At 45.4% G+C, this 57,671-nt stretch carries 53 protein-coding genes and 1 riboswitch (1 of these 54 only partly in view); of the genes, 12 read left to right on the forward strand and 41 right to left on the reverse strand.

Going from position 1 to position 57,671, the window contains the following annotated elements; all coding sequences use genetic code 11:
• The 4 genes from HGO97_RS03190 to HGO97_RS03205 all read right to left on the reverse strand — a co-directional run.
• Positions 1 to 278 carry the beginning of a fructose-1,6-bisphosphatase gene (locus tag HGO97_RS03190; RefSeq protein WP_216239356.1) on the reverse strand. It extends 1,675 nt beyond the left edge of the window, so the window shows 278 of its 1,953 coding nt (coding positions 1–278); it begins with the start codon at positions 276 to 278; its stop codon lies off the left edge, out of view.
• A gap of 82 nt (positions 279 to 360) precedes the next feature.
• Entirely contained in the window at positions 361 to 1,119 is a 759-nt protein-coding gene (dapB, locus tag HGO97_RS03195; protein WP_216239358.1) for a 4-hydroxy-tetrahydrodipicolinate reductase, read from the reverse strand.
• Positions 1,120 to 1,299: 180 nt separating this feature from the next.
• Complete coding sequence (dapA, locus tag HGO97_RS03200) at positions 1,300 to 2,190, reverse strand: 4-hydroxy-tetrahydrodipicolinate synthase (RefSeq protein WP_216239360.1); 891 nt, start codon at positions 2,188 to 2,190, stop codon at positions 1,300 to 1,302.
• A 130-nt stretch (positions 2,191 to 2,320) separates the two neighbouring features.
• Positions 2,321 to 2,950: a single-stranded DNA-binding protein gene (locus HGO97_RS03205; RefSeq protein WP_216239362.1), complete on the reverse strand. Its 630-nt coding sequence runs from the start codon at positions 2,948 to 2,950 to the stop codon at positions 2,321 to 2,323.
• 1,173 nt (positions 2,951 to 4,123) lie between these two features.
• On the opposite strand from HGO97_RS03205, the gene typA reads away from it, so the two are divergent.
• From typA to hpf, 3 genes are all read left to right on the forward strand, one after another.
• On the forward strand, positions 4,124 to 5,950 hold the full coding sequence (gene typA / locus HGO97_RS03210; protein WP_216239364.1) for a translational GTPase TypA: 1,827 nt from the start codon (positions 4,124 to 4,126) through the stop codon (positions 5,948 to 5,950).
• 41 nt (positions 5,951 to 5,991) lie between these two features.
• Positions 5,992 to 6,603 carry a transporter gene (locus tag HGO97_RS03215; protein WP_216239371.1) on the forward strand — a complete coding sequence of 204 codons (612 nt, stop codon included), beginning with the start codon at positions 5,992 to 5,994 and terminating at the stop codon, positions 6,601 to 6,603.
• An 84-nt stretch (positions 6,604 to 6,687) separates the two neighbouring features.
• Positions 6,688 to 7,245 carry a ribosome hibernation-promoting factor, HPF/YfiA family gene (gene hpf / locus HGO97_RS03220; RefSeq protein ID WP_216239373.1) on the forward strand — a complete coding sequence of 186 codons (558 nt, stop codon included), beginning with the start codon at positions 6,688 to 6,690 and terminating at the stop codon, positions 7,243 to 7,245.
• A gap of 108 nt (positions 7,246 to 7,353) precedes the next feature.
• On the opposite strand, the gene HGO97_RS03225 is transcribed toward hpf, so the two are convergent.
• Entirely contained in the window at positions 7,354 to 8,007 is a 654-nt protein-coding gene (locus tag HGO97_RS03225; protein ID WP_216239376.1) for a YigZ family protein, read from the reverse strand.
• A gap of 189 nt (positions 8,008 to 8,196) precedes the next feature.
• On the opposite strand from HGO97_RS03225, the gene HGO97_RS03230 reads away from it, so the two are divergent.
• Positions 8,197 to 10,788: a transglycosylase domain-containing protein gene (locus HGO97_RS03230; RefSeq protein ID WP_216239377.1), complete on the forward strand. Its 2,592-nt coding sequence runs from the start codon at positions 8,197 to 8,199 to the stop codon at positions 10,786 to 10,788.
• Between the two features lie 137 nt (positions 10,789 to 10,925).
• On the opposite strand, the gene HGO97_RS03235 is transcribed toward HGO97_RS03230, so the two are convergent.
• From HGO97_RS03235 to ftsH, 4 genes are all read right to left on the reverse strand, one after another.
• On the reverse strand, positions 10,926 to 11,861 hold the full coding sequence (locus HGO97_RS03235; RefSeq protein WP_216239379.1) for an ROK family glucokinase: 936 nt from the start codon (positions 11,859 to 11,861) through the stop codon (positions 10,926 to 10,928).
• Between the two features lie 38 nt (positions 11,862 to 11,899).
• Positions 11,900 to 12,829 (reverse strand): HPr(Ser) kinase/phosphatase, encoded by a 930-nt coding sequence (hprK, locus tag HGO97_RS03240; protein WP_216239382.1) that lies wholly within the window; start codon positions 12,827 to 12,829, stop codon positions 11,900 to 11,902.
• A gap of 102 nt (positions 12,830 to 12,931) precedes the next feature.
• On the reverse strand, positions 12,932 to 14,812 hold the full coding sequence (gene uvrC / locus HGO97_RS03245; RefSeq protein ID WP_216239385.1) for an excinuclease ABC subunit UvrC: 1,881 nt from the start codon (positions 14,810 to 14,812) through the stop codon (positions 12,932 to 12,934).
• Between the two features lie 205 nt (positions 14,813 to 15,017).
• Positions 15,018 to 17,111 carry an ATP-dependent zinc metalloprotease FtsH gene (gene ftsH, locus HGO97_RS03250; RefSeq protein WP_216239388.1) on the reverse strand — a complete coding sequence of 698 codons (2,094 nt, stop codon included), beginning with the start codon at positions 17,109 to 17,111 and terminating at the stop codon, positions 15,018 to 15,020.
• Positions 17,112 to 17,253: 142 nt separating this feature from the next.
• Here ftsH and HGO97_RS03255 point away from each other — a divergent pair, with 142 nt between their 5' ends.
• Complete coding sequence (locus HGO97_RS03255) at positions 17,254 to 18,732, forward strand: DUF1846 domain-containing protein (RefSeq protein WP_216239389.1); 1,479 nt, start codon at positions 17,254 to 17,256, stop codon at positions 18,730 to 18,732.
• 64 nt (positions 18,733 to 18,796) lie between these two features.
• Here the strand turns inward: HGO97_RS03255 and HGO97_RS03260 are convergent, their stop codons facing one another.
• On the reverse strand, positions 18,797 to 20,080 hold the full coding sequence (locus HGO97_RS03260) for an alkyl/aryl-sulfatase (RefSeq protein ID WP_216239391.1): 1,284 nt from the start codon (positions 20,078 to 20,080) through the stop codon (positions 18,797 to 18,799).
• 273 nt (positions 20,081 to 20,353) lie between these two features.
• Here HGO97_RS03260 and HGO97_RS03265 point away from each other — a divergent pair, with 273 nt between their 5' ends.
• Positions 20,354 to 21,973, forward strand: coding sequence for a CTP synthase (locus HGO97_RS03265; RefSeq protein ID WP_216239393.1), 1,620 nt, complete (start codon positions 20,354 to 20,356; stop codon positions 21,971 to 21,973).
• A 134-nt stretch (positions 21,974 to 22,107) separates the two neighbouring features.
• Here HGO97_RS03265 and HGO97_RS03270 read toward each other — a convergent pair whose 3' ends face one another.
• Positions 22,108 to 22,680, reverse strand: coding sequence for a phosphatase PAP2 family protein (locus HGO97_RS03270; RefSeq protein ID WP_216239394.1), 573 nt, complete (start codon positions 22,678 to 22,680; stop codon positions 22,108 to 22,110).
• A 239-nt stretch (positions 22,681 to 22,919) separates the two neighbouring features.
• Between HGO97_RS03270 and HGO97_RS03275 the strand changes: the two genes are divergently transcribed.
• Entirely contained in the window at positions 22,920 to 23,498 is a 579-nt protein-coding gene (locus HGO97_RS03275; RefSeq protein WP_216239396.1) for a DUF4230 domain-containing protein, read from the forward strand.
• Between the two features lie 77 nt (positions 23,499 to 23,575).
• On the opposite strand, the gene HGO97_RS03280 is transcribed toward HGO97_RS03275, so the two are convergent.
• From HGO97_RS03280 to HGO97_RS03290, 3 genes are all read right to left on the reverse strand, one after another.
• Positions 23,576 to 24,499 (reverse strand): cation diffusion facilitator family transporter, encoded by a 924-nt coding sequence (locus HGO97_RS03280; protein WP_216239399.1) that lies wholly within the window; start codon positions 24,497 to 24,499, stop codon positions 23,576 to 23,578.
• 129 nt (positions 24,500 to 24,628) lie between these two features.
• Positions 24,629 to 24,774, reverse strand: a riboswitch (NiCo riboswitch).
• 239 nt (positions 24,775 to 25,013) lie between these two features.
• Positions 25,014 to 25,358, reverse strand: coding sequence for a hypothetical protein (locus tag HGO97_RS03285; protein WP_216239401.1), 345 nt, complete (start codon positions 25,356 to 25,358; stop codon positions 25,014 to 25,016).
• 171 nt (positions 25,359 to 25,529) lie between these two features.
• On the reverse strand, positions 25,530 to 26,675 hold the full coding sequence (locus tag HGO97_RS03290) for a M23 family metallopeptidase (RefSeq protein WP_216239402.1): 1,146 nt from the start codon (positions 26,673 to 26,675) through the stop codon (positions 25,530 to 25,532).
• A gap of 107 nt (positions 26,676 to 26,782) precedes the next feature.
• On the opposite strand from HGO97_RS03290, the gene HGO97_RS03295 reads away from it, so the two are divergent.
• Positions 26,783 to 27,385, forward strand: coding sequence for a manganese efflux pump (locus HGO97_RS03295; protein ID WP_216239403.1), 603 nt, complete (start codon positions 26,783 to 26,785; stop codon positions 27,383 to 27,385).
• Positions 27,386 to 27,436: 51 nt separating this feature from the next.
• Here HGO97_RS03295 and HGO97_RS03300 read toward each other — a convergent pair whose 3' ends face one another.
• Together HGO97_RS03300 and HGO97_RS03305 are read right to left on the reverse strand one after the other, a co-directional pair.
• A complete protein-coding gene (locus HGO97_RS03300; protein WP_216239406.1) occupies positions 27,437 to 28,093 on the reverse strand; it encodes a YkgJ family cysteine cluster protein in 657 nt (218 codons plus the stop codon).
• A gap of 11 nt (positions 28,094 to 28,104) precedes the next feature.
• On the reverse strand, positions 28,105 to 29,049 hold the full coding sequence (locus tag HGO97_RS03305) for a tRNA dihydrouridine synthase (RefSeq protein WP_216239407.1): 945 nt from the start codon (positions 29,047 to 29,049) through the stop codon (positions 28,105 to 28,107).
• A 130-nt stretch (positions 29,050 to 29,179) separates the two neighbouring features.
• On the opposite strand from HGO97_RS03305, the gene HGO97_RS03310 reads away from it, so the two are divergent.
• Entirely contained in the window at positions 29,180 to 29,377 is a 198-nt protein-coding gene (locus HGO97_RS03310) for a DUF6774 domain-containing protein (protein WP_216239408.1), read from the forward strand.
• Between the two features lie 15 nt (positions 29,378 to 29,392).
• Here HGO97_RS03310 and HGO97_RS03315 read toward each other — a convergent pair whose 3' ends face one another.
• From HGO97_RS03315 to HGO97_RS03380, 14 genes are all read right to left on the reverse strand, one after another.
• On the reverse strand, positions 29,393 to 30,331 hold the full coding sequence (locus HGO97_RS03315; RefSeq protein ID WP_216239409.1) for a DMT family transporter: 939 nt from the start codon (positions 30,329 to 30,331) through the stop codon (positions 29,393 to 29,395).
• Positions 30,332 to 30,608: 277 nt separating this feature from the next.
• Positions 30,609 to 31,586: a sensor histidine kinase gene (locus HGO97_RS03320; protein WP_216239410.1), complete on the reverse strand. Its 978-nt coding sequence runs from the start codon at positions 31,584 to 31,586 to the stop codon at positions 30,609 to 30,611.
• Positions 31,587 to 31,592: 6 nt separating this feature from the next.
• Positions 31,593 to 32,369 (reverse strand): ABC transporter permease, encoded by a 777-nt coding sequence (locus HGO97_RS03325; protein ID WP_216239411.1) that lies wholly within the window; start codon positions 32,367 to 32,369, stop codon positions 31,593 to 31,595.
• Complete coding sequence (locus HGO97_RS03330) at positions 32,363 to 33,289, reverse strand: ABC transporter ATP-binding protein (protein WP_216239412.1); 927 nt, start codon at positions 33,287 to 33,289, stop codon at positions 32,363 to 32,365. Before HGO97_RS03330 ends, HGO97_RS03325 begins: the two co-directional genes overlap by 7 nt.
• A 107-nt stretch (positions 33,290 to 33,396) precedes the next feature.
• Positions 33,397 to 34,116 (reverse strand): response regulator transcription factor, encoded by a 720-nt coding sequence (locus HGO97_RS03335; protein ID WP_216239414.1) that lies wholly within the window; start codon positions 34,114 to 34,116, stop codon positions 33,397 to 33,399.
• Positions 34,117 to 34,186: 70 nt separating this feature from the next.
• Entirely contained in the window at positions 34,187 to 35,299 is a 1,113-nt protein-coding gene (locus HGO97_RS03340; RefSeq protein WP_216239417.1) for an ABC transporter permease subunit, read from the reverse strand.
• Entirely contained in the window at positions 35,280 to 36,170 is an 891-nt protein-coding gene (locus HGO97_RS03345) for an ABC transporter ATP-binding protein (protein WP_216239419.1), read from the reverse strand. Before HGO97_RS03345 ends, HGO97_RS03340 begins: the two co-directional genes overlap by 20 nt.
• Complete coding sequence (locus HGO97_RS03350) at positions 36,158 to 36,949, reverse strand: hypothetical protein (protein ID WP_216239421.1); 792 nt, start codon at positions 36,947 to 36,949, stop codon at positions 36,158 to 36,160. The genes HGO97_RS03345 and HGO97_RS03350 overlap by 13 nt, the downstream gene beginning before the upstream one ends.
• Complete coding sequence (locus HGO97_RS03355) at positions 36,942 to 37,520, reverse strand: RNA polymerase sigma factor (RefSeq protein WP_216239422.1); 579 nt, start codon at positions 37,518 to 37,520, stop codon at positions 36,942 to 36,944. The genes HGO97_RS03350 and HGO97_RS03355 overlap by 8 nt, the downstream gene beginning before the upstream one ends.
• Before the next feature lie 167 nt (positions 37,521 to 37,687).
• Entirely contained in the window at positions 37,688 to 38,410 is a 723-nt protein-coding gene (locus HGO97_RS03360; protein ID WP_216239423.1) for a DUF5131 family protein, read from the reverse strand.
• Positions 38,411 to 38,450: 40 nt separating this feature from the next.
• Positions 38,451 to 39,380, reverse strand: coding sequence for a DUF1848 domain-containing protein (locus HGO97_RS03365; protein ID WP_216239425.1), 930 nt, complete (start codon positions 39,378 to 39,380; stop codon positions 38,451 to 38,453).
• 13 nt (positions 39,381 to 39,393) lie between these two features.
• Entirely contained in the window at positions 39,394 to 39,924 is a 531-nt protein-coding gene (locus tag HGO97_RS03370; RefSeq protein WP_216239427.1) for a hypothetical protein, read from the reverse strand.
• Positions 39,915 to 40,565, reverse strand: coding sequence for a J domain-containing protein (locus HGO97_RS03375; protein ID WP_216239430.1), 651 nt, complete (start codon positions 40,563 to 40,565; stop codon positions 39,915 to 39,917). Before HGO97_RS03375 ends, HGO97_RS03370 begins: the two co-directional genes overlap by 10 nt.
• A complete protein-coding gene (locus HGO97_RS03380) occupies positions 40,546 to 41,403 on the reverse strand; it encodes a DUF5685 family protein (protein WP_216239432.1) in 858 nt (285 codons plus the stop codon). The genes HGO97_RS03375 and HGO97_RS03380 overlap by 20 nt, the downstream gene beginning before the upstream one ends.
• 346 nt (positions 41,404 to 41,749) lie before the next feature.
• On the opposite strand from HGO97_RS03380, the gene HGO97_RS24140 reads away from it, so the two are divergent.
• Positions 41,750 to 42,049, forward strand: coding sequence for an HD domain-containing protein (locus HGO97_RS24140; protein WP_330654156.1), 300 nt, complete (start codon positions 41,750 to 41,752; stop codon positions 42,047 to 42,049).
• A gap of 7 nt (positions 42,050 to 42,056) precedes the next feature.
• Here HGO97_RS24140 and HGO97_RS24145 read toward each other — a convergent pair whose 3' ends face one another.
• Genes HGO97_RS24145 through HGO97_RS03400 form a run of 4 tightly spaced genes read right to left on the reverse strand, consistent with a single transcriptional unit; the run spans position 42,057 to position 44,857 of the window.
• Positions 42,057 to 42,359: a hypothetical protein gene (locus HGO97_RS24145; RefSeq protein ID WP_330654157.1), complete on the reverse strand. Its 303-nt coding sequence runs from the start codon at positions 42,357 to 42,359 to the stop codon at positions 42,057 to 42,059.
• A 33-nt stretch (positions 42,360 to 42,392) separates the two neighbouring features.
• The gene (gene lpdD, locus HGO97_RS03390; protein ID WP_246597274.1) at positions 42,393 to 42,776 is read right to left on the reverse strand and encodes a prenylated flavin chaperone LpdD; all 384 of its coding nucleotides are present in this window, start codon (positions 42,774 to 42,776) and stop codon (positions 42,393 to 42,395) included.
• A complete protein-coding gene (locus tag HGO97_RS03395; protein WP_216239434.1) occupies positions 42,761 to 43,333 on the reverse strand; it encodes a UbiX family flavin prenyltransferase in 573 nt (190 codons plus the stop codon). Before HGO97_RS03395 ends, lpdD begins: the two co-directional genes overlap by 16 nt.
• 3 nt (positions 43,334 to 43,336) lie before the next feature.
• Entirely contained in the window at positions 43,337 to 44,857 is a 1,521-nt protein-coding gene (locus tag HGO97_RS03400; RefSeq protein ID WP_246597275.1) for a UbiD family decarboxylase, read from the reverse strand.
• Between the two features lie 246 nt (positions 44,858 to 45,103).
• Between HGO97_RS03400 and HGO97_RS03405 the strand changes: the two genes are divergently transcribed.
• Positions 45,104 to 46,039, forward strand: a complete 936-nt coding sequence (locus tag HGO97_RS03405; RefSeq protein ID WP_216239436.1) for a LysR family transcriptional regulator — start codon at positions 45,104 to 45,106, stop codon at positions 46,037 to 46,039.
• Here the strand turns inward: HGO97_RS03405 and HGO97_RS03410 are convergent.
• Together HGO97_RS03410 and HGO97_RS03415 are read right to left on the reverse strand one after the other, a co-directional pair.
• Positions 45,981 to 49,253 carry an FtsX-like permease family protein gene (locus tag HGO97_RS03410; RefSeq protein WP_216239438.1) on the reverse strand — a complete coding sequence of 1,091 codons (3,273 nt, stop codon included), beginning with the start codon at positions 49,251 to 49,253 and terminating at the stop codon, positions 45,981 to 45,983. The genes HGO97_RS03405 and HGO97_RS03410 overlap by 59 nt on opposite strands.
• Before the next feature lie 39 nt (positions 49,254 to 49,292).
• On the reverse strand, positions 49,293 to 49,994 hold the full coding sequence (locus tag HGO97_RS03415) for an ABC transporter ATP-binding protein (RefSeq protein WP_216239444.1): 702 nt from the start codon (positions 49,992 to 49,994) through the stop codon (positions 49,293 to 49,295).
• A gap of 196 nt (positions 49,995 to 50,190) precedes the next feature.
• Here HGO97_RS03415 and HGO97_RS03420 point away from each other — a divergent pair, with 196 nt between their 5' ends.
• Positions 50,191 to 50,742 carry a TetR/AcrR family transcriptional regulator gene (locus HGO97_RS03420; RefSeq protein WP_216239446.1) on the forward strand — a complete coding sequence of 184 codons (552 nt, stop codon included), beginning with the start codon at positions 50,191 to 50,193 and terminating at the stop codon, positions 50,740 to 50,742.
• A 17-nt stretch (positions 50,743 to 50,759) separates the two neighbouring features.
• Here the strand turns inward: HGO97_RS03420 and HGO97_RS03425 are convergent, their stop codons facing one another.
• The 5 genes from HGO97_RS03425 to baiCD all read right to left on the reverse strand — a co-directional run bounded on the left by HGO97_RS03425 (position 50,760) and on the right by baiCD (position 57,519).
• Positions 50,760 to 51,254 (reverse strand): hypothetical protein, encoded by a 495-nt coding sequence (locus tag HGO97_RS03425; protein WP_216239448.1) that lies wholly within the window; start codon positions 51,252 to 51,254, stop codon positions 50,760 to 50,762.
• On the reverse strand, positions 51,238 to 52,050 hold the full coding sequence (locus tag HGO97_RS03430) for a DUF6056 family protein (protein ID WP_216239450.1): 813 nt from the start codon (positions 52,048 to 52,050) through the stop codon (positions 51,238 to 51,240). Before HGO97_RS03430 ends, HGO97_RS03425 begins: the two co-directional genes overlap by 17 nt.
• Positions 52,051 to 52,119: 69 nt before the next feature.
• Positions 52,120 to 53,424, reverse strand: coding sequence for an FtsW/RodA/SpoVE family cell cycle protein (locus HGO97_RS03435; RefSeq protein ID WP_216239452.1), 1,305 nt, complete (start codon positions 53,422 to 53,424; stop codon positions 52,120 to 52,122).
• A complete protein-coding gene (locus HGO97_RS03440) occupies positions 53,411 to 53,752 on the reverse strand; it encodes a PadR family transcriptional regulator (RefSeq protein ID WP_216239454.1) in 342 nt (113 codons plus the stop codon). The genes HGO97_RS03435 and HGO97_RS03440 overlap by 14 nt, the downstream gene beginning before the upstream one ends.
• Positions 53,753 to 54,048: 296 nt before the next feature.
• The gene (baiCD, locus tag HGO97_RS03445) at positions 54,049 to 57,519 is read right to left on the reverse strand and encodes a bile acid Fe-S flavoenzyme BaiCD (protein WP_216239455.1); all 3,471 of its coding nucleotides are present in this window, start codon (positions 57,517 to 57,519) and stop codon (positions 54,049 to 54,051) included.
• Between the last annotated feature and the right edge of the window lie 152 nt (positions 57,520 to 57,671).

Raw genomic sequence — 57,671 nt, forward strand, 5'->3', positions numbered from 1 at the left:
TCCTTCGGATAATAAATCAGCGTCGCCAAGGACTGCTTGTCCCTGGAACTCAGCGTATTCCCGAACACATCATCGATTTTCCTACGCACAGAGCCGGAACCATTCTTTAGCACATGGTTGAACGCTTCATACTCTCCATGGATGTCTGTCAAAAAATGTTCCGTCCCCTTGGGCAGGTTCAGAATCGCCTGCAGATTAATAATCTCCGTAGAGGCCGCCGCAATCGTCGGATACAGATCCGAGAGTCTTTCCAAATATCTGGTTTCCAGATTTTTCATGCCTGTGTCTCCCCCCTTTTTGTAGTCATAAGCCCGAACACATTCCTTATATGGCTTTTTGTGCATTTCGCATCTTCTATCATCAGAATTGGATCACATCACTCATATCATACATCCCAGCCGGCTGTCCAGCCAAGAACTTCGCAGCCTCCACTGCGCCCTTACCGAATACACTCCTGGAATAAGCTGTATGCTTGAATTCAATCACCTCATCTATCCCAGCAAAGATCACCTCGTGTTCCCCTACGATCGTACCTGCGCGGACTGCAGAAATGCCCATCTCTTTGGCATCTCTTTTCCTACGCACCTGGCTTCTGTCATATACATAAGTATATTCATGATTCAGCGCATCATTCATGGAATCTGCCAAGGCAAGTGCAGTACCGCTTGGAGCATCCACCTTCTGGTTGTGATGTTTCTCCACAAGCTCGATATCATACCCTGCCGGGCCTAGTACTTTGGCCGCATCCTTTAAAAGCTTCAAAAGAAGATTGATCCCCATGGACATATTCGCTGATTTTAAGACTGCGACTTTTTTAGAGACCTCCTGCACCTTCTCAAGCTGTGCCTCTGAAAGCCCTGTCGTACACAACACCACCGGAACTTCCTTTCCGGCACAATAATCCAGAAGTCCGTCCACTGCCCCGGCATTAGAAAAATCAATGACAACATCCACATCCACATCGCATGCATCGATGCTTTCAAAAACCGGATAATCATTAGCGATCCCTGTATATGCGTCCACACCGGCTGCGATTTCTAAACGCTCATCCTCTTTGATCAGTCCGGTGATCATCTGTCCCATCTTTCCATTACATCCGTGCATTAATACTTTTATCATGTTAAACTCCTCCTGTTCATTTTATCTGTTTCGTATTCTGCCCTTAAAATCATAGATATAAACCATTTATCCCACTGTTGGGATTTTAACGCCTTATATGAAAAAGGATACCACATTTGAGGACTTTCCTCAACTTATGATATCCCTTTAACAATCATATTTTCTATCTTTTCTTTTTGATCAGACCAGCTTCAGACCGAAATCTGCCATCGCCTTAGCAAGGTTCGCTGCATTCGCTTCTGTCATCTCTGTAAGAGGCATACGTACTCCTCCTACCTGCATTCCCATCAGGTTCGCAGCCTTCTTGACTGGAATCGGGTTCACCTCACAGAACAACTGCTGAATGAGCGGCAGTGCTTTGAGCTGAAGTGCGCGGCTGCCTTCTAAATCACCTGCAAAGAACTTCTCACAGATGTCATGTGTCTCACGCGGTGCGATATTCGATAATACGGAAATAACACCCTTCCCACCAAGAGAAAGAAGCGGCACGATCTGATCATCATTGCCTGAATACAGATCTACATTCTCGTCTGTCATCTGCATGATCTTCGCAACCTGTGAAATATCACCGGAAGCCTCTTTGACCGCAACGATGTTCTCCACCTCACTTACGAGCTGTGCGACAGTTGCCGGTTCAATATTCATGCCGGTCCGGCTCTTTACACTATATAAAATGATCGGAGCCTTCGCGTCTGCTGCAATTGCCTTGTAATGTGCCACAAGACCTGCCTGTGTTGCTTTATTATAGTAAGGAGTCACAAGGAGCAGTCCATCCGCGCCTGCATTAGCAGCGTCCTTGGACATCTCGATTGCTGTGCGCGTACAATTGGAACCAGTTCCCGCGATCACCGGGATGCGTTTCTTCGTGCGCTCTATTGTAAACTTAATACATTCCATATGCTCTTCTTCTGTTAATGTAGAAGATTCGCCAGTAGTACCACAAATAATAATGCTGTCCGTACCATTCTCGCAGTGATAATCGATCAACTCATCCAGCTTATCATAGTTGATGCTCCCATCTTCATGAAATGGGGTGATAATCGCTACTCCGGCTCCTTTAAAAATTGACATATACATCCTCCTAATCTTAAACACTTATCTTTCCAAAGTTTAACATTATTTGTAGACGATGTCAACGTTCAGTATTAACGAATAAAGCTTCTTCCTTAAGATAGAATCCACTTTCATAAAGCCTGCACTTTTACTCTTCCATACACTCTAATTTGCTGACAGAAACCTCGTAAGCAGTGCGTGTTTCTGTTTCTGTATCTGAAAGCTTTTTCACATATTCTCTGCTTTGTATCCTTCCGAGTACTTGAACGTGCTCCCCTACTTCAAATCCGGATGCATACCTTGCATTACGTCCCCAGCAGATACATGGGATATAATCTGACTTCCCATAAGGCCTGTTCACGGCAAGCAGAAGATCCGCAATCTCACGTCCCAGCGGAGTCTTTCTATAGACCGGCTTCTTGCAGATGTAACCCTCTAAAAGGATATGGTTCGTCTTCGCCCCGTCCAACTCCTCATCAATAAATTCAACCTCACGCACAAATACAGAAAGAACCAGTCTATTTTTCTGTTCCTCGTGGCGGTTGTACGAACGGAACTGTCCAGAAACCATAATGAACTCCCCAGTAAAATCCTGGGTCACATCAATGAGTCTCTCCGAAATCATAAGTGGAATCCTGTCATCTGAATTGCTGAGCCTCTTCACCAGCACATCCACCATATAGAATCCCTCTCCGAAAACCTCGTGGCTGTATGTAAATTTAGAAGCCACCTCGCCCATGATCGTTACCTGATTGTTTTCAATAATCTTATCTGACATAATTTTTAATACTCCCTTCCTCTGACTGGTATTTTTGAGTCAATACTAAGTCTATGAACATGATAGCGGGGATAGACCAAAATTCCCAGCAGATTCGTTCGACAAAATTTGATAGGGGCGCGGGGTGGGGAGGCGGGTCTGGGTGGGAGGGGGGACGCCTTTTAGGAGGGGGATAGGGGGCAGCGGTGCAAGCGGGGAAAGGGGAATCGGCTAAGTGAAATTTCCGGCGGAATACGGGCACCGCGGACATGCGGGTAAAATCTGATGATTTTACCCTGTAGGTCCGCTCATTTTCCGGACCTGTAGTCCGTAAAATGGCCCGTATTCCGCCGAAAATTTTACTAAGCCGATTCTCCCCTTCCCCTGGATGCACTGCCGCCCCCTATCCCCCTCCTAAAAGGCTGGTGCATCCAGACGCGGCTTAAAAGCGCGCTCCTATCGGGAGGATTTTAGCGGGGTGAGACGGGAGCCGAATTGGCAGAAAGCGAGGGAGTATTAAAAAGGATTTAGAGGGAATTTTCAGTTGTTCGAAATGTGACGCTTCATATATAATGGTGTAAAAATTTGTCGGCATTTTTTTGTGAAATATATCATTTAAAATATGAATACTGAATTTCATCTCTCCTTCTGACATTTTTATACTGAAATAACAATAATCCCTTACCAGCTATACAATCCCTCCAAAAATAACCCAATACCAATCTCAATCCAATATCCTCCCCCAACTCACTCCCAAGCCGCATCCCCACCGGGGTGCCGGCTCCCCACCGGTTGGTTGCACGTAAGCGAGCAATATGCACGATCACCCTGCTGGGGGAGATGCATGCACTTTTCAGGGGGCATAAAGTGCGCGTTAGAACTGCTTAGGCAAAACAGATGGTATCTCCTGGGTGGAATTTGATTCACAAAATCAAATTCCAAAGACACCTGAGGCGCGTAAGCATCGGCTTACGCGGCGAATGTGTCTGCTCCCAGGAGATACCGTCTGTTTTGGCTTAGCAGTTCTTCGCAAACGGTCAGCCCCCTGAAAAGCGCATGCATCTCCCCCAAAAGCAGGGTGATCGTGCATATTGCGAGCGCCCCCTTTATCAAAATACCTTCCCATATGGAAAGTTTTGTGATAGAATAAAAAAGTTGTAACCACATTATATAGTAGAAAGAGTGTTGAATAGTATGAAAACAAAGCGTGAAGATGTTAGAAATATTGCGATTATTGCCCATGTTGACCACGGCAAAACGACCTTGGTCGACGAACTTTTGAAACAAAGCGGTGTTTTCCGCGAGAACCAGGAAGTGGCAGAACGTGTCATGGATTCCAATGATATTGAGAGGGAGAGAGGAATCACAATCCTTTCCAAGAATACGGCCGTCTTTTATAAAGGTACGAAGATCAATATCATCGATACCCCGGGCCATGCTGATTTCGGCGGAGAGGTAGAGCGTGTCCTTAAGATGGTAAATGGCGTCATTCTTGTTGTAGATGCCTTTGAGGGTGCTATGCCCCAGACAAAGTTTGTTTTGAGAAAAGCTTTGGAGCTTGAGCTTCCAGTCATTGTCTGCATCAATAAAATTGACCGTCCAGAGGCAAGACCGGACGAAGTCATTGATGAAGTGCTGGAGCTTTTCATGGATCTGGATGCTTCTGATGAGCAGCTCGACTGTCCGTTTGTATATGCATCCGCAAAATCTGGAATCGCTGTTTTAGATCTGACAGATGATGAAAAGGATATGCAGCCTTTATTCGAGACAATCCTGGATTATATCCCTGCACCAGAGGGTGATCCAGAAGCACCCACCCAGGTTCTGATCAGTACCATCGATTATAATGAATATGTGGGCCGTATCGGTGTTGGTAAGGTAGACAATGGAACCATCGCAGTGAATCAGGAAATGGTCCTGGTGAACCATCATGATTCCAATAAGCAGGAAAAAGTAAAAATCAGCAAATTATATGAATTCGACGGTCTGAACAAAGTAGAAGTCAAAGAGGCCTCCATCGGTTCCATCGTAGCGATCTCTGGTATTTCCGGTATTTCTATCGGTGATACGCTCTGCTCACCGGAGAACCCGGTCGCAATACCATTCCAGAAGATTTCTGAACCGACGATTTCCATGCAGTTCATTGTAAATGACAGCCCGTTCGCCGGACAGGAAGGTAAATATGTGACCTCCCGCCATATCCGTGACCGACTGTTCCGTGAGCTGAATACCGATGTCAGCCTCCGCGTTGAGGAGACAGACAGTGCCGACAGCTTTAAGGTTTCCGGCCGTGGCGAGCTCCACCTCTCCGTCCTCATCGAAAATATGAGACGTGAAGGTTATGAATTTGCAGTAAGTAAGGCAGAAGTACTCTACAGAACCGATGAAAACGGTAAAAAATTGGAGCCTATGGAAATTGCCTATGTAGACGTACCGGATGAATTTACAGGAACAGTCATTGACAAATTAAGCCAGCGTAAGGGAGAGCTTCAGAACATGGGAACCTCCAATGGTGGTTATACAAGGCTGGAATTCTCTATCCCATCCCGCGGACTGATTGGATACCGCGGTGAATTCATGACAGATACAAAGGGAAATGGAATCCTGAACACAAGCTTTGACGGATATGCACCTTATAAAGGAGATATCCAGTATAGAAAGCAGGGTTCCCTGATTGCATTTGAAACTGGAGAATCTGTAACTTATGGATTGTACAGTGCCCAGGAGCGTGGTACATTATTTATAGGACCTGGCGAAAAAGTTTACTCTGGTATGGTCATTGGACAGAATGGTAAGGCAGAAGATATCGAATTGAATGTCTGCAAGACCAAGCACCTGACTAATACCCGTTCTTCCAGTGCGGATGAAGCATTGCGACTGACCACTCCGCGTATCTTAAGTCTGGAAGAAGCACTGGACTTCATCGATACGGACGAGCTGTTGGAAGTAACACCAAAATCCCTTCGTATCCGTAAGAAGATCCTGGATGCAAGAATGCGTAAGAGAAGTAATTTAAAATAGTGTCATAAGGTCCAAAAGACAGTCCAAAAGGAGAAGAACACATGAAAAAATATGCAAATGCGATTCTAAAAAACTTGACAACTGCCTTGGAGTTAGTGATTGCCGCACTATTGGCTGCTGGGATCATCATCATGACTGCACAGCTCATTTTATCCTTCGGCAATCTCACAGACCTGAACACTTATCCGAATTATGATGATCTACTGACCACATGCTTTAACCTAATCATCGGCGTGGAGATGATTCGAATGCTTTATCTCCATACGCCGATGACAGTGTTCGAAGTCCTGTTGTTCGCGATTGCAAGACAGGTCATTATCGACCACTCCTCTTCTATCAACACCCTGCTCGGTGTGATAGCAATCGCAATTCTATTTGCTACAAGGAAATTTCTGTTTGTTGCCTTTGACGAATCCGAGCGGATTATTTTCCGTTCTAATCAGAAGGTACGCCATGTGAACCGTCTCATCCACGCTAACATTCCGTATGAGGATGATGAGACTCTGTTGGAGGTCCTGCTTAAGAAAATGAAACAGGATGAAGTCGAGATCGGTGTAGGCGCATGTATTTATTTCCAGAAATTCGGACTCCGCATTGCAAAAATTACAGATGGAAAAATTACAAGAATTGAAGTGATTCGTTCTATACAATAAAAGTTTTCCATGCTATAATATTTACATAATACAAGCAAGATTACATATCCTGTCTGTATAATATGAACAAAAGGAGTTGAGCACATGAATTTTATTATTAGTGGAAAGAACATCGACGTAACGCCAGGCTTGAAGGACACTATCGAACAAAAGTTAGGAAAACTCGAAAGGTATTTCACTCCTGAAACAGAAATCATCGTAACACTCAGCGTAGAGAAAGAAAGACAGAAGATTGAAGTAACCATCCCGGTGAAAGGGAACATCATCCGTTCCGAGCAGACAAGCTCCGATATGTACGTATCCATCGACCTTGTCGAGGAAGTCATCGAACGCCAGCTTCGCAAGTATAAAAATAAACTGGTCGCAAAGAGCCAGGGACACCCAACAGCATCCTCGAGCGGGAACAACTTCAAGAAGGAGTTCTTTGAATCAGAGGACACGACTCCACAGGATGATGAGATTCGTATCGTAAGAACCAAACGTTTCGGAATCAAACCAATGTACCCAGAAGATGCATGCATCCAGATGGACCTCGTTGGACATTCCTTCTTCGTATTCTGCAATGCAGAGACAGACGAAGTGAACGTAGTATATAAGAGAAAAGACGGTTCCTTCGGACTGATCGAACCAGAATTTGATTAAAGTATGTAATGAATTATATCTATCATGAAATCACATAATAAAAAAGGTACCTGGAATTCTCCGGGTACCTTTTTTACTGTCTTGTTTTCATGAATCCGACCTCATAGTCTACACTACATCCCAGACTTTCAATTCTTTTTCAACTTCCGCAAACCAGCATTCTTTGCCGCGGCTGATCCTGCTCTTCCCATTGGTCCCCTCCACGATTTCTGCGGTCACAGCCTTCTCTTCCTCGGTGGATACAAGCACCGTCAGCTCTACGGAATCTGTATAATTTGTTTCCAATATATGGAGTCCTCTCTGCCCCAGAATGTACTGAATTTTGCCAAGTCCAGTATAATCTGTCTGGACTTTCAGTTTAAATCCTAAAATTTTGGTTATAATCGTACTGTGAGACAGGCCTTCTCTGGATGCAGATGTATATGCGCGCACAAGACCGCCTGTTCCAAGCAGAGTACCTCCGAAATAACGGGTAACAACAATCAGCGCATTCTCCAGCTTTGCGCCTTTCATTACCTCCAAAATCGGCTTGCCCGCGGTCCCGCTCGGTTCCCCATCGTCACTGCAGCGTTCCAGCAGACGCTCTTCTCTGATTACATACGCGTAGCAATGATGCCGGGCATCCCAGTATTGTTTTTTGATTCGCTCCAGGCATTCCAGTGCTTCATCTTCCGAAGAAACAGGAAAAACATCTGCAATAAAACGGGACTTCTTTTCGACAATCTCCGCAGTGTTTCCCTGATATACTGTTTTATATTCCATAATGTCCTACCTCTATCGATAATTTATTGCTATTTCTTTAAGCTTATAGATATAGAGTATAACAAATATGTAGGAAACCTCAAGAAATTATTAAGATTTTTTTAGAAATATGAACTTTTACCAAATTTTCTTTATTTAGACTGGTAAATTTGATATAATGAGTGGAATGAATAAAGGAGGATATTATTCATGAATTACGGAAAAGAAAATCTTTCGAAGAGAAAGAAGGACATCTCTTCAAAAAAGAATATGAAAAAGAAGCGGGTCGGCGTCCGTGTGTTCAAGGCACTGATCATTTGTATGCTGCTGATCATCGTCATTGGCGTCGGCGGGGGAGCTTTATTTGTCAAGAAGATCATTGACAATGCACCGGAGGTGACTCCTAATAAAGTCAAGCCATCCGGGGCTATTACTCTTGTAGTTGACGAGAACGGCAATGACTTGGACAGCTTCTTCCAAAAAGGGTCGAACCGTGTGTACAAGACCTATGATGAGATACCGATCAACCTCACCCACGCTTTTGTAGCGATCGAGGATGAACGTTTCTATCAGCATAATGGTATTGACCTGCAGGGTATCTTAAGAGCCGGTGTCGTAGGACTTGCCTCTGGACATTTTTCAGAGGGTGCGAGTACACTGACGCAGCAGTTGATCAAGAATAACATATTCCCGGACTTTGTCGGGGAAAAGACTTTCTATGACAGCCTGCGCAGAAAGCTCCAGGAGCAGTATCTGGCCGTTGAGATCGAGAAGCAGATGAGCAAGGAGGAGATTGTGGAAGCCTATATGAACACGATCAACCTTGGTCAGGGATGCCTGGGAGTCCAGACAGCTTCCAAAAGATATTTCGGAAAAGATGTCTCAGATCTCACACTCTCAGAATGTGCAGTCATCGCTGGAATCACACAGAACCCTTCCGGCTATGATCCGGTTGAACACCCGGAAGACAACCGGAAGAGACGTGACAAGGTATTAAAGAACATGCTGGATCAGAATTATATCACCAAACAGGAATATGATGAAGCAAAGGCAGAAGATGTATATGCTAAGATCACGAACACGGTTCAGGAGACAGCCGAAGACAAACCGAACACTTACTTTATTGATGCATTACTGGAGCGGGTCATCAAAGATCTTCAGACACGTAAGAGCTATACAGAGACCCAGGCTTATAATGCTGTCTACAGTGGTGGACTTACCATTACAGCTACACAGGATAAAGGAATTCAGCAGATCTGTGATGAAGAAGCTGCGAATCCTGCCAATTACCCGGCCACAGTTGAATATGGCCTGGAATATGCTCTGACAGTGACACATGCAGATGGTACTTCCGAGAACTTCAGTAAGGAGATGCTCGGGGAATATATCCGCGGTGCATGGGGCAGAGAGTTCCCACTGATTTTCGCTTCTCCAGAAGAGGCACAGCAGGCGATCAATGAGTATAAGAGCACACTTAATATCGCAGAAGGAGATACGGTGACCGAGAATGTAGATATCACTCCGCAGCCGCAGATCTCCATCGTAGTCATGGACCAGTATACCGGTAAAGTAAAGGCCATCGTTGGAGGCCGCGGGGAAAAGAAGACAAGCCTTTCCCTGAACCGTGCTACAGGCTCCAAGAGACAGCCAGGTTCCTGTTTTAAGATTCTTTCCACTTATGCTCCTGCATTGGATTCTGCCGGATATACTCTGGCAAAGACCATTGATGACGCGCCATTTAAGTATGACAGCGGACAAGAAGTCAATAACTGGGATCATAAATATATTGGCCAGACTCGAGTTCGTTATGCAATTGAACACTCCATGAACGTATGCGCTGTTAAGACATTGACTGACATCGGATTACAGACCGGATACGATTCTTTGATAAACTTTGGTTTCACCACACTGGTCAACAACGATAATGACAATTATCCAGGATTTTCTGATGTAGCACAGGCCACTGCTCTCGGCGGTATTACCCAGGGTGTCTACAACCTGGAGATGACGGCTGCTTACGCTGCAATCGCCAATAATGGCTTATACATTGAACCAATCCTTTACACAAAGGTTGTGGACCCAGAAGGAAATGTCCTGTTGGACAATACCGAACCTGCTTCACATCAGGTCATCAAAGATTCCACTGCCGGACTTCTTACAAGCGCGATGCAGGATGTAATCAACAAAGGTACCGGTACAGCCGCAAGATTGAATAATATGCCTGCAGCCGGTAAGACAGGTACCACAGAAAATAGTACTGACCTCTGGCTTTCCGCATATACACCATACTTTACTTGTTCCGTATGGACTGGTTATGACTCCAACAAGCCGATGGAGGGCTATCAGTATGACCAGGTCTGGCATGAGGTAATGTGGAAGCATATCATGGATCGAATTCATGAGGCACTTCCTTACAAAGACTTTACAATGCCATCTTCTGTAGAACAGAAGACGATCTGTACGCAGACAGGGCTCTTAGCAACTTCGACCTGTCCGCCTCTGACAGAATATTTTGCCAAAGGCACAGCACCTACACAGAGCTGTCCGGGACATGTAGTCCAAAAGCCTGAGGAGGATAAAGACAAGGATAAAGACAAAGAGAAGGAAGACAAGAAGGACGAGGAGACACCGGATGATAACGAAAATCCAGATGATCCTTCTGGTGGAGAGACACCACCTGTTGATAACGGTGGTACAGATACCCCACCTGTCGACAACGGCGGCGGTGACACGCAGCCTCCTGTTGATAACGGCGGAGGCGACACACCAACTCCAACTCCGACTCCGACACCTTCTGAATAATACAAAATTAAGAACCCTTAAATATATTGCCGGGCCCCGGATAATCCGCGGCCCGGCAATATAATGTTCAAAAAAGAAAAGCAAAAAATGAGAGAAGACTCCACTTTGAAGTCTCCTCTCATTTTTCATTCTAATATTTAGCTCTCTAAAACCAGCTTAGCTGATCCACAGATTCCTGCATCATTTCCTAAGGTAGCTAATGCGAATTTCACATCTTTATTTGCAAAGAAAACGCGTTCTCTGAATGGTTTCTCGATATAGGAAAGCAGCACTTCCCCAGCCTTTGATACACCGCCTCCGATTACGATGATGGATGGATCTGTAATTGTCGCCAGGTTTGCCAGCTCATAACCCAGATAGCGTCCGAACTCCTCTGCCACCTCAATTGCCACTGCATCTTCGGCTTTTACTGCATCGAACACATCCTTTGCAGTTACCGTATCTTTATTCAATATCGTCTCTCTTGTCTCTTCTGCGAGCTTTCTCTTTGCCAGGCGGACGATTCCAGTCGCTGACGCATACTGCTCTAAACATCCGCGGTTCCCGCATCCACAGACCTCTGTCTCATCGTAATTCACACAGACATGTCCAAGCTCTCCGCCTGCGCCGTGTGCCCCTGTGACAACTCTTCCACCGATAATGACACCGCCGCCGACTCCAGTTCCCAAGGTCACCATGACCATATTCCGCTCTCCTGCTCCGCCGCCTTTCCACATCTCACCCAAGGCTGCAACGTTCGCGTCATTTCCAATCTCAGCTTTGAGCCCGGTAAGCTCCTCTAATTCCTTCTTGACTTCTTTATATTTCCAGCCGAGATTTGCACTTCCGTTGACAACGCCTTCTTCTGTCACCGGTGCTGGAACTCCTGCTCCAATTCCCAGAATATCAGCCTTGTCGATGCCCCTTTCTTCCAGCTTAGCAAGAATAGATGCTGAAATGTCTGGAAGAATCGCTTTTCCTTCTTCTTCTGTGTGTGTCACGATCTCCCACTTGTCCAGAATCTCTCCCGTCTCTTCAAACAGTCCTAATTTTACAGTGGTTCCCCCTATATCTACGCCAAAACAATACTTCATGATCTGTCTCCTATCTCTCTATTCCATTCTCTCACTGTCTATCTATTTTTCGCCAGATTCTCCTGCACACGTTTGTACAGCTCCTGTGCCGCATTATATCCCATCTGTTTCTGTCTGTGGTTCACAGCGGCAGATTCCACGATGATGGCCAGATTACGTCCCGGACGAATCGGAATACTGTGGCAGACAACCCGGTTTCCGAGGAATTCGGTATAATTCTCTTCCAATCCCAGACGGTCATATTCTTTATCCCGGTTCCAGTCCTCCAGAGTGATGACCAGGTCGATATTCTGGGTCTCTCTGACGCTCTGTACACCAAACATAGACTTCACGTCTACAATACCGATTCCGCGCAGCTCAATAAAATGCCTTGTAATATCCGGTGCTGCACCTACCAGAGTATCATCGCTCACTTTGCGGATCTCAACAACATCATCGGTGACCAGACGATGCCCTCTCTTAATCAATTCCAGAGCCGCCTCACTCTTACCGATTCCACTCTCTCCCATAATCAGAACGCCCACACCGTACACGTCCACGAGCACACCGTGAATAGAAATGCAGGGAGCAAGCTTGACGTTCAGCCAGCGAATGATCTCGCCCATGAATGAGGAGGTCGACTTCGATGTCGTAAAAATCGGTACCTCATGTTTCACAGCCAAATCCAAAAGCTCCTGCTCTGGCTGCATATCCCTGCTGAATATGATGCAGGGCACCTTATGACTCAACAGTTCCTCATATATCTTGATTTTTCTCTCCTTCGTCAAGGTCTCCAAATATGCATACTCCACGAATCCGATCATCTGTACCCTGTCTGAGTCAAAATGGTCAAAAAATCCGGTAAGCTGGAGCGCTGGTCTGTTGATGTCCGGCACATTTACCTCCCGCCCGATCAATTCCACATCAGGAGTGAGATTCTTTAAATCCATCTTCTCAACGATTTCACTTAACTTTACTCCTTGTACCATAATATTCTCCTTTTCCTTTATTACTTACTGCCTGAAAACGGCAGAAAACAAACAGATTCCTTTTTTATTATAGCATGAATCAGAATCCCTTAAAAGACTTCATCAAAGATTCCCTTCTACACTTTCCTCTTTCCCATGAAAGAACCGATAGACTGCCTGCGCCGATCTTTCATTCATGGACGGAACATCTGCAAGCTCCTCAACTGTCGCGGCCTTGATCGCATCCAGGCTCAGATAATGGCGCATCAGTGCCTTTCTTCTGGCAGGCCCGATTCCGTCGATATCATCCAGAATAGAATGTACCTGCCCCTTGGCCCGAAGCTGTCTGTGGTACTCAATGGCGAAACGATGGGCCTCGTCCTGAATCCTGGTGATCAGCCGGAATGCCTCGGAGGATTTATCGATAGGAATCTCCTCGTTGTGATAATAGAGTCCTCTCGTTCTGTGGTAATCATCCTTGACCATACCACATACCGGAATATTCAGATGGAGTTCATGAAGCACCTCCAGTGCGACATTGACCTGCCCCTTTCCTCCATCCATCAGAATCAGATCTGGGAATAAGGTGAAGCCTCCCAATTCCTTGCTTTCCTCCCGCTCTTTAAGGCCATGGGTAAAACGTCTGGTGAGCACCTCCCGCATACTGCCATAGTCATCAGCGCCCTCGATTCCTTTGATCTTGAACTTGCGGTAGTCGTTCCTCTTTGGCTTGCCCCGCTCGTATACCACCATGGAACCGACGGATTCGAACCCGTTCGTATTGGAGATATCATAAGCCTCCATCCGGTTGATATCATCCAGTTCTAAAAGCTTAGCAATCTCCTTGACTGCACCGATGGTCCTGCCTTCCTCCCGCTTGAGGCGCTCCTTATCTTTGCTGAGTACCAGCTTCGCGTTGTTGGCTGCCAGCTCGACCAGCTTTTCCTTTGTCCCCTTTTTAGGAACACGGATAGTCACCTTACCTCCCCGCTTTGTCCCCAGCCACTCTTCCAACAGCTCAATATCGTCCAGCTCCTCTGGAAGCATCAGCTCACTTGGGATAAACGGAGTTCCCGCATAATACTGCTTAATGAAGCTGTCCAGCACCGCTTTATGCGGCTCCTCCTTCGCAATACGGAGGTAGAAATGATCTCTTCCGATTAACCGTCCACCACGGATAAAGAATACCTGTACCACTGCATCCTCTTCCTCGGATGCCACAGCCAGGACATCCCGGTCCTCCCCGCTGCTGTCCGTAATCTTCTGCTTCTGCGCCACCTTTTTTACACTATTCAAAAGCTCCCTGAATTCAATTGCCTTCTCGAATTCCAGTGCTTCCGATGCCGCATTCATCTTCTCTTCCAGTTCCTTGAGAATCCCGTCAAAATTACCGTTCAGGAACCGAATCACCTGCTGGACGGCCTTCCCATATTCCTCCTGTGAAATATACCCTTGGCAGGGCCCTTCACACTGCTTGATATGATAATTCAGACAAGGCCGTTCCTTCCCTGTATCCTTCGGCAGATTGCGGTTACAGCTTCGGATATGATACAGCTTATGCAGAAGATCTATAGTGTCCCTCACCGCCTGTGAACTGGTATATGGTCCAAAATACTTCGCCTTGTCCTTTAACATCTTCCTGGCAAGCATCACACGCGGATAGGGCTCATTTACCGTCACCTTAATGAACGGATAAGCCTTATCATCCATTAGCATCGTATTATACTTTGGCCTGTGCTCCTTAATCAGGTTGCACTCCAGAACAAGTGCTTCCAGCTCCGAGTCTGTCACGATATACTCAAAACGCCGTATATGCGTGACCATCTGCTCAATCTTGACCCCCTTATTCCTGCTGCTTTGAAAATACTGCCGCACCCGGTTCTTTAAGCTGATCGCCTTGCCTACATAGATGATATTGTCCCGTTCATCATGCATAATATAAACCCCCGGCTTTCCCGGGAGTTTTTTTAATTCCTCTTGAATATCAAAATTATTATTTTCCATGCAACTATTATAAAGCCTGGGCACTCTTTTGTGAAGAAAAACTTTTCAGGCCATGATTACAAAAGACGAGATTTCGACAGATACAAGAAAACCGGGAACCCAGATGAATCTCATTCCTTAAAGATCCACCTGGATTCCCGGCTTTCTATTTCCTGGTTTATATATCTCTTAGCCTTATATCTTTTAGCTAAGATAATCTCTTAACTTATGACTGTTCCTCCGTGGACACGTCGGCTGCTTCGTTTACTGCTTCTGTATCTGGTGTCACTGCGTCCTCTGGAGCTTTTTCATCTTCTGATGTATTTCCATCCCCCAGCGTTTTTCCCTCGACCGGTTTCATAGCGATCCTGATATCCTTCTTTGCCTCAGTACCTTCCTCCGGCTCTTCGATTCCCTTTACCTCACGGAAAATCTTCATGAATTCTTTTCCGGTGATGGTCTCCTTCTCAATCAGGAATGCAGAAATCTTATCCAAAGCCTCTCTGTTCTCCTGAAGAAGACGTTTTGCTTCCTCATAGGCCTTCTTCAACATCGCCATGACTTCCCCGTCTATCTCAGCGGCTGTGGCCTCACCACAGTTAACGACCGGACGACCGTCCAGATAACGGTTCTGTATAGACTCCAGACCGATCAATCCGAACTTCTCGGACATTCCATACTGCGTAATCATGGCTCTGGCAATCTTCGTCGCCTGCTCAATGTCATTGGACGCACCAGTCGTAACCGTATCGAAAACAATCTCTTCCGCTGCCCGTCCGGCCAAAGCCCCTACTAACATAGCTTCCAGCTCCTTCTTCGTGTTCAGGAACTTCTCCTCTTCCGGTGTCTGCATGACATATCCAAGCGCCCCCATCGTCCTTGGGACAATGGTAATCTTCTGTACCGGTTCCGCATCCTTCTGCAGAGCACTTACCAATGCATGACCGACCTCATGGTAGGAAACGATCTTTCTCTCCTCCTCACTCATGATACGGTCTTTCTTTTCTTTTCCGACAAGTACGACTTCTACCGCCTCAAATAAATCCTTCTGACTGACCACCTGTCTGCCATTCTTGACAGCGTTGATCGCCGCCTCGTTGATCATATTAGCAAGGTCTGAACCGACCGCTCCTGAAGTCGCCAGTGCAATGGCCTCCAGATCTACGGTCTCATCCATCTTCACATCTTTTGAATGTACCTTCAGGACATCGATACGTCCCTTTAAATCCGGCTTATCTACAATAATACGTCTGTCAAAACGGCCAGGTCTTAACAGCGCCGGGTCGAGTACCTCTGGACGGTTCGTTGCTGCAAGAAGCAGCAGACCCTTATTCGTGTCAAATCCATCCATCTCTGCAAGAAGCTGGTTCAGTGTCTGTTCCCGTTCATCATTGCCGCCCATTGCGGTATCACGCGTCTTACCGATGGCATCGATCTCATCGATGAATACGATGCAAGGTGCCATCTGCTGTGCCTGCTTAAACAGATCACGGACACGGGATGCGCCGACGCCGACATACATCTCCACGAATGCAGAACCCGACAGAGAGAAAAATGGAACCTTTGCCTCCCCCGCTACAGCCTTTGCAAGCAGAGTCTTACCGGTACCCGGAGGGCCCACAAGCAGTGCTCCCTTTGGCAGTTTTGCACCGATTCCCGTATATTTGCCCGGGTTATGAAGGAAATCTACGACCTCCTGCAGGGATTCCTTCGCTTCATCCTGACCTGCCACATCCTGGAATGTGACTCCGGTCTCCTTCTCAACATATACTTTCGCGTTGCTCTTGCCGATTCCCATCATGCCGCCGCCCTTAGACATACGCTTCATCAAGAAATTGAACAGAATGACGATCAACAAAAGCGGCAGGATCACCGTGATGAATATCTCAAATATCATCGAAGATGCTGTATCTGGAATCCGCTGTTCGTACTCTACCCCAGCTTTATACAGCCGATCCGATAAGGTATCATCCTTCACCGCACCTGTATAATAATCCGGGGCCTTCTCCTCCTCGCTGCCACTCTTCTTTTCCAACTGGCTTACGAGATCGGATGCCGTGCCTGTCCCTTTCTTTTCCTTTGCATCATCTTTTAACGTAATATAAAGCTTCGTCGACTCAATGGTGACCTTCTCCACTTTTCCTTCATCCACCATCATCAGGAACTTATCATAACTGATTTCTTCAGGATTCTTATCCTGCATCATCGAGTATAATCCCATCACTATAAAAACAGTCAACAGTGTTGTTACGAGGATGACTCCCCAGCCCTGACGATTGTTCTTAGGATCTTTATTGTTTCTATTATTCTGATTATCCATTCTTAAGCCTCCTAAAATCCACTATCCCCATTATAAGTACAGCTTCAACATAAATCAATAAAAAGATTATGAAAATATTGTAAACACAGGGCGTTTTATAGTATACTGGTTACGAAATATGTCATGAGTGAGGAAAGAGAAAATGAAAATAGGATTCGATAATGAAAAGTATTTAACCATGCAGTCAGAACATATCCGCGAAAGGATCAACCAGTTTGACAACAAACTTTACCTTGAATTCGGCGGGAAGTTATTCGATGATTACCATGCAGCCAGAGTCCTTCCAGGCTTTGCGCCGGACAGTAAGCTCAGGCTTTTGAAGCAGCTCAGCGACCAGGCAGAGATCGTCATCGTCATCAGCGCTCGTGATATTGAGAAGAATAAAGTCCGCGGTGACCTTGGAATTACCTATGACTCTGATGTCCTTCGGCTGATGGATTCTTTCGGTGACAGCGGCCTGTATGTAGGAAGTGTAGTCATCACCCAATATTCCGGTCAGGAAAGCGCACAGCTTTTCAAAAACCGCCTCGAAAACTTAGGCGTCCGTGTATACATCCATTACAACATCAGCGGTTATCCATCCAATATCCCGTTGATCGTCAGCGACGAAGGATACGGTAAGAACGAATATATTGAGACGACACGTCCGCTCGTCATCGTCACAGCACCAGGACCAGGAAGCGGTAAAATGGCAACCTGCCTTTCACAGTTATATCATGAGCATAAACGTGGAATTCATGCAGGCTATGCCAAATTTGAAACATTTCCCATTTGGAACCTGCCGCTCAAGCATCCTGTCAACCTGGCCTATGAGGCTGCTACAGCAGATTTGAACGATATTAACATGATTGACCCATTCCATTTGGAAGCATATGGAGTCACGACCGTGAATTATAACCGTGACGTAGAGATTTTCCCAGTATTAAATACCATTTTTGAAAAAATTTATGGAAGCAGCCCTTATAAATCTCCGACCGATATGGGCGTCAACATGGCAGGAAAATGTATCTGCGATGATGAGGTCTGCCGCGAGGCTTCCCGTCAGGAGATTGTCAGAAGATATTTCGCCTCTCTGAATTCCCTGGTAACAGGGTCCAGTTCAGAAGAGGAAAAGCAGAAGATCGAGCTTCTCATGAATCAGGCCAATGTGACCATACAGGATAGAAAGGTCGTTGCAAAGGCTCTGGAACGTGCCGAACAGACCAATGGGCCGGCCGCAGCACTGGAACTGGACGACGGACGCATCATTACCGGCAAGACGACCAATCTGCTCGGTGCATCTGCAGCCCTTCTTTTGAATGTCATCAAAGAATTGGCTGGAATCGACCATGAGCTGCATGTCATCTCCCCAGAATCGATTGCTCCGATTCAGGAGTTGAAAGTGAAGTATTTAAAAAGTAAGAATCCGCGTCTCCACACAGATGAAGTGCTCATCGCTCTTTCTGCAAGTGCAGCACACAGTGCACTGGCAAAGAAGGCATTGGAACAACTGCCCAAACTGGACGGCTGTCAGGCACATACCTCAGTAATGCTTTCCGATGTGGATATCAAGACCTTTAAAAAGCTCGGAGTGCAGCTCACCTGCGAGGCTGCCTACGAAACCGAACATATTTATCATTAGAAAAGAACGAAAAATTGGGCCAGAATTCGCTGTTCATCAGCAGAATCCTGGCCTTCGTTTTCCCTTATTTTCCTTCATCAAACATCGATTGCTCCTGGGCGCAGGTAAGGTAATAGTGTCTTCCATTGGCACTGGTCTCGTATTGGGACAATTGAATTAGAGCCTTTGCTTTCAACATACAGGCCTGGTCCTTTATCTGTTCTTCTGTAAACAAGAGATCGCAGAGTTCAAGACACCATTGGTATTCCTTTTGGTCGCAGGCCTTCTGTGCTTCTTTTAATACATTCTTAGCGCCTCCCATGAGAGCCATTATTTTCTTGGCACGTTGGCGGTAAGGCAGGGGATGCAGATTGGTGGGATTCCCGTCGAACCAGCCTAAATAGGCAGTGTAAATGGATCTTACGGTCCACTCGATACACCCATAATGCTCAGCCAGATACGGAAGTCCTCTGTATTCTGGGGAGAGCTGAATTTCTTCTGCTAACTGATCCGGACCTTTTCCCTGGTTCATACCTTCTAATGTTTTTGTAAGAATCTCGTCAATCGCGTTTCTGAAGTTTCCAATGACCTCCTTGATTTTCTCTTGGCCGATCAGTGGGGCTGTATGGCCCGGAAGCAGGTATTTGGCCGGATAAGCACGCATGATATCTAAACTTTTGACCCAGGCTGCGATGTCGCGGTATTGTCCTCCCCGTATGGCATAAAGATTTGGGAAGCAGCCATAAAAATTATCACCGCTTACCAGAACCTCCTTTTCAGGAAGCCAGAGAATTGTCTCCTCCTCAGCCTCACCCGGCAGACGGAGCATTTCTATTTCAATACCATCAATCGTTCGGAGGACCTTATCCCGGTCATATACTGTAGTCGGGGTAATGAACGCACGATGCTCCCCGGATACGATTCCCTCACGGATTCCGATTCCCTGGGATATATTTTCTTCATCAGTCAGGCTGTAGCCGAACTGACGCCCGCCTCTTTTATTCTGAATATCCGAAAGCAGCTCCGTTCTCTCCAGAACAGGCGTCTTCGGGGCAAATGCGATGATCTCTGGTCCGCTGTCGCAAAAAGCTCCTGCGCCGCCGCGGTGGTCAGGATGACCATGTGTATAAATAATCGTCTTTACTTCTTTTCCTGTCTTGTCCCTGATCACTTCCAGAAGCCTTTGACCTCTTTCCAAGGTATCCAGGGTATCAATCAAAATCACGCCTGTATTCCCTTCGATAAATATCGCATTGCTATGTCCCAATCCGAGGACGAACCACACTCCTTCTACTACTTCTGTTATATTCTCCTGAAAGTTCGTTTCCGTAAAAAGACGAAGCTGTTCATTTCCGTTCTCTATCAGCATTTTCTGATACCTCCTTAAGCTTATAGTCTGTTTCCATCCACATTCGATAGTTTGCAACTCTGCAACATCATCACGGAGCATATTCCCAAAATTTGCTTTCATAAGAGTGCAGCTTTATATAAAAATTATAGCACAAAAATCTTTTACTACCTGTTGTCCTCCCAACAATTAGAAGAGGTTGTAAAAATTTCCTAAAAAAAATTCTGTATTTTTCTCTCATTTTCGTATATACTCTTTAAGTATTTTTTAATCATTCACACAAAGGAGGATTTTATGGCAGTTAAATATGTATTTGTAACCGGCGGAGTAGTCTCCGGCCTGGGCAAAGGAATTACCGCAGCATCACTCGGTCGTCTGCTCAAGGCACGCGGCCTGACTGTAACAATGCAGAAGTTCGACCCTTACATCAATATTGATCCCGGTACAATGAACCCGGTACAACATGGTGAAGTCTTCGTCACGGAAGACGGTGCAGAGACAGACCTGGACCTAGGTCACTATGAACGCTTCATCGATGAGAACCTGACGAAAAATTCAAATGTAACTACTGGTAAAATTTACTGGTCCGTGCTGCAAAAGGAGCGCCGCGGAGATTTTGGCGGCGGAACAGTACAGGCCATCCCCCACATTACGAACGAGATCAAAAGCAGATTTTACCGTAATCCGGCCGCAAAGGATACGGAAATCGCAATCATAGAGGTCGGTGGGACCGTTGGCGATATCGAGAGCCAGCCTTTCTTAGAGTCCATCCGGCAATTTCAACACGAAAAAGGTCACGAAAACGTGATTCTGATACACGTCACTCTCATTCCCTACTTAAAAGCATCCCATGAGATGAAAACAAAACCGACTCAAGCCAGTGTAAAGGAACTGCAGGGTATGGGCATCCAGCCTGATATCATTGTCTGCCGTTCCGAATATCCACTCGATGACGGCATCAAAGATAAGATTTCCCTCTTTTGCAATCTCCCTGCCAAGCATGTACTGCAGAATCTGGATGTCGAATATTTATACGAAGCCCCGCTGGCTATGGAGCATGAACAGCTCGCACAGGTCGTCTGTGAATGTCTGCATCTGGACTGCCCAGAACCGGACCTGAGAGATTGGATCGAGATGGTGGACAACCTGCGTAAGCCCGAGCAGGAAGTTACAATCGCATTAGTCGGAAAATATATCCAGCTCCACGATGCCTATATCAGTGTGGTAGAGGCATTAAAGCATGGAGGAATTTACAGCCATACCACTGTCCGAATCAAGTGGATCGATTCTGAGACGGTCGTCCCGCATAATACAGAAGAATTATTCCAGGACGTCAGCGGTATTCTTGTTCCAGGAGGCTTTGGGGACCGGGGCGTGGAGGGAAAAATGGAAGCCATCCGTTACGCACGTACACACGATATTCCCTTCCTGGGGCTCTGTCTCGGAATGCAGCTCTCTATCGTAGAATTTGCCCGCAACGTACTCGGCTACCATGATGCACACAGTATGGAATTAGATCCCCATACAACGCATCCGATGATTCACATTATGCCGGAGCAGGAAGGAATCGAAGACATTGGTGGTACATTAAGGCTTGGTTCTTATCCCTGCATATTAAAAAAAGATTCCAAGGCATATCAGATATATGGAAAAGAAGAGATCCACGAACGTCACCGTCACCGTTATGAAGTGAACAATGATTTCCGCGAAGCATTAGAAGAACATGGTATGCGCCTCTGCGGTCTGTCTCCTGACGGACGGATCGTAGAAATGATAGAGCTTTCGAATCACCCCTGGTTTCTTGCGACCCAGGCCCACCCTGAATTGAAATCCCGTCCAAACAGACCGCATCCTCTGTTTAAAAGCTTTGTTGAGGCAGCCCTGGAATATTCAAAATCGTTCATGATAAAATAAGCCCACTTAAGAGCTTGGCGTAAACACATAAAAGGACTGTCATAAAATCGGATTTTTATCGTCAGATATTGGCATTTATAAAGTATAAAGAAAAAATCTGACGTAAATCCTACCTTTATGACAGTCCCTATTTTTTAGTGTCCCAAAGCCCCATCCGAGGCTTTCCCTTGTTCTCTTTTCTGAATGACATATGCTGTCAGCTTTACAGCCGACCATGCCGCAAATATACCGATTAGCAGTCCTCCCAGCACATCTGATGGGAAATGCACCCCTACATAAAGACGTGAGAACGCAATCAGTGACGCTAGAACAATAGCCGGAATTCCCCATTTTCTTGGCCCCATCCTGTAATATACCATTGCCGCAGCAAAGGAAGCACAGGTATGGCCGGATGGAAATGAGTAATCGTGCTGACGTTCTATCAAAAGCCTTAGTCCCTCGACTACTTCGTAGGGCCGCGTCCTCGCTACCAAATTCTTCAATGCTACATTCGTAATCAAGGCGCCGATCGCGATCGCCACAATCGCCGTGATCCCTATCTTCCGTGTTCTTCTCGGAATCACAAGCAGAAGAGAAAGGGCTAGCCAGAACCATCCTGAATTGCCAAGAGATGTAATGAACTTCCAAAAAGGAGTCATCCAGTCCTGTCTGATATAATCCTGTATGTATAACAGGATGTTTCCATCTAATTGTAGTAAGTATCCCATGTATACTCCTTTCCTGAACTAAGAATATCTTTATTAGTATATCATATTACCGCTCGTTTTCAACGGTTATGCCCAATCATTTTTTATCCCCACCCCATAGACTATCCAAGCAAAACAGGATATACTAGGATACATAGGATCATCTGAATCTTTGGATGGTTACACATGATTCTCTCAAAAACAGATTTGAGATTACATCAGACAACAGATACAGCATATACGAACACGGAGGTCTACTTATGAAAAAAATGCGTTCCCTAATCATTATAATCGCTGCAGCCGCTCTGATTGCCGTCGGCTTTCTGGGAGCCCGGCTGTTGAACAAAGAACCGAAAGTAACGGTCAGTGCCACTTCCATAGAAGAACGTCTGAGCAAATGCAGCTCCCTTACAACTGCCAGACTCGACTACAGGGGAATCATTAAATATTCAGAGGGAGAGATAGATTTTATTACCAAAAAGAGCTTTTCCATGATATATGATGCCCACATTAAGGCGGGGATCGATCTGTCACAGGCAGAAGTAAAGGTTTCAGGGAAGGAAATTCAGGTCAAGCTTCCCTCCCCTAAAATCCAGGACATCTCTATCGATTCCGATTCTTTAGAATTTTATGACGAGAAATTCGCACTGTTCAACTGGACTAATAAGGAGGATACCACCAAAGCCATTGCTTATGCCAAGGAAGACGCATCTGCCAAGGCCGGACAGACCGATATCCTCACACAGGCCAGAGAACAAGCAGTTACCGTCATCGAGACCCTGATTCAGCCAATTGCTGATGACAGCAGTAACTCTTATACTTTGAAAATTATTGAATAGACCGAATGGCTAACAGACAAGAACGCCCCGCCTTTTTAGGTGGGGCGTTCTTGTCTGTTGAGATAATTGTATCAAAGTTACCCTTCAATCTCCCTGATTTCCTTCTGGGTCAGAGGATTGACATGGACCATACAGTGTTTAACCTCCGGAAACTGGTCCTCTACCCTGTTGTGTACGTCCTCCGCAATCTTATGTGCATCCCTTAGGGTCAGACTTTCATCCGCTGCGATCTCGATATCCACATATGCCCTAGCTCCGAACATTCTGGTACGGATGGTATCGATTTTTTCTACCCCACTATTCTCCAGAACGACCTGACGTATCTGCTGGATCGTCCTGTCATCACAGGCTTTATCTACCATCTTATTCATCGCATCCTGAAAAATATCCCATGCTGCTTTCCCGATAAATACACAGATTACCACGCTTGCGAGGGGATCCAGGACAGGAAATCCCATTCTTGCTCCCAGGATTCCAGCGAAAGCCCCGATGGACGAGAGTGCATCTGAACGGTGATGCCATGCATCCGCCATTAGAGCACCGGAATTGATTTTCTTGGCCGCCCCCCTGGTATACCAATACATCCATTCCTTCACAGCAATTGAAACCACCGCAGCAATCAACGCCATTCTCCCTGGAATCATCGCCTCTCCCATACGGTCCGCTGCGATTTTCTGCACACCTTGAATTCCGATGCCTGCTCCAGTCGCAAATAGTACCACCGCCAGCAAAATCGATGCCACGCACTCCAAACGTTCATGTCCGTATGGGTGCTCCTTATCTGACTTTTTCGCTGATACCGTCACACCGATCATGACGATGATCGTGCTGAATACATCGGATGCTGAGTGGACTGCATCTGAAATCATCGCCCCGGAATGAGCGATCAGGCCTGCAGCCAGCTTGAATATAGAAAGGGCAATATTCACCCCGATACTGACTCCTGATACCTTCATAGCAATCTGTTTTCCGTCTGTCTGTGTATGTTCCTTCTGTATCATCCTGTTATACCTCCGCTTCTCTGCTATTTCCTATCTGCTGTTGATCTGCATCTCTTCGGAATCTTCACACAGTACGGTCAATTCACGCCCTCTTTTTTACACAAAAAGAATCTGCGGAACATTCTGTTAAACTGTCCCACAGATTCTTTCCTCTGCCCAAAGGCAGGTCAATATCCTTCCCAGGATATAAAACTTCATCTGCTGCCGCGTTGCGGCCCGGCCCCATCCATACATGAAATCACTTCCGTATGTATCGCCTGCTCAGTTTGTACTGTAGATTAGATATGCAGTGCAATGAGTTTTCTTTCTATAATATGCAATCCTTCTCTTTTTGTCAAATACTTTCTGTCTTGGATCTGCCCTTGAATCTGCCGTTTTCATTTTACTCTTCTCTTTTAAATATCTGATGCGGCTGTTACGGAAATTGGATTTCTATAACAGCCGCATCTCTATGAGGGGGACTAATTTATGGATTTATCAGCTTCATTTCCTTTCAGTCCTGAACGCTTTTAATCTACATATTTGCTTTGATTTTATATTTTTTCTCTTTTCTGATAAATTCTGTATCTCTGCCTTTTTCTTCTCTGTCTGACGACTCCATCTTATGGGACCTTCTCCCGTCCTCCATCTGTACGCTTCCCAGCTCTTCCTCTAAATGCAGCCTGCGGAAATCCTTTTTGTGATTAACACCTCCGCAAAAATCTTCGAATGCGAATGCCATTCTGTCCAGAATGCCGAGGCTGGAAATCCTTTCTGTGGAAAGTTTCCTAACAGAGCGGAGCCAATACTCTGTCAGCATCCAACATACGGCTAATAATGCTACCGCTGAAATCAAAAACAAGAACAATCTCTCTAACATAGCTTCCACTCCTTTTCTCTTTATTGTTATCTTTATATTAGTCTCTATAAGCTAATTAGTCAATGTTTTTAATGTATTTTTTATAATTTTCTGTTATTATTTTTACACAATCTCTATTTTCTTTTAATTGTATTCTTTTCATTTCATTTTACATGTTATTTTTTCTATTCTTTATTTTCCTTTCTCTTTGGACTTTAAATATTCTTCTGCCGCTGGATCTTTTATCCTATATTTACGGTACCATTCTTTATTCGCATCGTTGCGCACGACCTCTGAACGGTTCTGTGAGAGAAAACGAACAAGCGGATAGACATCGACCCAGATTTCATGGTTTCCTTCCCTCTGACTCTCATCAAAAATTAGCTGCAGACCAAAATGAAGATGATACGTGTCAATGTTATTGACATTTTCTTTGGTGCTGTACCCGGTCCTGCCCATATATCCGATAACATCTCCTGCCTGAACAATATCCCCTTCTTCCAGCCCTTCTGCGAAGGGGATATTCTGCCGCAGATGGGCGTAATAGTAATAGCGGCGGCCGTCAAAACTGTTGATTCCGATACGCCAGCCTCCATATTGATTCCATCCCATCACTGCGATGTAGCCTGACTCCACTGCGATCACGGGAGTCCCGACCTGGCCCATCATGTCATGCCCCAGATGATTGCGGCGGTATCCATAACTTCTGGACACGCCAAAATCATCGTAGTCCGTATAGGGAAATTCTTTTGCAATAGGACAGTATGCCTTCAGACCATAATACTTCTTCCATCCCTTTTTACCACTGTCCCCCTTAGGTCTCTCTATTTTGTATTCCCCCACCATACCGTCCAATACAGCGCCGTATGCCTCCCGGTAATAGGAATAATACTGCATGTCTTGGGTCAGTTCTTCCATTGTAGTCTCACCTGACAGAAGCTTTTGAGCCGCCTCTGTCATATCCTTTTCCCGGAAATTCTTAAAATCCCCTCCATACCTGGCTCCCAGATATGCCAGCAGATCCACCCAATTCAGGTGAATTTCTTCCTGATAAGTCTCCACATCATATGTATAGGCCTGGTTCAATGCCTCATAGGATACATGGAACTCCACCCATTTGATATAATCATCCTTCTGTTCCCCTGCTTGTTCCCCTGACTCTTCCTCTGACGGCTCCCTTAACTCTTCCTTCTTTGCACTTCCTTCTGTCCTGACAGTATCTGCCGCTTTTTGATCTATCGTCCCATTTGGCATATTTCCCTGCCAGACGCCAATTATCAGTAGAAGCAGCAAAATTTCAGCCCCTATCCCTGCCGGAAAAAATAATCGTTTTCGCATGTACATGCTCCTGCCCATAAACTCTTAATAGTCTATGCATAATGAACGCAACAAATTCTTCTGAATATACTGAATACAAACAACAATCTTGATGTCAGGAGCAGGCCATGCATCTTATATCATCACTTTTATTCGCACTCTCCGCAAATATAGACAGCTTCATTGTAGGTATGTCTTATGGGATAAAGAAATCAGACATCAGCCTTTTAAAAAGCACCATCATCAGCCTTGTCACCCTCGTTGGTACGATTGCTGCGATTTTAATGGGTACAGAAATCTCACAGTTTCTCCCCGCCTCCTGTACAGTAGGCATTGGCTGTGCCCTCCTGATCGGACTTGGTCTGTACTATATCCTAAAGGCTCTCTTTGGTTTCCTTAAAAATAAAATAAGAAAAATGGAAGTAAAAACAAATGAACATGTTTCAGCCCCCGCAGATCAAGAGACCAAAACGGCCCTTCTTACTCTAAAGGAGGGATTATTCCTAGGGCTCGCCCTTTCCATCAATAACTTTGGTATGGGAATCGGCGCAAGTATTACTGGACTGAGGCTGGTGCCGACCGCTGTCATCTCCCTTGTCGTTTCCGTGATTTTTCTGTATGCCGGCAATTTCATCGGCAAAACAAAGATGCCCCGGATATCCGACCAGACAGCAGATATCATCTCCGGCCTGATTCTGGTAGGACTTGGAATCTATGAACTAATCATTTAAAAGGATTGGCCCGGCGTGGATGATAGAATTCCACGCCGGGCCGCCCCTTCATTATAGTAAATGTTCTGCAGCCTTCATTCGCTCCTGGAACTGCTCATAAAATTTTCCTTCCTCATATCCCATCACATAGAACTGGTTCAATACATACAACGCTGCACTTCGTCTCAGCTTCTCATCCTCTGAGCTCTCCACTTTTTCTTGAAGATCCTTTAGAAAGAAGTGCCATTTGGCGATAAATTCCTGATTCTGCTTTAGATCCGGGGTATCGATCCACTTTTTCACCTTGGTCTTCGTCCTGTTCTGCTTCTTGCACTCATGAATCTGCAGGAAATACTGAAATCCCCGGTTCTCGTAATATCTTCCCAGCGGAAACAGTCTGCAGATTCCCGGTCTTGCCCTGTGAATACTGCACCTTCCCTCGTCGTTCAAGAATACGCACGCTTCCCCTTTCCCATCCATCTTTAGGTTAGGCAGAATCATCCCATCCACAACATGAAGTTCGATCTGATGATTGATCATCTCTTCAAAGGTCTTCCCCAATTCCATGGAAAGTCTGTGGATATCCAGGGGATCCAGCACGATTGTGTTCCCCATTCCATGACAGCAGGCGGAACAGCCCTCACACTCCCCGCAGTCCGCACGCACCATATCGTTTAAGCCATAAAGTTTTCCATCTGAAATTTCATCCAGACTTACCTGTCTCTCCATAATTTTTACTCCTATTCATTGATACAGATTTCCTGTTCCACAAACAGACGCTCCACCACATCCTCGTAAACAGACAGTTTCTCTGATTTTCGAATCTTCTTTACATACTTTTCATAATTAGTAAACACGGGCCCCATATAGAACCACATTTCCTTCATCTTGAACAAAATCGTCTTCGCCCCGCTAAGCACCGTCTGATACTCTCCATACACCTGGTCATGAAAAGCCTTTAACGTCTCCTTTTCAAGCGGAGTCCCTTTGCGGATTGTACAGACAAGCCCCGGATTTGACAGGATTCCTCTTCCCAGCATCACACATTCCACTTCCGGGAACTTCTGCGTAAAACGTTCATAATCCCCGACTGTAAAAATATCCCCATTATAGCACACCTGACTCTTACATTTTCCAAGAGCCTCACCGAACACATCCCAATTCGGGGTATTCTTATACATATCCGTCTGCAGGCGCGGATGAATGATCAGTTCTTCAAGGGGGTACTGGTTATAGATATCCAGAAGCCGTTCGAATTCTTCCGGGCTCTCCTTCCCGATTCGCGTCTTAATCGATATCTTCATATCCGTCTTCCTGAATATCTCCTCCAGAAAACAGTCCAGCTTATCCGGGTATGCAAGGAAACCCGAACCACGCCCCTTGGTCACCACTGTTTTCGAGGGGCATCCCAGGTTCAGATTCACTTCCTCATACCCATATGTTTTAAGCTTTTGGGCCGTCCCGATAAAATCCTCCGCCGAGCTGGTCAGGATCTGGGGAACTGCGTACATCCCTTCATTATGCTCCGGCAGAATATCATTCTTCTCTCTTGAGCTGAGATGACCGAACTGGTTCGGCATGATAAACGGGATAAAATACTTGTCGACCTGTCCGAAATATTTATGATAAGCGTTGCGGTATACGTACCCGCTGATTCCCTCCAATGGGGCAAAATAAAATCTCATTAGTAATCGTTCCTCCTGAATGTATTTCTATCAAACTGAATGTATTTCTGTCAAAAGAAAGAACCGATTTCTCTGTTCCTTATCTGTTCATCACCGAATCAGACTCCTTAACATACCTTAAAGAAAGGAGGTGATTACAACGAATTCCTGTGAACTTGTTACTTATGTCTCTTCGATTGCCTGTGTGCTCGCCAAAAACTGCCGGACAGAAGATCTGGAGCTGCTTGCCGCCATCTTTTCCCAACTCGGTGATACACTGGCTACAATCCTAGTCAATAACGCACTCTGCGAAACGGTTGCTGCACCTGACACCAGCACCGGACAATAACTGCTGAGCCTGCATCTATCTGCACTCTCCTTCAATTTCTCCTACAGACTGCTTGTTCGGGGAAGATTTAAGTTCCAGCTTTCCTTCTGAAAGTACCAGCCCTACAAGAGTAAGTGCTGCCCCCGCCGCTGCCACAGGGGTAATCTTCTCATGAAGAATCAGCACGGAAGTCACAATCGTAATCACCGGGGAAGCATAAATATATACGCTGGTTCGTACCGGACCTAACACCTGCACGGCAAAATTCCAGGTCACAAAGCAAAGGGCCGATGCCCCCGCTCCAAGGAACAGAATATTCAAAAGATTCATCGGATCTGCCAGTCTTGACAGCCCCAGATGAAAATCAAAAGCAAATGCTGCCGGGATCATGAACAGAATCCCATATCCGAACATATGGCGGGTCACCTTAATCGTGGAATATCCATACTCGCTGATTTTCTTCGTGATCACGGAGTAACAGGCCCATACAAAAGCTGCCCCAACAGAAAGAAGATCCCCCTTCGGATTCAGTTCCAAAGTCTCTGCCCCACTAAAGCTCATCATACAGATTCCAATAATCGCCGCCACAAATCCCAGGAAAAAAGAAGCCTTCATCTGCCCCTTTTCTTTCAGGAAAATGCGGCTTAAAATCGCGGTAAAAAAGGGTGCTACTGATATAATCACGCCTACATTTGACGCCAGAGTATATGTAAGGGCGATATTCTCCATCAAGAAATACAGGCAGACCCCACAGAGCCCCGCCGCAGCAAACAGCCACTCCTGCTTCTTCTCTGTCAGTCTCACCAGTCCCGGCTTTGCCAAGAACAAAAGTACATACCCGATCACAAACCGGATAAGCAGAATCTCCACAGGTTGGAAACTCCGAAGCAATACCTTCGTGGAAATAAAAGTGGTCCCCCATACTACCACTGTAAATAACGCCACTGCATGCCCAACACCACTTTTACTCTTCATCACAAAATGCCCCCTGAAAACTCTTCTTTATTGTATCTAACCATTTATAATCCATATTGCAACGCTCATTATACCATAATTTCTAGGCTCGTAAAACACCTCGCCAGCTGCGAGCATTATACCATAATTTCCAGGGTCGTAAAATACCCCTCCGAAAAATCGAAATATAGTGACGCGCTTTAGTCGCGGAACGAATGGGGTGCAACGACAGGTACGCAGACAGCGGGAAGTGTGTTCCACATTTTTCTCAGCGTCCCCCCCTCCATCCGTTCCACGGCTAAAGCGCGTCACTAGCGCCTCCTTCACTAACTTCCGATTTGTGCAGTTGGAGATTGAATTGCAGCCATTTTGTTTCATCCCCAAGCTCCATCCTGGCAGAGAGTTTTCCGCCCATCTCCTGTGCCAGATATTTTGCGATGGGAAGCCCAAGACCTGTGCTGCCCTCACTCCGGGAAGAATCGGCCGTGTAAAAACGGTCAAATAGAGCATCTACTTCATCCGCATTGAGACACTCAGTGTCATTTTCCATGAACACGGATACCTCCTTTTCATCCTCCCGAATACAAATCCTCAATTCATTTTGTGCATATCTGCCGGCATTCTGCAAAAGATTCAGGAATATTCGTTCCAGTGCTTCTTCATCTGCTAATACAAAAACTGCATTCTCAGGGATATCCAGATGAACCTCCAGTGATTTCCTTCTCAGCTCTTGATAGCTGTCCAGTACGGTCTCTCGCAATTGTCTGCAAATGTCTGTCCCAACCAGTTTCATCGGATAATCTCCTGCTGTCAATCTGGATAAATCATAAAACTGCGCAATCAATTTTTTTAAGGTACGTGCTTTTCTCTTAACAACGGTCAAAGACTCTCTGTCTTCATTAGACAGAGAGTTCTCATCAATCAGGTCCAAAAATCCCAGAATAGAGGTCAGCGGGGTCCGCAGGTCATGGCTGATATTTTCGATTTGTTTCTGCAAGGTATGCTCCTTCTCCTCATATTTCACACGTGTCCTTCGGATGTCCTCCAAATTTGCATTGATTTCCACCAGAAGACCTTCCATATCCGAATGCGGGCTGGGCAGCTTCACGATCCGATTCTGTTCCAGATCTTGGGAAATCTCATGCAGTTCTTTAGCCGAGTCTTTTACTGCCTTCTTCAACAACATGTAGCGTGTACAGGAATATGCTGCCAACACGCACAGAATCATGAATACCAGAAGTACCATATTTGCACACCCTCCCTTTCCTATTATCATGAGACACTATACCAATTCTTTTTTTCGAAATCCGATCCATCCAATCATATAAAAAACAATCATCCCGATGATTCCTGAAATCAGACATTTTGCCATTCCCTCAGGTGTATCCCACAACACCTGATAATGTGACATATTAGCGATCACTTCCATGTTCAGATAGTTCCGTGGCATCCATTCTGCCACCGGATTGAGCCAGTCAATCTTGAGCCCAAGAAAAAAGGTAATAATGGGCAGGAAGACAATAATGAACATCCACAACATCATTGCGATCATTTCTCTTTTTATCATACTCATAAGAGCTACAATTAAAATCACAGAGGCAAACGCCATTGGGAGGTTCGCTGCAATGCCGCGCAGCCGGTCCATAAGGGTCACTTCATCCGGTCCGGTCAAAATCAGGTAGGCACTTCCATAATAAAAGATCATGATTACCAGCATGCTCAAAAAGGAAGCTATAGAACAGACAATACATTTTCCAGTAAAGATCTGAACTCTTGTAATCCCAAAAGATACTGTATTCTTTAAAGTTCCATTCTTATGCTCATCCGAAATCAAAAATCCTGCCAGGAGCATTCCTGCAAAAAATAAGAATTCCATACTGCTTGTAAGCGTATTTAACGAAAATCTGATAGCACCATACGGAAAGTCAGGGGTAAACGTATGAAACAGATACAAAACACCATTCATTAAAACGGATAGCACCGCCAAAATCCCTGTAAATAAATATACCTCTTTCCCGTGGCTGACTCTGTATAATTCGCTCTTGATATAATTTAACATGATAATCGCCCCTTTTCTTTCAGATTCATATAGTACTCTTCCAGCATCATCTGCTTTTGAGCCAGCTTAAGGACACCGATTCCATTTTCGGAGGCCAGGGTGCTGTATGCATCCGGCGCCATTTCCGGATTCTTAATGCGGATGGTCGAATCAGGCAGTACCTGATATTGAATGTCCTTCCACCGTTTTTCCAGAAGCGCCGCAAAATGTTCCGGCTGTGTCACTGCAATGTCCAGATAGACCGCACACTGTTCATGCAGTTCCTCCGCAGTGATTTCTTTCAGCAGCCAGCCCTGGCTTAAAAATCCGTAAATCGTTGCAATCTGCTCCAATTCTGAAAGAATATGGCTGGAAATAATGATCGTTATGTTCTTTTCATGGTTCAGTCGTAATAACAGATTCCTCATCTCAATGATTCCGCTGGGGTCCAGTCCATTGATGGGTTCGTCCAGAATCAACAGCTCCGGTTCTCCTAAAAGTGCGATTCCCAGCCCAAGCCTCTGCTTCATTCCCAGGGAAAGGGTACCTGCCTTTCTCTTTCGTTTCTCCCAAAGACCTACTGTCTTTAAAACAGCTTCCACCTTTTCTTTCCCAGGGATTCCTTTCTGGATGCGGTAGTATTCCAGATTCTTTTCCACAGAAAGCTTTGGATAAAAGCCTGGCGTTTCTATAATCGCCCCCGTACGTTTTCGGTTCTTCTCAAGTTCTCTTTCCGCATAAGCATCGAACAGCCTTATCTCTCCACCGGACGGATAGATCTGACCTGTCAGGATTTTCAAAAAAGTCGTTTTTCCGGCCCCATTATCGCCGATCAGTCCGTAGATATCTCCCCTTTTTATGGTAATGTCCACATCCTTTAGTGCAACAACATCCCCAAACTTCTTTGTAAGGCTTCTGGATTCTATGACACATTCTCTCATTGTTTTCTTTCCTTTCCTAATTTCTTTCTGACAAAATGATTGTAACTGAAGCGTTTTTAATAAGTCTTCAAGAAAGTATAAAGAAATCATAAAGCTGAGCTATCATGTCATGCCATTTTAAATCCGATTCCCCAGACTGTTTTGATATACTCCTCACCCGCATCTGCCTCCGCCAGTTTTTTCCGCAGATTACTGACATGGACATTGACTGTATTATCCTCTCCATAATAACCGCCCTTCCAGACCTGCTCATAGAGACACTCACGGGAATAGACCTTTTCCGGGTCCTGCACTAACAGATAGAGAATATCATATTCATGCAGCGTCAGGGAAAGTTCTGTTCCATTTACAATTACCTTCCGGGATTTTGGAATGAGACGGAGCCTTTTGTAAATATACTCTCCGACTGAATGGTCTTCTTCTGACGCACCAGTATTTTTCCTTCCCTCACCTGCAAAATACCGCCTGAGTCCGGCATAAACTCTGGCCAGAACTTCCTCCGGCTCAAACGGCTTGGTCAAGTAATCATCCGCACCGCTTTTGAGCACCTCCACCTTCGTATCCAATGCCGCCTTCGCAGACAAGACTAAAATCGGGATATCCAGTCCCATCTCTCCCCTGATGACCGTGATCAGCTCTTCACCGCTCATTCCCGGCAGCATCAGGTCCAGTATCAAAAAATCAGGCGTTTCCATCTGAATCAGAAGCTTTGCCTCTGTTCCTGAAAACGCCTGGACTGTATCATAATGATTCTTCTCCAGAATCCTGCACAGCAGATGATTGATATCCGTATCATCCTCTGCAATCAGAATCTTATACTTATCCATATCCGTTTTCCTCCATACGGATGTTATTGTACACGATTCTCGCAAAGAAAGGAATACTTGATTTTCTTTTTTATCCCTGGTAGTTTCTATATTTTTTGTACCCCAAAAGTACACAGATGAATGCCGTGACCACTGCAATCATGATATGAAGTTGAATCTGGTCTGCGGTAAATGCATATCCCCAATTCATTTGTAAATAATAAGGCATGGAAACCATAAAGTGCCATATCACTTTTGTAAAGCCGACTCCAAAGATGTTCATAGGTGCGATTACCTTCATCCATACGTAAGGAATGATAAATACGGCAGCGGAGATGACCACTGATAAAAAGGCATTTTTAGAGGCCGAAGATACAGCCAGCACCAGTGCTGTAAGCAGTATCACTGCCGCCAGACCCAGGCCCATCATCAGCAGGAAAAATCCACTCACTGTCTTAGGACAATATCCAAAGATTGAAGGCCCTGTCAATAACACGGCGGAGGCATTCAGTCCCTGCGCCCCGAATATGACTCTGTAAAGCAGCCACATATATAGGACGACCAGACAGTAAGTCCCCGCTGCTGTAATCAGTGCGGCTGCCGTTTTCAACCAGATTCCTTTCTTCTTCCCGTGTTCTGTCGTTAGAAGGATATCCGCGGTATGCTGCGTGTACTCTTCTGAAAATACGGGGGCCATTCCTATGATCAGTATGATTAACATCAATAATGTCACCAGCGTCATTGTCTCCCGGAAATCCTCCCATCCATAAAGATAGTCAAACCTCAAATCTCCTTTCAGAAGGGGTGCTGCATTATTTTCCCATTCCTCTCCCTCAACAAACTTGATTTCGTTCGGATCATCTCCGTTCGTCTCCATGGTATTTGTCATCTTATCCGTGATGTACTCATTCCAAAAATTACCCACGAACTCATTCTTTTCTTCATTATAATAATAGAAGCCAAATCTATCATGAATCGCATTGACCATCTCTTCTGTAAACGGCCCGGCAAAATCCTTTGCCAGCTCCTGATCCTTTTTTATGCCCTCTTTCCCTATATATGTCTGTCCGTCGATTGTCGCGGAATACTCTTTTAACACGATTCCCATACGGAATGTCACAAATGCCAGCACAAGAACGATTCCACACCAGATGATCTTTCTTGAAGCTGTTTTACGGATTTCTTCACGCAAGATTTTCCACATTCTCAGCCGCCTCCTTAAAATAGTACAAGTATACATCCTCCAGCCTCGGTTCTGCCTGGACCGCCCCTTCCCAGGGACTATCGTCAGAAACGATCCGCAGGTATACCTTATCCTTTTCATTCCTCAAGTTGCTCACAGAATACATCTCATTAAGACGCTGCACCTCTTTTGGCAGGACCAGACACTCCCATACCTTGCCCTTGACACTTTCTGTCACCTCATATGAAGTCCCCTGCTCAACAATCTGCCCCTGTTTCATCAAAAGAATCTCATCGGCAATAAATTCCACATCTGATACGATATGTGTGGACAGAATCACGATCCGGTCTTTTGACATCGCACTGATGATGTTCCTGAAACGAATACGTTCCTTCGGATCAAGTCCTGAGGTCGGCTCATCCAAAAGCAGAATCTCCGGGTCGTTGAGCAACGCCTGTGCGATTCCCATCCTGCGGATCATCCCGCCTGAGAATGTCTTGATCTTCTGTTTCTGTACTCCTAAAAGTCCTACAAGCTGAAGAACCTCCTGCACTTTCTGTTCTGCCAGATCCTTCGGTACAGCCTTGCACGCTGCCAGATATTCCAGATACCGTTTTGCTGAAAAATCCGGGTAATATCCGAAATCCTGCGGTAAATATCCAAGGATATGGCGGAATTCCCCATCCATTTTTCTGATTTCTGTGCCATTACACAAGATTTCCCCTGATGTAGGCTTTAAAACACCACACAACATTCGAAGCAATGTCGTCTTCCCTGCGCCATTTGCCCCCAGGAATCCATAAATCCCCTCCTTCAAGGTCAAAGATACCTGATCCACGGCTATTTTATTTTGAAACTGTTTTGTCACTCTATCTAATTTTAATTCAGGCATAAGCCCTCACCTCCTTCAATTTTTCCAAATAGTCTGCGTACTTCCAAACACAGAACTACGATTCCAGCCAGGGCCGCGATTCCCCATGCAGGCAGATATATGACCGCGTATGCATTTTCAAGGAATGCCGGAAAAATTGCCGCCATCCCGCATATCACACCTGTAGTAAATCCACGCATACCGCTTTCCAGTCCTTTAGTCCTTCCACCAGCCCGCATAGAAGCCAGTAGATGTAGATATATAATATCCGACCATAAAAACGGTACGATGATATAGAGAAGGTATGCGCCTGTACCTCCCATGGCTCTATCCCCATAGAAAATCACGAATAATGCCAAAATAAAGCCATCTAAAATTCCAGCTTGAAGAATCTGGATACAGACCATCTGTTTCAGATTAAAATATAGAGTTTGTTCCAGCTCTGCCATATTCCTGGAAAATAGACTTCCTACACCGCTCAGGCAGATATTTGCTGCAAAAGCCATGAATGCAGACCCTAAAACAATAGACTCCACATCTTCCAGCTTTGATTTTTTCAGCGCCAAGCACAGGGCCAGGGCCAAAAGCAGAATTCCGCCCTGTATCAGCCTGTTCTGCCAGGTCTGATACCGCATCTGCTCTAGTATGCAGGCACCAAATGATGGGTAATATCTGATTTTCTTTTTCTTAACTGCCTGGGCAATCTCTGCCAAGCCTTCTTCTTTTCTTGATTCATCTAATTCAAATCGCCAGGAGGCTTCTATTTCAAAGCCACTGATTACTTCTTTTCTACTATTCATAAAAATCCTCCTTATGAAGCAGATTTTTCAATTTATCCAGCCCTTGATTGATTCTTGATTTGACCGCTGCACAGGATGCCCCTGTCATATGGGCAATCTCCCGGTTCTTATAACCGTAAAAATGATGAAGCACAACGGCTTCCCGCTGCATGGCCGGAAGCTTTAAAAGGGCCTCCGAAAGGACCTGGCTCTGCTCCATCCTGCCGATTCCCGCTGTATTTCCAGTTACTGTATCTGGTGCATTCCCTTTCGTATGATCCACACCTGCACATCCTGCAATTTCCTCTGTGTATTCCTGCCCCATACGTTTCCGGGCCGTTTCATGGAAATAAGTCCGGCAGAGATTCATTGCAATCGTAAGCAGATAGCCTTTTAAATTCCGATAGCGGTAACTGTCCACATACCGGATAAAACGGAGGAACGTTTCCTGTGCCAGATCATAAGCATCCTCCCGGTTTCCAGTCTGGTAAGCACAGAAATAATAAATATCATCATAATACTTGGCCGCGATCTCATTGAGATATTCCTTCTGACCATTCTGAATCCGTCGGATCAATTCGTTATCTTCCAAAACGCTCCTCCTTCCTGTTTCCTTTTTCGTCGTAAAGCGCCTTACACTAATATAACCCTTTCTCTTTAAAAAAGGATTTATATCTTTCAAAATTTCTTTCTATGAACAACAAGGGCAGAGCCGTGTAAGCTCTGCCCTGTTATTTCTTTTTTCATACTTGTGGTATATTAGCAATTCAATAAATAAACATTAATATCCGCCTTCTTTGCCTGGCTTGCCAGTGCTTTCACCGGCAAAGTATACTCTTTCCCATCCTTAATAAAATGAGTCCCGCACTGCCGGAATTCGAAATTGATTCCTGCATGGATACACTGCTGCCTGATATCCAATACCCATTCATAATCTAAAGGACGTGCATTGCGGTCAGACTCGCCTCCCACAACTACCAGCTCCACACCTTTTAGATAGGCCTCGATCTGCACCTTTCCAATCAATGGCTGGCAGATAATATTCTTATGACGAATCGGCAGCTTCGAAAAAATAGACAGCCTGTAATCTGCCATCTCCTGATTTTCCACCGTACATCCCACCGTCACATTTTCATAGCCTTCGCCCCAATCCTCTGGAATACAATCCATAAAACGCTCGATTCGTTTGGTCAGAAATAAAAAATGCAGATCTTTCCTTTCCCGAATCATATCCCAACACTCTTGCCGCCAAGGATCTGCATCCTCCACCAAAAAATCCGAAGAAAAACAAACATACACGGTCTGCCCTGCTTTCATCTTATACTCCCCTGATTTCTTCTTTTCCACAGGAGCATAAAATTTTTCTGTCTTTTTCACTTCATTTGTATCCATTCCTCTTTTGGCATCACCTTTATGGATATAACAATATTTACAGCCCTCGCTGTGCCGATGGCATCCCCGCCACGGATTCCATATCGCCATGATTCTACTCCTCTTCTCCCACATTCCTGCAGCGATTATTTTACAACTCCAGCCGAAGCTGATGATCCAGCCAGCTTTGCTGTTTTGCCTCATGGACCTGATCTTCTGGTTCTAACTTTCCGATCAGAAAGGGAGAACTCGGATCATGCAGCTTCTGATTCCTGCGCACCGCCTCGATATCTGTATTGGCATAACAATAGCGGCAGAAATGCCCGCATGTATCATACTGTCCGATATCACTGCCCAAACAGCAGGCACATTCACTGCGCAGGGGCTTTTTTCTGGGTGCATTCAGATGCCCGTGGAGCGCCTTTTCATAAGTCTCAATCGTCATACAGCCGCTGCAATCCGCACCGTAGGGGGCAAGCTCTTCCCCCTCAGCACAGGTCTTAATGGTCATACCATATTTTCTTGCAGTCTCAATCAATGCCTTTCCAATCCGAATCCGGTCTTTCTGCTCTACTCTGCGGACTTCCGGGAAATTGTGCCGCACCTTTTGATACAGATCAATAAAGCTGATCACACAAGTCTTCGTATATCCAGAAAGTTTTGCTGCCATCTGCTCAAAATCCGAGATATGCCGTTTTACCGAATAATTTTCCGTAATAAAAATGGGGTCGTAACGCCACCCCACGGAATCAACTCCTACGATTGATGATAACCTTTTGAAATCCTCAATTACAATCTCTTTGTCAGGAACATTCGGCTCAATCTCCCTGCCATAGGGAGTGATTGTAACAAACCAGTACTGCCCATATGGTTCCAACAGATCCAGATAGGGCAGCATAGGGCCCGGATTCTTCGTGCAGAAGCCAAGCAGGTCAACGACCTCTGGTGAAAGACGATACCTGGTCACAGAAACCGGATCATAGGGATTCCTGACATAGACAAAGCCCTCCCGAATCCTGTTGGCAAACCAAACGGGATAAAATGCCGGGATGTCCGTCCTCATACCTGTCTGAATAATCAAGCTATATTCCTCCTTATAGCAAACGCCCCCGCATCTTGCCCCAGAGGTGCGCCTGTACATATTCATATGCTCTGTCATAAATCCACAGACCGAGCTGCCCCGCTGCGATCACGCCGATCAGCCAGATACCCGGCAGGCTCTTTCCAAATAGTAACTGCTGGAAAAAGAGCAGCATAGGGATATACATCAGATTAAAGACTAAATACTTCAAAATCCAGAAAAGAACCTTCCTATTCACTGCTCCCGTCATCTTCCCAAGAAGCACAAAGGCCACCTCCACAGCAAGAATATAGAATCCCATCGCCGCGAAGGACAATACATAGAACTTATTCGGTGCTACAATAAATCCGAGCAGAATCGCTGCCAGATAAAAAGCAGCGCCTGTACGCAGCCCCATCTCCCGAATAATAATTCCCACAAAATAGGACGCCGCTGCTAATAAGAACAGGGTATTCGTCTCTATTACGCTTCCCAGAATCATACAGACAACGCTCAAAGCCAGGAGCAGGCCGCCAACGGCCATTTTTTTCGCATTTACATGCATGAGCAAAGATCTCCTCCCATACACTCACATAAAGAATCTGCACACCACAGATCACAACACAGATTTCCCGTACCACAGGATGAATTCCCTGTACCATAGCCTCCGCCGTAAGGATTATTACGATATCTCTGGCTGTTCCACTCCAACTGATTCAAAAGCTGGCGGTACTGCGGGTTATTTGGCTCCATGTTCACAGCCTGAGCCGCATGATCCTTGGCCAATATATTATTGCCGATTCCTGCATTGGCTGCCGCACTTAGGTAATACCACTGTGCATTCCTTCCCGGCATTCGATTCAAAAGGTTGAGTGCATCCTGAAAACGTCTGGAATTAATGTAATTATATACAGCCTGCACCTCTGCATCCGGTTGGTTTCCATTATAGCTGCTCTGCTGGTAGCCATATCCATAACCTGTGCTTTGCCCTGCATTATAACCGCCATAGCCGTTCTCTCTTTCCTTCATGATCACATCATAGGCTTCCTGCACTTCCTTGAACTTCTCTTCTGCCAGATCCGCCAATGGATTATTCACATTGGCATCTGGATGATACTTTCTTGTCAAATCTCGATAGGCTCTCTTTATCTCATCGTCCGATGCATTCGGAGATATGCCTAATACATCATATGGATTCTTTGTCATTATTTTTTTCCTCACTTTTCTTCTTTTGTTCCTGTATCCTTCGATAACGGGTCCACACACCATCATATAATATATTTCGTAGAATGTCCACATCTAAAAGACATGGAAGCCCCTCAAATTGGGCACTGCACTCTGCTATCATCATGCACAGCATCTCACGGCAGCGCTCCTCATAATCCGGCTTTTTGCTCAATTCCTTTAAGGGATTATATAAGCCTTCCTTCTGATCCATCTCCAAGTCCTCGTAAGCATCCATAAGATAGATGAACTTTCCCAAGAAAAATCCCATCTTCCTTAGTCTGCTCTCCCACTGATCCTCCTTACAGATAAGAAGTTCTCCCATCAGCCTGCCAAAGCATCCGGCTGTCTTATCGATATCCTGGGAATTCTCCTTTTCCAATGCGGTAAGCATCTTTAGCTCCTTTTGAATCACATGGCTCTGCCGCGGGTACTTCTGTATGATCTTCTTCACCCTGCGCCGCAGGGCATATGTCCCCACAAAACCGCTCACCTTCTTCTCATCCACCCAGTCATCCTTCATATGATAATAGGACAAAATCATATTCATGTCCGCTGCATACTCTGTCATCTGATTCTGAAGCATATTCTGCTTCTTCACCGGATGCACCTTGCAGCGGTGGGTGGAATGATTCGTCTCGCTCTCATACAGCGAAGTCAGCAGAATGACCACGAACGTCATATCATATGACAGCGTAAGCTGCCCCACACCACCATAACGCTCCTTTAATGTACGACACAGACCGCAGTAATAAGCCTTATATTTTCTTAAATCTTTCACCTTAAGTTCAGGTTCACTAATCGTCACATATCCAAACATAAATCTCCTGCGCAGTATATTGGAAAACAGTGGGCTCATGTCCTACAGTTCTCTATGATACCGCCTTCCTTTCACGGAATTTCCGATACTATCAGTCTCCATTTTATTTTTAAAATCATCCTTTGGAATTCTGCCCATACTGTAAGTGATTGAAAAATTTCAATCTACATATAGACTGTTTCCACTTGCTGACGTCCATTATAACATAAATTTAAAGTCAGTGAAATATCTCCCTGTATAAACTCTCTGTATAACTATACTTATTGGAACGCTATTTCCTATAGGGTATTTCATGTGTATTATTTTCATGATATAATGCTGATGATTTATGAAGGGAGTATCTACAATGAATTTAGACCATGCAAAAGAGATATTTGAAAATTATTTAGACTCTTACGATCGAGATGATGATAAAATCCGTTTGAAAATCGTGCATACTTACGGAGTCGTAGAACAAAGCAAAGAGATTGCCCGCAGGATGCATCTCTCTGATGAAGATTCCAGGCTTGCCCAGCTCATTGCACTCCTGCACGATATCGGGCGCTTCGAGCAGCTAAAGCAGTTTGACAGCTTTGAACCTGGAACCATTCATGGGGGCATCAGCAAAAACCATCGGCAGCCAACTGATTACCCTCTCTGTCTATGAAGATGTATTAAAAAACCGCTGTTTCCTCTCTAAAGACCGTATTACGCAGATGGATTACTGGGTATCTTACATCGCTTATTTCTATGATATCAATTTTAGAGAAAGTCTTGATATTATTGAAGAATAGGACTGGCTTTCCAGAATCATCCGCAGAATTCCATACACCAATCCGCAGACTGCAAGGCAGATGGAAGTAATAGAAAATCATATGAAAGAGTTCATCCATAATCAATACCAATAGCAAAATATTCTTACCTGCATATACCATCAATCCACTGGAACAGTTCTGCCAAATCATAATCTCCTGCATGTGGAACACCCCAAGGATATTTCAGTTCCACATCTACCCCTTTGAAATTTCCTGTGCAATCTCTGCCACCGCTGCCATGACTTCTGTGATCTGTGTTTCTGTGATGTCATCCATATGAAAACCGCCGCTGCATGAGACCACTGCATTTTTCTTCTTCGCAGTTTGTTCTGCCAGATAGCGGCATATTTTTTCATCCTTATGTCCTGTCAGATTGATGACTGAAGAGGTCACACTGACACTGCCATCCCCTGTCAGAGAAGGCCGGGGGACAGAAAGTACTGTGCAGCCAATATGCGGCTTTTCTCCACCTGTTGTAAGAATACTGTAATCCTCTCCGACCTTTGTAACCCTGACTCTTATCCTTGAAAAGGATAACTTCTTCTCATAAATCTCTTCACGGTCTATATTCCCGTCCATCTTTGATACTCCTTCACTTCGATTCCAAATGGCTCTAATAGTTTTGCAGCTATATGGACAATCATATCTTCTATGCTGTCCGGGCGATGATAAAATGTCATCATAGGCGGAATGATCCTCACCCGCGGCAGCATGGAAAGCTCGTGAAGATTCCGAAGATGAATCGGACTAAGTGGGGTCTCTCTCGCCGCCAATATAAGAGGACGCTGCTCCTTAATCGTAACATCTGCTGCTCGAAGTATGAGGTTCTGGGCAAAACCGCTGTGAATTCCAGCAATCGTCTTCATACTGCACGGTACGATCAACATTCCTTCTGTACAAAAGGATCCGCTTGCCGGTCCCGCTCCGATTTCATCCTCTTTTAACACCTCATCCGCAAGGGCAGAAATCTCTTCTACTGTATAATCTGTTTCCTGCAGCAGTGTTAACTTCGCACTCTCACTCATAATCAGCCAAGACTCATACTCCGGCTGTCTGCGGATGAGTTTCAGACACTCCGTCAGAATAGGAAGGCCGCTTGCTCCTGTCGCACCCACTATGATCCTCTTCTTTTCCATGATTTATTTCTCCCTCTGTCCCGTCCATTTTTCGGCATCCACTTCCAAAAACCGTGCCCGCACAAATCGATCCTTCTGGGAAAATGGAACTGTACAGTCAAAAATAGTCTTACAGGCAATCCCTTGATCCAGTATGCTGGCAGAATAGGACGGAGAGTTCGACGGGTCCAACGGATGACATCTGACGCCCGGAATCGTAATAATGTCCCTGTCTCCCTGGAATCTCGTATTCATCGCCCACAATACATCATCCATATCAAAACAATCCACATCCTCATCTACGAGAAAAATATGCTTCAGCTCACTGAATGCCGAAAAAGCCAGAAGTGCTGCCTGTCTCTGCCGCCCTTCATCACTGGCTGTCTTTTTCTGAAACTGCAGGACTGCCATATATTTTCCGCCTCCTGCAGACGAACAGTAGACATTTCTTAGTTTTCCGGGCATGGCCTTTTCCACCATGCCATAAATACTGGCTTCGGTGGGGATTCCTGCCATAGAAACATGCTCCTCACTGGGACCAATACAGGTCTGCATGATAGGGTCCTCCCGATGTGTCACCGCCTTCACCTTGATCAGCCAGCAATTTTCACTGGCAGGCCCGGTATATCCGGGAAACTCTGGCATCGCATATCCGGTATGGCTGTTCTGGTCCTCTTTTATGCGGACATGAGGCAGGACCTCGCCCTCAATAACATACTCTGCATTGGCAATCGCCCTCTGCTCCACGGTCAGACAATTGCATAATTCTACAGGTTCTTTCCTCAGCGCTCCTGCAACTGCCAGTTCATCATACCCGAACGGTGTTGTTGGCGGTTCAAAGCAAGAACCGATTTCAATCGCTGGGTCAACTCCAATACTGATGGAAACGGGGAGCTTCTGCCCTAATTCTTCGGCACGCTCTGCCATAGCACCAATATGCCTTGCCCCCGGGGTAAAAAAGATGGACAATTCATCCTTTCCCTGAATACACAAACGATGAATCGTCACATCACTCACCCCGGTATCTGGATGTGCTGCATAGCACATACCCAAGGTGATGTACGGCCCCGCATCGTCCGGCGTATTGGTCTGTGCCGGAACTAGCTTCGCCAGGTCAAAGCCTGGTTCATCTGCCCTATGGACCACCTGCTGGCAAAGTGCCGGACCCTTGATCAATACAGGAGGAACCGGATGATCCACACTCTTCCAGAGCAGCTTTCCCAGATTTTCAGGTTCCGTATCTAAGAGTGCCGCGACCCGCTTTCGGCTTGCCAGCACACCGATTGCTACTCTTTTTCCCGGATGTCCCTTCACATGATTAAAAATCATCGCCGGACCTTCCTTGGTCGGACGTTTGACTGTACCACCTGCCCCTACATAGCGATATACGCCGGATAATTCTGCACTGGGGTCTACCTCCACATTTGTCTCCAAAAGCTGCCCTGGCATATGCTCTAACCTTCTGAGCGCACTTCTCAAATCCCGGACCTTTATTTTCTCTGTTGTTTCCGTTTTTATCTTTGCTCTGGTCATTTTCTCGGTCATTTTATAAAACCTCCTTCTATTTTACGCTGTTCTTCTGTTCGAACTCTTACACTTATCTGAATTCAAAACATATCCTCCCAGCCAAAGTGGATATTCCTAATCCACTACGCTGCTTCCTTGGCTGGTAAATAAGTAAATTTCGTAAGTCAATTTTACTGTTAAAATTCTGCTGAATCAATTCGACTTATGGTATAATTAATTCCAGAATGGAATGAATACAAAGATGAACAGAAGTGAGGCATACATATGACTTTTGACCAGTTAAATTATTTTATCGCAGTTGTAGAGGAGAACACTTTTTTTGACGCGGCAGAGGCACTGCATATTTCCCAATCGTCTCTCTCAAAGCAAATCATAAAATTAGAAAAAGAGCTGGATATCACGCTCCTTGACCGCAGCCACCGAAGTGCCGTCCCCACCGAGGCTGGGCAGTTGTTTTATCAAGAAGCGTTCCAGCTTAGGAAGCAGTACGATCAGGCGATATCCAAGCTCCAAAATCTAAAAAAACAGCGGAATCATGAGTTGAGGATCGGCACACTGCCAATCCTGTCTCACTATCATCTGACTCCACTGCTAAAGCAGTATTCTGAACTCCATACAGATTTGATATTAAAAATTGATGAAGTAGAAGAAAAAGAATTGATATCCGGCTTTGAATCTGAAAAATATGACCTGGTAATTGCAAGAGAACATCTGTTGAACGGTCGTTCCTGTAAAATATTCACATTGACTGAAGATGAATTGACTGCCGTGCTTCCGCTCTCCCACCGTTATGCCGGGGCTGTCTCCGTGCGTCTTTTTGAGTTATCCCACGAGGACTTTATCTTGATGAACCCCTATACCTCGGTGTTTCAACTGTGTATGGAAGAGTTCGCAAGATATAGTCTCTCTCCTAATATCATCCGCAACGCCCGGGTGGAATCTATTCTCGGGGCAGTTGCTGTAAATGAGGGAATCAGCCTTCTTCCGAAAAGTAACTTCGAAATCTTTCAACCCAAAGGCGTAATTGCTGTACCACTCGCACCCCCGGTAAAACTGCCCGTGGTCGCTGCTCATCAGAAAAAAGGCAAACTCGGGCAGGACGTGGAGGGGTTTATCCGTTTCTTACAGACGGCATTAAGTCCTACTCAATACTCTTCAGCGCCTCCACTGGATCGATCCCATCGAGCACCCGGTTGGTGATCAGATCCACCATCAAAGCAAATCCAAAGGAAATTAACGCAGCAATCAAGTAACTCACTGGATGAATGGATACTGCAAAATGGATCGATGGCATCTTAAGTACATAGGTCAGACAGTTTCCCAATACATACCCCAGCGGAAGTCCTAAAAGTATCCCCAGTCCAGTCAGGATCAAGGTCTCTTTATTCACATAAAGATGTACTTCCCGGTCAAAAAATCCCAGCACCTTGATGGTCGCCAGTTCCCTTTCTCTTTCCGAAATATTGGTCGTCGACAAGGTAAACAGAACCACCAGCGCCAGCCCTGCTGCCATAAAGATGATGATGTAGACGACCATATTGATCATGCCAAAAGCGGTGGAAAATTCGCTCTTCATGGCCTGGGTACTGACCGCAGACAGGACGCCGTCCTCTCTGCCAAGCTCATCTGCGAAGCCCGCCTGATCTGTGCAGTCTTTTGACAGATCTGCCAGCACACCGTTTGGCTCATACTCTCCGAATAACTTTTCATATACTCTCTGCGTCATAAAGAGATTATTTCCCAGATAATTCTCCGTAAGCTCTGTAATCTCTGCTTTCCCTACTGTCAGCTCACTGTCCTGGATAGAAATCATTTCCCCTTTCGAAATATGCAGCACATCGGAGGCATTTCTCGTAATGATTACGCCTGTATCATCCAGTTTGATCTTTTTACCGTCCAGATTTTTCATCCCGATATATCCGTCCAGACTTCTTCCATCTGGAATGACGAACATCTGCACTTTTTCTTCTTTTCCATCCGAATTGATCAGCTTTACAGAGTCGATTCTGACATCCAGATAACGTGTCACTTCTTTCTTTTTCTCCAGATAAGACAGCAGCTTCTCATGATCCTGGGGAGTTGATACGGCCATCAAATCATATTGATAGATCTGTTCATATTGGTTCGGCATCAGGTCCGTAACAGAATCCTTGATCACCAGGCCGCATAGCACCAATGCGGTACACCCCATGATTCCAGCCGCAGTCATAAACAGCCGTTTTTTATACCGGAAAATATTTCTTGCTGTCACTTTATTTAAGAACGACATCCTTCTCCATACCGGTGTGATCCATTCCAGAAATACCCTGGAGCCCTTGCCAGGTGCCTTCGGGCGCATCAGAACTGCTGGTGTCTCTTTCAGCTCCGCACTGCATGCAATTGCAGAAGCCCCTACGATTCCCACAAGAAACAGCATTACACCGCCCACCCCATAAAGCACATCAAATTGAATCTCATAGGAAGGGAGTACATACATGGTCTGGAAAATGGTAAAAATAATTTTCGGCAGAACGATAAATCCACAGAGATTGCCCATAAATCCGCCCAATAGACAGGCAGCCAGTGAATATAACTCGTATTTCCTGCGAATCTCACTGTTCGTAAATCCCAATGCCTTATATGTTCCGATCAATCCCCGGTCTTCTTCCACCATACGGGTTATTGTAGTCAGACTGATCAGGATTGCAACAATAAAGAATACAATGGGAAATGCCGTCCCGATTGCTTCAATCGAGGAAGCATCACTTTTGATATTGGCATAGCCGCTTAAGGAGCTTCTGTCTGTAACATACCACTGGGCCATATCGATTTCTTCAATTTCTTCCCGGGCATCCTCCAGCTTTTCCTCTGCCTCGGAGCGCTTTTCCTCAAATTCTGCACGTCTTTCATCCAGTTCCTTCTGGCCATCCTCTAGTTTCTTCTGATTCTCATCCAGCTCCTGCTGGCCCTGAGCGATCTGATCTGCTGCATTTTCCTGCTGAGCGGCCAGTTCTGACGCCCCAGCTTCTAGCTGCCCGCGGCTTTCCTCCAGTGCTGCCTGCCCTTCCAAAAGCTGCTGTTTCCCCTCTGCAAGCTCTGTCTCCTTATCTGTAATTGTCTGATGCGCCTGACGAAACTGCTCCTTTGCCTGTGCCTGCCCTGCTTCCAACTGTTTTTCCTGCTCACCGATCTGAACCAGAGCTGCTTCCAACTGTTGTTTCTGCGCCTGAAGTGTATTTAATGTCTCTGTGTTCTGATCGATATTCGGATCCAGGAGACTCATTTGCTCCTCTAACTGGGCGATTCCTTCTTCTGTTTGACTCTTATGATTTGCCAGTTCTTCCTGTGCAGTCGAAAACTGCTCGGCAGCGGCCTGCTCTTTTTGCTCCAGTTCCTCCTTTGCTGCATTCAACTGATTCTCTCCGTCACTAATCTGCTGTGCGGATTCTTCCAGCCGCCTCTCCCCATCCGAAAGTGCAGCGCGTCCGTCCTCGATCTGCTGCCATGCATTCGCAATCTCTATCTGTGCCTGCATGGACTTCTCATTCAGCTCCTGTTGGCCATCCGCCAGTTTTTTTAGTCCATCATCTAACTCTTTTTGTGCATTCGCCAGCTTTTTCTCTGCTTCTGAGAACTGATCTTTCATCTCTTTTTCTTCATCGGACAGCTTCTGATACGCCTCACCCGTAATCTCATCATAACGCGCCTGTTCTCTCTGCTTTTTGATCTGAGCTTCGATTTTGTGAACAGTCTTCTTGATCAGACTTTCATATTCGGCTGTATAGCAGGAAATTTCCCTGCTGTTCTTCACGGTAAGGTAAACTGCAGTATACACATCCTTTTTCATTGATTCTGGTATTACAAAAAAAGTATAATCTGTCGCAGCAGTTGACCGAAAGGAAACGGCCCCATCCGGGCTGTTGATATCTGTAACATCTGTCACAATCGCCGTAATCTTATATGTGGTATCTCCATACTCCTCGATTGTTAACTCATCTCCGACAGACTTCCCCGAATTCTTTCTATATTTCTCGGTAACTGCAATCTCCTGCTTCTTTTCAGGAAGTGTCCCCTCTATAACATATGGAAGGTTCAAGCCGCCCTTTTGATATGACTTTAGTTCCACAGATTGTTTTTTACCCTCTGTTTTAACATGTACGGTCTCACTGTAAGCGCCCTCTGCCTCATCGATTTCCTTCATGGACTTTAATGCATCCACATCCGAATCCGTTAATCCCAGGGTGGATACGATGGAAATATCGAATAATTTCTGTTGATCAAAAAATCGATCCGCTGAGTAACGCAGGTCTACACAGGCTGCTTTCAGCCCCGACAACATCGTCACACCGAGGATGGTAATCAGCATAATCGAAAAAAATCTCTTTTTCCCTCTCTGCACAGTACGCCAGATATCTTTGTTAAATGCCTTCTTCATGATGATCCTATCCTTCCTTTCTACCTGACTGAACGTGAATTACCATTCTATCTGTCTGATTGGCGTAGGATGCGAATTGCAGGTAATCTCTGTCACTCTTCCATTCTTAAAACGAATCAGTCGATCCGCCATTGGTGCAAGTGCTGAATTATGTGTGATCAGAAGAACGGTGATATGATCTTTCCGGCATGTATCCTGTAACAGTTGTAATATCTGTTTTCCAGTCTCGTAATCCAGTGCTCCTGTGGGTTCATCACAGAGCAGCAGCTTAGGATTCTTCGCCACAGCCCTGGCAATAGATACACGCTGCTGTTCTCCCCCTGAGAGCTGTGCCGGAAAATTATTCTTCCGGTCTGATAAGCCTACCTTATCCAATGTCTCCGATGCATCCAGAGAATCCTTGCACACCTGAGCGGCAAGCTCCACATTCTCCTGGGCAGTCAAATTGGGGACCAAATTGTAGAACTGGAATACAAATCCGATATCCGTACGCCGGTAGCCGATCAGCTCCTTGTGATTATATTTTGTGATATCGCTCCCATCCACCAAAAGCTGCCCGGATGTGGCCGTATCCATTCCTCCCAGAATATTCAACGCGGTCGTCTTGCCCGCCCCGGATGAACCAAGTATAACGGCCAGTTCTCCCTCCGCAACGGTAAATGAAGCACGATCCAGTGCTTTGATCGTTGTCTCCCCCATTTTATATTCTTTCGTAATATCATTAAATTCGATGTATGCCATAGTGACTCTTGCTCCTTTTTTAATAAACACTCTGTTGACTGATTGAAGTATAACTCACATGAAAATTTTCATCAATAAACAATACCCAACAGATTGTTGAGTAAATACTTGGAAACGATATGACACTATGATATGATGGAAACATTGAATCGAATTGGGAATATTTACTTTGACTTTATCAGAGAAAGGAGTTCTTATGAAAAAACAACCGCTTATCACAGAACAGACAAAGGCAAACCTAAAGGCAGCCTTCTGGAAACTATATACAGAAAAACCAATTGAAAAAATATCCATCAAACAGATCACCGACCTGGCTGGATACAATCGTGGAACTTTCTACTTATATTATGAGGATGTTTATGATATCTTCCATCAGATTGAAGAGGAACTGCTGAATCAGATACAGAATATTATAGAAGGCTCCCTTTTGAACAACGAGACCTTCGACCTGTCCAGACAGATGGGCATTATCGTCGAACTGGTGCAGACACACTCCGATCACGTAGCATATCTGCTCAGCGAACATGGAGATCCACAGTTCACCAAGAGACTGAAAGAAATTATCTGGCCGCTGTTGAACCGTTATTTCGTGCCCTCCAAAGACCACTCTGAATATCAGATGGGACTGCTGGCAGAATTCTATCTGTCGGGAGTTCTGTCAGCAGTCATAAAATGGAATGACGACCCTAAGATGGATATCGATGAGTTCATCCACTTTATGGTTCGGAATATTTTTCCAGGAATGTAAAAGAGGATACCCACTCTTTAAAGCTGCAACCGAAGAATTCGCCGTATGTACCATACCGCCCCTATATACAAAGAAACATCTAAAAAAAAGAAGGTCCTTGTCCCGGATGCAATTAAGGTCGGGGAAAATCCCATAAGTATGCGGGTAGCAAATCCTGCGGAAAGAATCAGCAGTACAAGGACTGTCTCTTCGATTGACTGAAAGCTTCCACAAATTGCCACACCGATCATTAGAATGAGAATGGTATAAAGGATAATCTGGGGATACAATGGATGAGGCGGGGCCTCTGGAATTCCGTTCTCATACCAAACTCCTGCTGCCCTATCCCGAATCCTCGTTCCGAACAGAATATCCGGGAATTTGCCGGCCCAAATGCCCAGCCTTACGAAAAGCGGTATTGTACCACATATCGTGAACAGATTCACCTTCCGGTATTTTATCCACAACCACATACATAGAACCGTGATAAACATAAAAAATGGCAGTTCCCGGGAGCTAAAGAAATAACTCACGGTCGTGAACCATCCATTCCACAGCTTTTTTGGCTGCAGACAGTTCCCCAAAATCCTTCCAGTAGCTTGCCGTCTCCTGAATCAGCCGCGCACTATTCCCTTTACATGTCATAATAAAAACCAAAGAGAACATGCTAAGAAACATCTGAACAAAAAGAATGGGCTTCTGCTTCTTATTTTTCAGGAAATAAAGAAGCGCTATGAAGTAAAAACAGAATACTACTGCCGCTGTCTGCTCCATGTTACAGCCCACAATTGCTGCGGACCCAAATCCGATATAGTGATACCACCGGATTGATTTTTCCCGGTAAATCATCCCAAGAGGAATCAATGCAATCACCGCAGCCGCCAGCGCCCAGATATAATTAATTGCACCAGGCTGAATCCCGACCTCAATCAGTCCATCTATCGGAAAGCATAGAAGCATCAGGGAAATCACAGACGTTTCCAACCGCCTCCATCCAAACAATGTCCGCAGACCATACACTGTCCCTAGAATCATCAGACTGTCCAATATCGCAAATACCAGGTAAGGCAGTTTTAAGATCACATACAGCAGGCCTTCCAGGACGACTCTGCCTGACCATGTGTTCGCTCTCCATATCAAAAAGCCCATAAGACTATACTGCTTCACATTTTCCTGGAAAGCCAGGGTATCTGCCCTGTATTCCCGAACATGATAATGAAAAATCCCCAGGCCCAGGCACAATAAGAGCACGGCAGCCTTCTCAATTGTATTCGAATGCCGTAAACAAAAGTCTTGGGCTCTTTTTACGGTTCTCTTTAGTTCTTCCATCTAATCCAATTCCTCCTGTCTATTTCCATTATTTTATCCTTCAATTGAATAGATGGCAAGCCCCTTTGTTTAAAGAAATTCTTTCTTCCTGATTTTCTTTTTTATCACCACATTTGCAGGGAAGACATTTTTATTTCTAAAAATACAAAGAATGATTCCCAGAAGCACAAATGTGGTAATTGTTCCTGTTCCTCCATAAGTCAGAAACGGACAATAACCGTCTATCGGCAGCAGCCCAAGATTACCAGTCAGCCAGATCATAATCTGCACCAGGAACACAACACAACATCCGCTGCTTATCAGCATGCCTAATTGGCTGGTCTGCCTGATCGACTTTTGGAGCATATACACAAACAGACTTACAATAATTCCAATTGCAATTATGGCCACTGCCAGACCATAATAAATGCTCACATAAGAAAATAAATCACTTCCCGAATCCGGCCATTGTCCGATGATTTCCTTCCCAGTCTGATTGCCGCCGACCAAAAGACTATTTGACAGAGTTTCCCGGATAGCCATAACACGATAGGATGCCTCACCATTATATAAGGCAGTTATTCTTGCTTTTTGATAAGTCTCGCCAAAGAAATACAGACCCAACATAGGGATAGCTGCAACACTGCTCCATATCACACATAACGAGATTCTTGTCGATACCTGAAACCACTGTCTCTTGATTGCAATGCTTAAACATACCATGCACATTACGAACAGGGCCGCTGCTGTAATCAAATTAGGCATATACCATGCACATAAAATCGGAGGGATGGTCCAAATAATCCCCATGATGATTCCCTTTCTTTTCGTTCCTTTATACTGGTATAGAACAGCACAATACAATGGGATCGTCAAAAGAATCAGTTGACTGAGGTTCATACTTCCCAGGAAAGGAATATACAAGAACTGATGGCTTCCATTGACCATAGGATTAAAAAATAACTCCGAGCAAAACGTAAAAAATGAAAACAACAACAATAATTCCTTTGACCATTTTGCAATTTTAGTATAATCAATATAACACACAGCAATCATAATTCCATAACCAACAAGGCAGAACAACATCTGTCTCAGGGATGAGGGCCATATCATTGTCTGCAGGATGAATGAGGCTATACTAATCACACCAATGATGATGATTGTCTTCCAGGGCATCCGTGGTCTATGGATCGCATCGAGTTCTGCGCCTACTACTACTGGATCACCCATTTCCCGAATTGCAGAAAGCTCCGCTTCCTTTTCTGACATGCCAGAAGATAGATAATCTGCCTTTTGATCGCTGATATGAGCATCCAATTCATCAAGGATTCCCGGGAGCGCTCGCTTACATCGTATTTGTTCACTTACCTGCTCTATATAGTCACGCTTTTCCATATAGCTCACCTCCTAACACATAAGCTACCGCCTTCGTGTATTCGTCCCATTCCTTTTTCTTTTCATGCAGTTGTTTTTTTCCGCTGCTGGTAATTCTGTAATACTTTCGTGTTTTACCTAATACCTCTTTCTCATATGACTCTACGTAACCTTTGCTCTCAAAATTATGCAGTAAGGGATACAATGTACCTGCTTTTAGCTCAAATACATTGTTCGATCTTTCTCTCAATGCTTCAATCATCTCATATCCATACATATCCTGATTTTCTAACAAATTCAAGAGAAGCATGGACGTACTTCCTGATATTAAACTTTTATCAATTGACATCTCGTCCCTCCTTATATAGATATTCTATATATCGATTATCTATATAATATATCGGCAATCTATATATGTCAAGAAAAACGTATCCTTTCAATTTCAAAACATGTTGTCCATTAGAGTTCACTCGCAATTAAAATAGAGAAATAAGAAGCAACCTCAGGAGCCCTTTCCCCTGAGATTGCTTCTTGTTCTATCCGCAAATTCTGTGAGACTTTTTCTTTTCTAAAAATCAATGTACCTTATTGTACATTCGTAGTACAAAGGGCATGAGTTACAGGATTCCCTATGGGATGCACTATCTACAGCCCCAGCTTCTCCATCAGTTCTTCTCTGATCCGATAAGCACTGTATTCCATCGGAATGACATAGTCATCGCCCGGATCGTGGATCGGCCACCATACCTGTGCGTAGAACGGATTTTTCTTTGCAATCTGTCCGTAAGCCCAGCTGTCCTTTAAGCACTCAGGACACCAGTGTCCGCCCTGGAGTACTGCGTTGACAGACATCATGAATTCATGTCCGTCTGCACATCTCCACTTGATCGGGGTATAGATATCCGGCACTTCTTCTGCCAGACATTCGCCTCCGCGGAATTTTGCAGCCGCTTTCAGTTCATCCAGTGTGAGGTCTTCCAGTTTTTTGGATTCATCATATCCATGGTCAAGATAAGTCGGCTCCTCACTCGGATGATGCAGATCATAGCCCTCATCAAATGCCGGGATTGCGGCCTGCTGCTCGCGGGAACCGAAGAATGCCTTGACCCAGTTTTCTTCATTATTTTCGAACATCCAGTAGGTTCCCATTCTCTTGTGCCCGATTCTTATGATGTTTTGCTTCATCTGCTCTGCGGTCGGGAAAGCGGCGCGGATCATTGGGTTTTCTGCCATTCTCCTCATCTCTTCTCTGACACCGCCCCAGTAAGCTTCTGCCGGAATACAGCGGAAATGAAGAATGTTATCCAGATCATCCGCATCTGTATAATAGTGGCCGTGGAAGTTATACTTCGCCATCATTCTGGAATCCTGCATGTCTTTCAGTGCAATTCCAAAAGCTCCCAGACTAATATCCATCAGTTCCCAGGTCGTCATGCGGTATCCTGCTCCACTGGAAAGATTATAGGCTTTGCGCCAGAAGCTTTCCGGAACCCAGTCCTCACAGATATTCGCCATACAGATACCGGATTCAATGGCAGTACTCCACTCCAGTACATTGTTCGGCGGCTGATGAGTCTGAATCGGAAGTTCCCCTGCCGCCTCATTGCTTGGATGCTGTCCGGTCTGACGGATCGATACCCAGTGCTTTAAGCCGCTGTCATACAGAGCCATCTCTGAAAATACTTTTGAAATTCCATAGTAATCAAAGATAGATGGGTTAATCGGGTCACCGACGCGTCCAAAATGAATCGGTTCGGAACGCTGTCCTGTCATCGCAACGGTTGCAACATATGCAAAATGTACGGCATCCGGGTCAGGCTGCTCTTTGATTGCCTTGATAATATTTAATGTGGAGCCAATATTGGTGTATAAAGTCTTCTCCGGGAAATCATCTGCCATCGGTGATACCATTGCGCCAACGTGAAGTACATAATCTGCCCCTGTCACACATTTCAGGATGGTATCATAATCGGCCATATCTCCCCATACGATCTCCAGAGCCGGGCACATATACTTTTTCAGCAGCGCCTTATTCTTCTCAGATGGACGTGCCAGGATTCTTGTCTTAAATCTGCTGCTTCTGGACAGTAACTGCTTCATTGTCTCCTGTCCCATGGTTCCTGTAGCACCTGTCAGGAATACCACTTTCTTCGGTCTGGATGCCTCTGCATGGACTTCCGGCTTATCAAAAGTAATTGCCACATCAAACGCCTCACGGACTGCATCCAGCGCACGTCTTGCCATTCCCGCATCACCTACTGTGAAATATGCGATTCCCGCTTCACGGCACGCTGCCTCCAGATCGTCTGCATTTCTGGAACGGGAACCGATTGCCAGCACTGCATAATCGCATGGATAGGACACGCTCTGTCCGTCTTTCGTTCCGATGACTTCCCCTTCTTTAATCTCAGTTACAGTTACTTCTGTTACCGGAGTAATGCCAAGCTGATAAATACTCTCGGTCACACAGGTCTTGCGGGCGTCTCCCATATCCGCACAGAATTCTTTGAGCATCTCAAGGTCTGTCACCTTGCATCCCTTTTCTGCCAGATATTCTGCCACTTCCATGCCGACCATACCGCCGCCGATCACGACCACGTTACCTTCTGCTTTTGCCTTTCCATCCAGTACGTCATGTGAATTCAGTACAAACGGAAGGCGTGCGCCAGGAATATTCGGGATGATCGGTTCGGAACCGATTGCATTGATCAATGTATGCGGTTTGATCTGGGCAATAAGTTCTGGTGTGACCGACGTATTCATGCGGATGTCCACTCCAAGGTCATGCGCACGTTTTGCCATGCCAAGAACAGCCTCTTTCATCTCTTCTTTTCTCGGCGCCTCTCCTGCTGTCAGGAACTGGCCGCCTAAGGTATCTGTTGCTTCACACAGGATTGGCTCATGACCTCTCTCTTTGAGGATAATGGCTGCTTCCAGTCCGGCAATTCCACCTCCTGCGATCAGTACCGTCTCCGGCTTCTCTGCTTTCACGATCTGGCATTCTTTTTCTCTTCCCACTGCCGGATTCCTCAGACAGGTAATATGCGGACAGTCAATATTTGCAAACCCGTCCAGACATCCCTGGTCACAGCCTACACAGTAATTAATCTCATCCAGACGTCCCTCTTTTGATTTCTTCACAAAATCAGGATCAGCCAGCTGTGCACGTCCCATGACTACCATGTCGACTTTATCTTCTTCCAGAATCTGCTCTGCCAGCTCTGCCGTGTTGATACGTCCTACGCCAACTGTCAGCATTCCAGTCTCTTTACGGATCTTTGCTGCATTTTCAATATTAAATCCTCTCGGAAGGTCGATCGGCGGTACTTCGAATTTATTACCTGCGGAAATCACATTACCACGGGAGACATCGAGCACATCCACGCCCTCTGCCTTTGCAAGCTTACAGAACTCGATCACTTCCTCGATTGTCAGGCCATTTTCCAGATAATCATCATGTGCATCGATTCGCATAAAGACCGGCATTGTCTCCGGAATATTCTTTCTTACGGCACGGATGATCTCAAGCGGGAATCTTGCACGGTTCTCAAAACTTCCTCCGTACTCGTCCGTCCTGTGGTTGATTCCACCGGAAAGGAAGGAGTGAGGGAGGTAATTGTGTGCCATATGGATTTCCACACAATCGAATCCAGCCTGTACTGCGCGTCCGGCTGCCTTTCCATAGCATTCCACTACTTCTGCGATCATTTCCTTTGAAATTCCCGGAATCGTCATCTCTGCGCTCACTGGCATGTCACTTGCAACCAGAATCAGGGCCGTCGGGTCCATTCCTACACAGATGCTTCCCTGCCAGAGCTGTAATCCCGCTTTTCCGCCATTTTCATGGATTGCATCTGTCAGTCTCTTCATTCCAGGAATGTAGCGGTCCTCGGAAATAGAAAGAAAACCTCTCGGAGCACTCGGTGTATGTACACTGCAGACCTCGACAATACTCAAGCCTGTGCCGCCTTTTACGCGTGCTACATGATAATCGATCAGCTGGTCTGTGACATCGCTTCCCTTTCCTGAAAATTTCGTTCCCATTGCGGGAAGAATAATACGGTTTTTAAGTTCCATGTCACGGATTTTGATTGGTGTGAATAGTTTCTGATACATGATTGAACCTCCTTGCTTCCTCTGCATCTATTATATCTGCATTTACTATTCTTATTGTAATGCGTATCGCTTGTGTAGAGTCCATTCGCAGAACCAACAAAAATATCCCTCTATTTTTGTGAAGCATTCACCCCAAAATGCAGATTTATGTT

The organism is Faecalicatena faecalis (assembly GCF_012524165.2).
Taxonomy (GTDB): Bacteria; Bacillota; Clostridia; order Lachnospirales; family Lachnospiraceae; genus Faecalicatena_A; species Faecalicatena_A faecalis.

Coding starts and splice junctions, on each gene's coding strand:
- dapB (WP_216239358.1), bottom strand. CDS start 1,119: ATGATAAAAGTATTAATGCACGGATGTAATGGAAAGATGGGACAGATG.
- dapA (WP_216239360.1), bottom strand. CDS start 2,190: ATGTCAATTTTTAAAGGAGCCGGAGTAGCGATTATCACCCCATTTCAT.
- HGO97_RS03205 (WP_216239362.1), bottom strand. CDS start 2,950: ATGTCAGATAAGATTATTGAAAACAATCAGGTAACGATCATGGGCGAG.
- typA (WP_216239364.1), top strand. CDS start 4,124: ATGAAAACAAAGCGTGAAGATGTTAGAAATATTGCGATTATTGCCCAT.
- HGO97_RS03215 (WP_216239371.1), top strand. CDS start 5,992: ATGAAAAAATATGCAAATGCGATTCTAAAAAACTTGACAACTGCCTTG.
- hpf (WP_216239373.1), top strand. CDS start 6,688: ATGAATTTTATTATTAGTGGAAAGAACATCGACGTAACGCCAGGCTTG.
- HGO97_RS03225 (WP_216239376.1), bottom strand. CDS start 8,007: ATGGAATATAAAACAGTATATCAGGGAAACACTGCGGAGATTGTCGAA.
- HGO97_RS03230 (WP_216239377.1), top strand. CDS start 8,197: ATGAATTACGGAAAAGAAAATCTTTCGAAGAGAAAGAAGGACATCTCT.
- HGO97_RS03235 (WP_216239379.1), bottom strand. CDS start 11,861: ATGAAGTATTGTTTTGGCGTAGATATAGGGGGAACCACTGTAAAATTA.
- hprK (WP_216239382.1), bottom strand. CDS start 12,829: ATGGTACAAGGAGTAAAGTTAAGTGAAATCGTTGAGAAGATGGATTTA.
- uvrC (WP_216239385.1), bottom strand. CDS start 14,812: ATGGAAAATAATAATTTTGATATTCAAGAGGAATTAAAAAAACTCCCG.
- ftsH (WP_216239388.1), bottom strand. CDS start 17,111: ATGGATAATCAGAATAATAGAAACAATAAAGATCCTAAGAACAATCGT.
- HGO97_RS03255 (WP_216239389.1), top strand. CDS start 17,254: ATGAAAATAGGATTCGATAATGAAAAGTATTTAACCATGCAGTCAGAA.
- HGO97_RS03260 (WP_216239391.1), bottom strand. CDS start 20,080: ATGCTGATAGAGAACGGAAATGAACAGCTTCGTCTTTTTACGGAAACG.
- HGO97_RS03265 (WP_216239393.1), top strand. CDS start 20,354: ATGGCAGTTAAATATGTATTTGTAACCGGCGGAGTAGTCTCCGGCCTG.
- HGO97_RS03270 (WP_216239394.1), bottom strand. CDS start 22,680: ATGGGATACTTACTACAATTAGATGGAAACATCCTGTTATACATACAG.
- HGO97_RS03275 (WP_216239396.1), top strand. CDS start 22,920: ATGAAAAAAATGCGTTCCCTAATCATTATAATCGCTGCAGCCGCTCTG.
- HGO97_RS03280 (WP_216239399.1), bottom strand. CDS start 24,499: ATGATACAGAAGGAACATACACAGACAGACGGAAAACAGATTGCTATG.
- HGO97_RS03285 (WP_216239401.1), bottom strand. CDS start 25,358: ATGTTAGAGAGATTGTTCTTGTTTTTGATTTCAGCGGTAGCATTATTA.
- HGO97_RS03290 (WP_216239402.1), bottom strand. CDS start 26,675: ATGCGAAAACGATTATTTTTTCCGGCAGGGATAGGGGCTGAAATTTTG.
- HGO97_RS03295 (WP_216239403.1), top strand. CDS start 26,783: ATGCATCTTATATCATCACTTTTATTCGCACTCTCCGCAAATATAGAC.
- HGO97_RS03300 (WP_216239406.1), bottom strand. CDS start 28,093: ATGGAGAGACAGGTAAGTCTGGATGAAATTTCAGATGGAAAACTTTAT.
- HGO97_RS03305 (WP_216239407.1), bottom strand. CDS start 29,049: ATGAGATTTTATTTTGCCCCATTGGAGGGAATCAGCGGGTACGTATAC.
- HGO97_RS03315 (WP_216239409.1), bottom strand. CDS start 30,331: ATGAAGAGTAAAAGTGGTGTTGGGCATGCAGTGGCGTTATTTACAGTG.
- HGO97_RS03320 (WP_216239410.1), bottom strand. CDS start 31,586: ATGATAATAGGAAAGGGAGGGTGTGCAAATATGGTACTTCTGGTATTC.
- HGO97_RS03325 (WP_216239411.1), bottom strand. CDS start 32,369: ATGTTAAATTATATCAAGAGCGAATTATACAGAGTCAGCCACGGGAAA.
- HGO97_RS03330 (WP_216239412.1), bottom strand. CDS start 33,289: ATGAGAGAATGTGTCATAGAATCCAGAAGCCTTACAAAGAAGTTTGGG.
- HGO97_RS03335 (WP_216239414.1), bottom strand. CDS start 34,116: ATGGATAAGTATAAGATTCTGATTGCAGAGGATGATACGGATATCAAT.
- HGO97_RS03340 (WP_216239417.1), bottom strand. CDS start 35,299: ATGTGGAAAATCTTGCGTGAAGAAATCCGTAAAACAGCTTCAAGAAAG.
- HGO97_RS03345 (WP_216239419.1), bottom strand. CDS start 36,170: ATGCCTGAATTAAAATTAGATAGAGTGACAAAACAGTTTCAAAATAAA.
- HGO97_RS03350 (WP_216239421.1), bottom strand. CDS start 36,949: ATGAATAGTAGAAAAGAAGTAATCAGTGGCTTTGAAATAGAAGCCTCC.
- HGO97_RS03360 (WP_216239423.1), bottom strand. CDS start 38,410: ATGGCGATATGGAATCCGTGGCGGGGATGCCATCGGCACAGCGAGGGC.
- HGO97_RS03370 (WP_216239427.1), bottom strand. CDS start 39,924: ATGCATGTAAATGCGAAAAAAATGGCCGTTGGCGGCCTGCTCCTGGCT.
- HGO97_RS03375 (WP_216239430.1), bottom strand. CDS start 40,565: ATGACAAAGAATCCATATGATGTATTAGGCATATCTCCGAATGCATCG.
- HGO97_RS03380 (WP_216239432.1), bottom strand. CDS start 41,403: ATGTTTGGATATGTGACGATTAGTGAACCTGAACTTAAGGTGAAAGAT.
- HGO97_RS24140 (WP_330654156.1), top strand. CDS start 41,750: ATGAATTTAGACCATGCAAAAGAGATATTTGAAAATTATTTAGACTCT.
- HGO97_RS24145 (WP_330654157.1), bottom strand. CDS start 42,359: ATGCAGGAGATTATGATTTGGCAGAACTGTTCCAGTGGATTGATGGTA.
- lpdD (WP_246597274.1), bottom strand. CDS start 42,776: ATGGACGGGAATATAGACCGTGAAGAGATTTATGAGAAGAAGTTATCC.
- HGO97_RS03395 (WP_216239434.1), bottom strand. CDS start 43,333: ATGGAAAAGAAGAGGATCATAGTGGGTGCGACAGGAGCAAGCGGCCTT.
- HGO97_RS03400 (WP_246597275.1), bottom strand. CDS start 44,857: ATGACCGAGAAAATGACCAGAGCAAAGATAAAAACGGAAACAACAGAG.
- HGO97_RS03405 (WP_216239436.1), top strand. CDS start 45,104: ATGACTTTTGACCAGTTAAATTATTTTATCGCAGTTGTAGAGGAGAAC.
- HGO97_RS03410 (WP_216239438.1), bottom strand. CDS start 49,253: ATGAAGAAGGCATTTAACAAAGATATCTGGCGTACTGTGCAGAGAGGG.
- HGO97_RS03415 (WP_216239444.1), bottom strand. CDS start 49,994: ATGGCATACATCGAATTTAATGATATTACGAAAGAATATAAAATGGGG.
- HGO97_RS03420 (WP_216239446.1), top strand. CDS start 50,191: ATGAAAAAACAACCGCTTATCACAGAACAGACAAAGGCAAACCTAAAG.
- HGO97_RS03430 (WP_216239450.1), bottom strand. CDS start 52,050: ATGGAAGAACTAAAGAGAACCGTAAAAAGAGCCCAAGACTTTTGTTTA.
- HGO97_RS03435 (WP_216239452.1), bottom strand. CDS start 53,424: ATGGAAAAGCGTGACTATATAGAGCAGGTAAGTGAACAAATACGATGT.
- HGO97_RS03440 (WP_216239454.1), bottom strand. CDS start 53,752: ATGTCAATTGATAAAAGTTTAATATCAGGAAGTACGTCCATGCTTCTC.
- baiCD (WP_216239455.1), bottom strand. CDS start 57,519: ATGTATCAGAAACTATTCACACCAATCAAAATCCGTGACATGGAACTT.